We start from the raw sequence: 57,083 nt of genomic DNA on the forward strand, positions 1-57,083 counted from the left end.
GCCGTTCCAGCAGCGCCGCGTCCAGCGTGTACGACTCGGGCGCCACGCTGTCCGGGTCGGCCACGCCGTGCACGTACTGCCACTTCGTGCCTTCCAGATGGAGCATGGCGTCGTGCAGCACCTGCCGGTTGGCCGTGCTGGGCTCGGCCCAGTACTGGCGGACCGGCGCCCACGCATCGCCCAGCCCATCGAGATAGGCGTTGCCGTTCTGCGAGACGATGCCCGTCACGCGCTCGGGGTGGGCCACGGCCAGCCGGAAGCCGGTGGGCGCGCCGTAGTCGAACACGTACATCGCATAGCGCTCCAGCCCGAGGGCATCGACAAAGGCGCCGAGCGTGGTGGCGAGGTTGTCGAAGGTGTAGCGGTACTGGCGCGCGGCCGGCACCTCGGTAAAGCCGAAGCCGGGCAGGTCTGGGGCGATCACCCGGAAATGGCTCGCCAGTTGCGGAATCAGGTGACGGAACTGATGGGACGAGGTCGGAAAGCCGTGCAGCAGCAGCATCACGGGCGCCTGCGGGTCGCCGGCTTCACGGTAGAAGACGCGCACGCCGTCGGCGTCGGCGTAGCGGATGTGGACCTGAGGGCTGGCAATCATGGCAATTCTCCGGAAGCGAAAGCGGAAGCGGGAACGAGGGCCGTCATCGGCTTGGTTCCGAAGTGTATGCCAATCTGGTAACCTGTCAAACTTAATTTTAACGGTTACCAACGAATGCCCGATGGCATGGCGTCATGCAGCGTCCTCATCGGCAGCCGCCTCGCGCTTGCGAAAGGCGGCGACCTTGTGGCGATTGCCGCAGACCGCCATGCTGCACCAGCGGCGCCGGTGCGACTTGGTGCGGTCATAGAACCAGAGCGTGCATTCGTCGCTCTCGCATTGGCGGACCCGCCCGAAGTCGCCGTGGGCGAGCAGGTCGGCGGCGGCTTCCGCCAGCGGCACCAGGCATTGCGCGGCGTTACCGGCGGCGTGGATGCGGGCGATGCGGACGCCGCCGTCGGGCAGCGGATGCACGGCCAGATGGCTGCCGCCGGCCGCCAGCGCGTCATTCAGCGGCGCCAGATCCGGTTTGCCGCCGGCCTTGCCGTCAGCCTTGCAGGCCACGATCAGCCGGACGGCCTCGCGCAGCGCGCGTGCCGCCGTCGCCAGCCCCTTGGGCGGCGCGGCGCGATCGTCGCCGGGCCAGAGCGCCACCTGTTTCAGCCAGGCGAGCACATCGGCATCGGTCTGCCAGTGGTCGCGCGGCGGGGTGTCGGCCCGTTCGATGGTATTGAGCAGGTCCAGCGCAACGTGATCGGCCAGCAGGCGGGGGCCGGTTTCCGGGGTGGCCGCGGGATTGGCAGGTTTGGGGGGAGGGGTGTTCGAGGCGGGCATGGCGTTCTCCTGTGCCGATCCAATGTAACCGATTAAAAGCCGGCTTCCAAGTTACGCTTATTTGGGGGCTGAACCGTTCAGCGCCAGCAGGCGCCGTCGTGCCGTGTCGAAGGCGGCACCTTCGGCCAGCAGCCAGGCTTCGACCTCCGCCACCTGTGCGGAATGAGTCGGCGTGTGGGCGCGCACCAGGTGGTAGGCGGCCTCGCTGCGCACATGCAGGCCCCACAGGTCCACCAGTCGGCCCGAGGCCAGTTCGTCGAGGACCAGCGCCGTGCGGCCCATGGCCACGCCCTGGCCGGCCAGTGCCGCGCCGATGGCCAGTTGGGACAGGTTGAAGTGCTGGCCGCCCGCCATGTCGGGCAGCGTCACGCCCGCGTGCCGCAGCCAGACCTGCCATTCGTGGCTCTCGCCGGCGCCTTCCCACGGGCTGGCGTCGTGCAGCAGCATCGAGGCGCGCAGGCCGTCCGGCGAACGGAGTGCCGGGTGGGCCGCCAGATAGGCCGGGCTGGCCACCGGCAGCAGCCATTCGTCGAGGAAGGGCGTGGCGCGGAGGTCGGGGTAGTGGCCGGGGTCGAAGCGCACGGCGGCGTCGATGCCCTCGCGCAGCATCCGCGAACGATCCAGCGCGTGGAACTCGCCATGCACGCGCAGGCCGATCTCCGGGTGCTGGCGGAAGAAGTCGCCCAGGCGCGGCGTGAGCCAGACCATGGCGAACGAGGGCGAGCAGGACAGCGCCACCGGCGGGCGATGCCCGGGTTTGCGCAGTTGCGCCAGCGTGCTATCCAGCGCCTGGAACGACTCGCGCGCCACACCGCGCAGCCGCTCGCCCTCGGGCGTCAGCACCAGCGCACGCGGCGTGCGCACGAACAGTGGCCGTTCGAGCCACTGTTCCAGCTTGTTCACCTGCTGGCTGACCGCGCCCTGCGTCACGCACAGCTCCCGGGCGGCCAGCGTGAAGCTGCCATGGCGCGCCGCCGCCTCGAAGCAGCGCAGCCAGCTCAGGACGGAGGCGTTGAGGGTGTTTGTCATCAGCAAAACTAATGGATGGATCAGTACAAATCGTTTGTCGGGCGGGGCGGGGGCGTCAACAATGAGTGGTCTCCTTCCCGTCCCCCTCCCCATGACGCTCCATCTGTCCTCGATTTCGGCTGCATTGCTGGCCGACCTGCAAGCCGCCCGACCGCTGATGTGGACGAATCCGCACCGCAGCGCGGAGGCCGACGTCCAGACCGTGGTGGATGGGCGGCGCATTAGTCTAGCTGATATGCGTGCAGCACAGGCGCGGTTCGCCCGCTTCGCGCCGCTGCTGGTGCGGCTGTTCCCGGAGCTGGAGGCCAGCGCGGGGCGGATCGAATCCGATCTGCTGGGCGCGCCGGACATGCAACAGGCGCTCGGCCTGCCCACCCGCCACGGCTCGCTGTGGATCAAGGCCGACCACAGCCTGCCCATCGCCGGGTCGATCAAGGCGCGCGGCGGCATTCATGAGGTGCTCGAGTTCGCCGAGTCGCTGGCGCTGCGCCACGGGCTGGTCGATGTGGATGGCGACTACGGCGTGCTGGCCGACGCCCCGGCGCGCGCGCTGTTCGGCCGCTATCAGGTGGCGGTGGGGTCCACCGGCAACCTGGGCCTGAGCATCGGCGTGATGGCCTCGGCGCTGGGTTTCCGGGCGGCGGTGCATATGTCCGCCGACGCCAAGGCATGGAAAAAAGCGCGCCTGCGCGCGCGGGGCGTGGAGGTGGTCGAGCACACGGGCGACTACGCGGCGGCGGTGGCCGCTGGCCGGCGCGAGGCGGAGGGCGATCCGCACTGCTACTTCGTCGATGACGAGCGCTCGCTCTCGCTGCTGCTCGGCTACAGCGCTGCGGCGCTGCATCTGCACGATCAGCTCGAAGCGGCCGGCCTGCGCGTGGACGCGGACCATCCGCTGTTCGTCTACCTGCCGTGCGGCGTGGGCGGCGCGCCGGCTGGCATCGCCTTCGGGCTCTGGCAGTTGTATGGCCCGCACGTGCATGCGTGCTTTGTCGAGCCGACCCAGTCGCCGTGTTTCCTCGTGGAGATGCTTGCACCGGGCGCCTCCGTCTATGACGTGGGCCTGACCAATCGCACCGAGGCCGATGGGCTGGCTGTGCCGCGCGCCTCCGAGCTGGCCGCCGAGGCCATGGGCCCGCTGCTGGCCGGGGTGTGCACGGTGCCGGACGAACGGCTGTTCCTGGACCTGCACCGGGTGCGCGAGACGGAAGGGCTGCGGATCGAGCCATCCGCCGCCGCCGGCTTCAGCGGGCCGCGCATGCTGACGGATAGCGCAGCCGGCCGCGCCTACCTCGCCCGGCACGGCCTGGACACGGTGATGCCGCAGGCCACCCATCTGGTGTGGACGACCGGCGGCCTGTTCGTGCCGCCGGACGAGTACGCCCGATTCGCCGAACGCGGCGCCGCCTACTCGGGCTGAATCCCCGCCAGCTTGATCATGCGCTGCCAGTTGCCTTGATCCTCGACGATGGCGCGGGCCAGCTGCGCGCCTGGCGCCGGGTAGGCATTGGTGCCGCGCTGGGCGTGGTGGGCGGCGGCTTCCGGCGAATTGACGAATTCGAGCGTCCAGGCCTGCAGCTTGTCCAGCACCTCGGGCGGCGTGCCCTTGGGCGCGAACAGGCCGGTCCAGCTCACCACGGTGATGGCCGGCAGGCCCGCTTCGGCCATGGTCGGCACATCGCCCATGATCGGCACGCGGCGGTCGCTCATCACGGCCAGCGCGCGCATCTTGCGTGATTCGATCATCGGCACGGCGGCGGAGATCTCCAGCACGGTGAAGTCCAGCGTGCCGCCGAGCAGGTCGGGCAGCAGGTTGGCCATGCCCTTGTAGGGCACGTCCTGGGTGCGGATGCCGGCGGCATCGTTGAAGGCGGCCAGCATCACGCGATAACCGGCGCTGCTGGTGCCGTAGTTGAGCGTGCCCGGCTTGGCGCGCGCGGCGGCGGTCAGGTCGGCCACGGTGCGGTAGGGCGAGTTTGCCGATACCACCAGCGCCACGGGCACGGTGGAGAGGCGCGCCACGGGCACGAAGTCGCGCGGGCTGTACGGCATCGACTTGAACAGGTAGGGGTTGGCCGCCATGGTGGAGGCCGACGCGAACAGCAGCGTGTAGCCGTCCGGTGCGGACTTGGCGACGTAGTCCGCCGCGATGATGGTGTTGGCGCCGGGCTTGTTCTCGACGATAAAGCTGCGCCCGGCCTTCTTGTGCAGGTATTTGGCGAGCAGGCGGGTGTAGTCGTCGATGCCGGTGCCGGCGCTGGTCACCGAGACGATCTTGACCGGCCGCTCGGGGTAAGCCTCGGCATGGGCGGGGGTGGGTGCCGTGGCGGGTAGGGCACCCAGCAGGATGGCGGCGGCCAGCCACCGCGTCGGGAAGGTATTGCGTAGCATTCCGGTCTCCGTGTCAGTGCAGTCGAGCGATGCGCGATCATGGCGCCGGAGGCCAGCTTCAGACCTCCCCGAGGCGGGGGGGCAGGGTCTGCCCGTGGTTTTGATCCTCGCCGTCATTCTCTTCCTTCCTCTCTCCCTTCCTCTTTCCCTTCAGGCCGTCAGCACCCGCAGGCCCGCAGGCGGCACGCTCGCGCGGAGTGCCCGGGCCGGCACGGTGCGCAGGCTATCGGTGGCGGTCTGGCGCACGCTGTCGTCGGCAGCCCAGACCATCAGCGGTGGCAGGGCGGTCTGCGCCACCACGCGCCGCCACATCGCCTCGGGAATCCAGTCCTCGCGCCGCTGCGCCGCCTTCACCAGCAGCTTCCAGCTCCGCTGGAACATCGGCGGGCCGGTCAGCGGGCCGAAGCGCCGCAGGCTCGCCGTCGCGCATTGCTGGCCGAGCGCGGCGACATCGGGATGGTGATCGCCCACCAGCTTGCGCAGGCGCGTCACCACCACATCGAGCCCGGACATGTCACGGCCCGGGTCGCGCTCCCGCTCCACCAGCAGCAGATGGCCGCCGATCATCCCGGCAATCGGGTTGGTGCAGTTGCGCAGCAGGATGTCCTCCAGCTCGGGGCTCAGGATGCGCCGCTCATCGGCCAGCGCCAGCCGGGCGGTCTCGATGATCTTCTCCAGCGTGGCATCGGGCTGCTGGTCTGGCCGCCGCATCATCAGCGACACCCGGGGCCGCGCGCTGGGCGCATGCTCGCCGGGCTGCGTGCGGCGCAGGACGTAGGCTTCCAGCCCCCACGATTCGCAGGCGATCAGGCTTTGTTCGATGACCGGGCCGTTGTCCACCTTCTGCCGCAGGTAGTAGGCGCCGGGCGTCACCGCCTGCACGGCGCAGGCGTGGGAGTCCGCATCGGTGTTGCGCGCGCTGCCGCGCTCCATGCTGATGACGAGGTTGTCGTCGGCATCCACCACCTGCACGTCCCGCCAGGGCGCGATGTTCTGCTGGGGCACCTCGGCGCTGCTCGCCGCGCGCGCCATGACCATCAGCGTGGCCTGTTTGCCGTCGCCCTCGCTCTGCAGGCGCAGTGCGGTGGCCAGCGCCACCTGCCGGTCGCGCTCCTGGGCGCCGTCCTCCGGCAGGCCCACCGGCGGCAGCACCGACGAGGCGGGTTTGGCGATCTGCGCGACGGCCAGCGGCGGGCGGTCACTGTCGAGCAGGATCACGTGCTGCGCCAGGCTGCGCCCGATCCGCGTCTTGATCTTGAACAGCCCGAACGGCAGCGGCGTGGAGAGCTTCGACATGCCGTTGTCGACCAGCGAGAAGCGGCTGTCGATCACGAAGATCTCGGCGGCGGGGTCGGCCGGGTCGATGTCGAGCGGGAACATCGTGCCGTCGGCGGCCTGCGTGACGGGCGGGCCGGATGCCGTGATGGCAATCGACACATCGTTGGTGACGTCGAACCCCTGCCGGAGGCCGGCTTCGGGCACCTCCACCACATACAGGCCGGGCGCCAGCGGCAAGGTCATGGCGGGCTGCGCGGTCATCGCCTCCGCGCGGGGCGGCGTGCCAGACCACAGCCGCAGCGGCTTGCCGGCGGCCTCGGGCGGCAGGGTGAGCGTGACCGTGTAGCGCGGCGGCGCCACGCCGCGCGCGAAGATCAGGCCGGCATCCTCCTGCACGATCTCCGGCTCCTTGGCCACGTCGCCATCGCGCAGATGCGCCGGCGTCATGCGGGCGCAGAGGGCGTTGCGCAGCCAGTCCGCCAGGCTGCGCCCGGTGACGCGTCCGTTGGCGTCGGATGCCGCGCCGCGCAGCCCTTGCAGCAGCGCCCAGGTAAAGGCGCCGTGGATCTTGTCGCCATCTTCGGGAATGCCGATCTCGATGGCCTTGAGCGGGCGCTGCGCGGCGAAGGCGACGAACGTGGCCGCCGGCGGGTCCGTGGCCTGTACCGGGGAGAGCTGCGGGTCGCGCGGCTGCAGGAAGGAGACCCGGTTCATGCAGCAGTCCATCCACAGCACGAACTCGCGGAAGTAGCCGGCGTCCTGCAGCCAGCTCAGCCAGCCCGTGGCGTGTACGTTGAAGGTGCCGAGCGTGGCGCTGGCGTTGGCCGCGAACAGGCAGCCGCGCTCGCGGCCCGGCGAGAAGCCGTGGCCGGAGACGAAGATATACAGCCGGCGGCCCACCCGCAGCCCGCGCCGTTTGGCCTGGTTCTCCCGGGCGATGGCGTTGAGCCGGCCAAAGGCGGTTTCGATTTCGTCGGTGGTCGGCAGCGCGGTGTCGCCCGCCTCGGTCAGGCGGGACTTGATCACCTGGATCTGGTCCTCGCTGGCGAAGGCGCCGCCGTTGGGGTCCATCAGCCACGCCTTCACCGCATCGACATCGTTCGCGGGCCCGTGGAGATTCGCGTCCGCGCCCGGCTCGCCGAGCTGCGGGTAATGATTGATCCCGATCAGGATGGCTTGGTCGTCGGCATTCATGGCGCGGCGGGCAGGCCCTACTGCGGATAGGCCTGGCGGATGAAGTCCTTGTCCGACTCGGACAACGCCGAGTTCATGCCGGCCGTCACGCCGTTCAGCGTCCAGGCGGGGGGGATCGGATACATCATGATCGAGCTCGGGTCCACCGCCGTGCCGGCCACGTCAGCGGCATTGAACGCCGCGAACATATTGTTTTCGATGGTGGCCTTGTCCCAGTTGTTCGGGGGGCCGGACAGATCCTTGATCACCTGCTCGCGGTTCCACTGGATGGCATTGAGCGGGTTCTGGTGCTCGTGGATCAGCCCGATGGCGTGGCCGAACTCGTGCAGCGTCACGCGCAGGATTTCGTCTTCCTCGGTGTCGTCGGTGAACCAGCCGTAGTTCATGGTTGGCTGCGGCGCCTGGATCAGCCGGGCGTCGGTGCCGATGAACGACCACGAGCCCTTGCCCTCCAGGAAGTCGATGCGGATGTCGGTCGGGCCGCTGTCCCGCACATCGAACTGGAGGTTGGCGAATTGCAGCCAGATATTGGCGGCGTCCATCACGCGGTCCTGGAGCGCGCGGGAGCCGGACAGGAAGCTGATGGTGAGTACCGTACCCGGCTGCCACCGTTTGCCGGTCAACATGGCAATCTTGCCGGGCACGCCGTTCGTCATCGGGAAGCCGGCGCAGAAACGCTTGTCGTTGCTCATGGTGCATGCTCCATTTGTGATGACCGGCCTACGCGAGCAAGCCGGTGATAACGCCCACCGCCCTGGTGGCACGATCGATCAGTTGCGACGCCTTGGTCAGGACGTCGGTAGCCTGGCGCATCTCCTGCGCCGTGCGCGTGATGTCGCTGGTGATGGCCGCGAGCTGCGCCAGGCTGGCGCGCACGGCATCTGACTCCAGGATGTCTCGCAGCCGCAGTTGCGCCAGGGCGTCGAGTTGGTCGGTGATATCGACCAGACTGGTCTGGAGGTTGGTGCGCTCGGTATCCGTGGACGCGAGGCCGATGCGGCGCAACAGCTCGCGCTGGGCCTCGGTCAGCGCGGTCAGCGTCTGGTCGCGGGCGGCGTTCAGGCGCGCGCGGGGGGAATCCTCGATGGGCTGGGGCGCGCCGAAGGGTATCGGGGCGGCGGGGCGCTGGGGCGCCATGGGGGCGGTCGTCGCGCGCACGTCGCCCGGGATGACCCAGCCATCGGGCAGCGCCTTGCGGCGCCCGTCGAGGAACCAGGTGGCGTCGAACTGGTCCGAGCGCGCCACCATCAACACCAGCACCAGAAAGTAGGCGAAGAAGCCCACCGCGAGGCCCACGCCGTAGTAGCCGAACAGCGTGCCGCTGGCGCCGCCGAACAGCGCCGTCACGGCTGCGCCGCCAATCACGCCCAGCAGCGCGATGAGGTCGCTGAACTGCACATCCCCCTTGCGGTAGCGATTGGTGAAGTACACGAACCAGCCCAGCACCACCCCAAACGCGAAGGCTCCACATTCGGCCATGTCTGTCTCCGATCAGCTCGCAAAGGCTTCCTGAACCGCGCGGGCTTTCTCGCGGAACGTCTTCAGGGCGGTGACCACGGCGGCCACCTGCCGGGTGTCGTCGTTGAGCGCCTGCGCCAGCGCCGCATGCGCCTTGACCATGTCGTCAGCCGCCGCGCGCGCGTTGGTGCGCCGGAGCGTTTCGATGGCATCCGTCTTCGCCTGCAAGGTCGTGAGGGCGGCCGTGTAGTCGTCCGGGCTCATCTTGGCGTTGATCTGGCCGGCCAGGGTCGTGCCTGCCAGCAGCAGCCCGTCGGCACGCGCCTTGCGCAGGGTGTCCAGCGCCTGCCCCATGGCATCGCCCAGCACGGCAACCGGCTCGTTGGCGGCGGTCACGCCGCGCTTGAGCATGTCGAAGCGCCGCTGGTTCAGCGTGGCCACGCCCACGCTGAACGCCAGCCCGGCAATCGCGCCGAACTCGTTCGGCAGCCCCACCTTGGCCGTGTTGGCCAGCCCGGCGAGCGAGCCGGTCAGCTTGGAATTCGCGGCCTCCAGCGCCTCCTGGTCCTGGGCGTTGGTGATGGCGGCGAGGGCATCGGCGTAGTCGCGCAGCGCGTGGATCAGCGGCGCGGCGGAGGTGGACTCGCGCGGGGCCGACTGGCGCGGCGCCATTGCCGGGTCGGCCGGCTGCAGGGCACAGGGCAGCGCGTTATCCGCCGCTGGGGCGGCCGAGACCGTGGCAGGCAGCGCGCAGCCGGGGCTCAGCGCCACGCGCGTGCGCGTTGGCGTCAGTTGTGTCTGCTGGATGACAGCCCGCTCCGCCGCCACGCCCTTGGTGCCGGACTGGTAGGCCGTGGCGAGGTCATTGACCCCGGCGCGGAAGCTCTCGACTTCGGACTTGTAGAGATAGGGCGAGCAGGCGGCGAGGCCGGCGCACAGGCAGGCGGCCAGCATGCCAAGCGGCGTGGATCTGCGCATGCTGGCTCCTTTGGCCGGGAATCTCATCAGGGATAGATGATAAAAATGCCAAAGGAAACATTTCTGTGTTCGGTGGCGAACGGAAGCAAATCGGCGTGTGCGCTTTGCGGGGCCGGCCCGGGCGGACTTGTTCCGCCGTGTATCAATTCAAGTTCTGCCCAGCGGGTTTATCGGCACATGGCGCGCTCCTATAGTGGCTTCCAAGGAACCGCTGTATCGATATAGGAGCTTGATCATGACCGTTGAATCCAGACTCGCCGCGCGCGGCCTGACGCTGCCGCCGCCCCCGCAGCCGCTGGGCAGCTATACCGCCGTCAGCCGTGCCGGCGACCTGCTGTTCATTTCCGGCCAGCTGCCGTTGCAGGACGGCAAGGTGGTCTGGCAGGGCCAGGTCGGCAAGGACCTGACCGTGGCGCAGGGCCGGCAGGCGGCCGAGCTGGCCGCCCTGAACGTGCTGGCGCAGATCCACGCCCATCTGGGCGGGTTCGACCGGCTCGATCACATCGTCCGGCTGGAAGGGCATGTGACGAGCGCGCCGGGGTCGTTCGACCAGCCGGCGGTGCTCGACGGCGCGTCCGACTTCTTCGCCGAGGTGCTGGGCGAACGCGCCGGCCATGCCCGCGCCGCCTATTCCCAGACCCAGCAGCCCGGCAATGCGGCGGTGATCCTGGTGGTGATCGCGCAGGTCAAGGGCGCCTGACCGGGGATTTTGTCGGCGTGCCGCTACACCACGCCCCTGGCCCGCAGCGCGGCCACGTCCTGCGGGGCGAGTTGCAGGTAGTCGCGCAGGACCTCATCCGTATGCTGGCCCAGCGCCGGTGGCGCGTAGCGCAGCGTGGTGGGCGTGTCCGAGAGCCGCAGCGGGCTGGCGGTGGTGCGCACGCGGCTGACCGGGTCGCCGGCACGCGGTTCGTCGGCCCGATAGCGTTCCTGCTCGATCTGCAGGCCACGGTGCTGCACGTGCGGATCGGCGAACGCCTGCTCGACGTTGTTGATGGGGCCGCACGGCACGGACTTGGCTTCCAGCAGGCGGATCCAGTCGTTCGTGGGCTTGCCGCGCGTGACGGCGACCATCATCGGGATCAGCGTCTTGCGGTGGGTCACGCGGGCGCTGTTGGTGGCGAAGCGCGCGTCCGTCGCCCAGTCGACCTCGGCGGCCTCGCAGAAGCGGGCGAACTGGCCGTCGTTGCCGATGGCGAGCAGCATGTTGCCATCGGCTGTCGGGAAGTCCTGATAGGGCACCACGCTCGGATGCACATTGCCCTGCCGCGTGGGCACGTTGCCGGCGTTCAGGAAGCCGGCGCCCTGGTTGGCCAGCACCGCCATGGCGACGTCCAGCAGCGCCACGTCGATGCACTGGCCGCGCCCGGTGTGGTGGCGGGCTTCCAGCGCGCCGAGGATGGCCGTGGTGGCGTACATGCCGGTGAACAGGTCGATCACGGCCACGCCCACCTTCATCGGGCCGCCGCCGGGCTCGCCGTCCGCATGGCCGGTGATGCTCATCAGCCCGCTCATGGCCTGCACCAGCAGGTCGTAGCCGGGGCGGGCCGCGTACGGGCCGGTCTGGCCGAAGCCGGTGATCGAGCAGTAGATCAGGCGCGGATTCAGCGCGCTGAGCGTCTCGTAGTCGAGCCCGTAGCGCTTGAGGCCGCCGGTCTTGAAGTTCTCGACCACCACGTCGCTCTGCTTGGCCAGCTCGCGGATCATGGCCTGGCCCTCGGGCGTGGACATATCCACGGTCACCGAGCGCTTGTTGCGGTTGCACGCCGCGAAGTAGCTGGCCTGGGCGGTCGGGCCGTCATCGCCGGTAAGGTAGGGCGGGCCCCAGAGGCGGGTGTCGTCGCCTTCGGCCGGCTTCTCGATCTTGATGACGTCGGCGCCCATGTCGGCCAGGTTCTGGGTGCACCAGGGGCCGGCGAGCACGCGCGAGAGGTCCAGCACGCGCAGGTGGCTGAGGGCGCCGGTCTGCGGGGACGGGTGGGGTAGGTCGGGGTGGATCTGGGCTTGGGGTGTGGTCATGGGGCTCAGCCGTTGCGCGCGTCGCGGATCATGTTGCGGGCGATGATGACCTGCTGGATCTGCGTCGTGCCTTCGTAGAGGCGGAACAGGCGCACGTCGCGGTAGAAGCGCTCGATGCCGTACTCGGCGATATAGCCCGCGCCGCCCAGGATCTGCACCGCGCGGTCCGCCACGCGGCCGACCATTTCAGTGGCGAACAGCTTGCAGCAGGAGGCTTCGGTGGAGACGTTGCGGCCTTCGTCGCGGCGGCGTGCGGCGTCGATCACCATGCACTCGGCGGCGTAGAGTTCGGCCTGGCTGTCTGCCAGCATGGCCTGGATCAGCTGGAAGTCGCAGATCGGCTGGCCGAACTGCTGGCGCTCGACGGCGTAGTTGAGCGCATCCCGCAGCACGCGCTTTGCCACGCCCACGCTGACGGCCGAGATATGCAGGCGGCCCTTGTCCAGCACCTTCATGGCGGTCTTGAAGCCCTGGCCTTCCTTGAGCCCGATCAGGTTGGCAGCCGGCACGCGCACGTTCTCGAAGATCACGTCGCAGGTATGGGCGCCTTTCTGGCCCATCTTCACGTCGCGCTTGCCGAAGCTGATGCCCGCCGACTTCGCATCGACGATAAAGGCTGAGACGCCGGCCGAGCCCTTGATCGACGGATCGGTGCGCGCCATCAGCGTGAACATGCCGGCCTGCGGCGCGTTGGTGATGAAGCGCTTGGTGCCGTTGACGACGTAGTCGTCGCCGTCCCGTACGGCGGAGGTGCGCAGCGAGCCGGCGTCCGAGCCGGCGTCCGGCTCGGTCAGCGCGAACGAGGCGAGGATCTCGCCCGTAGCCAGCCGGGGCAGCCAGGCGGCCTGCTGCTCGGGCGTGCCATCCATCAGAATGCCCTGCGAGCCGATGCCGACCGTGGTGCCCAGCAGCGAGCGGAAGGCCGGCGCGGTCTGGCACAGCTCCATCACCACGCGGGCCTCTTCCTCCATGGTCAGTTCCAGGCCGCCGAAGCGCTCGGGAATGGTCATGCCGAACAGGCCCATCTCGCGCATGTCCTGCACGATGTCCTGGGGGATTTCGTCGGTCTCGGCCACGAGTGCCTCGGCCGGGACCAGCCGCTCGCGCACAAAGCGGCGCACGCTGTCGAGCAGGGCTTCGAGGGTGTCGTTATCGCGGATCATGGTTGGTCGTCCTTTGCTTCGTCTCGGTCAGTCAAGTGTCACGCCCTGCAGCACGCTGGCCCATTGGGTGCGTTCGCGTGCGGCGGTGTTGACGAGATCCTCGGTGGTGCCGTTCCACTGCTCGTAGCCCAGTTCGGCGTAGCGCTTGCGCAGGTCCGGGTCGGCCACGGCGTGCTTCACGGCGGCGGTCAGCTTCTGGGTGACCTCGGGCGTCAGGCCCTTGGGCGCGTAGACGGCGTACCAGCCGCCGGCCTCGTAGTCCTTCAGGCCGGCAATGCCGGATTCGCGGAAGGTGGGCACGTTGGGCAGCGCCGGGCTGCGGTTGGGCGAGCCCACGGCGATGGCGCGGACCTTGCCGCCGTTCACGTAGCCGCTGGCGGTGCTGATGATGTCGAACAGCATGTCGATCTGGCCGCCGATGGTGTCCGTCATGGCCGGCGCGTTGCCCTTGTACGGGATGTGGTTCAGCTCGACATTGGCCTGCCGGGCGAACAGCGCGGCGGCCACGTGGTTGGAGCTGCCCACGCCCGACGACCCGTAGCTGAGCTTGCCCGGATGGGCCTTGGCGTAGCTGACCAGTTCCTTGGTGGAGGTGAACGGCTCGCTGTTGTTGACCACCAGCATGTTGTAGTAGCGGGCCACCGGGGCGATCGGCGTGAGGTCCTTGGCCGGATCGAACGGCATGCGCTTCATGATGTTGGGGGCGACCGTGATGCCGGCGCTGGCCGCGAACCACAGCGTGTTGCCGTCGGTCTTGGCGCGCACGACCTCGTGGCCGGCCAGCGTGGCGTTGGCGCCGGGCTTGTTGTCCACCACCACCGTGGCGTTGAGGGCCTTGCCGAGCGCGGCGGCGAACAGCCGCGCGCCCTGGTCAGCCGGGCCGCCGGCCGCGTAGCCCACCACGAGGCGGACCGGCGGGTTGGACTGGGCCATGGCAGCGCCCGCGCCCAGCACGGCGGCGCCAACGATCAGGCCCGAAAGCAAGGTCCGTCGAAATGATGTGTGCATGGTTGTCTCCTTCATCCTTCTTGTTGTCAGTAGCGCTCGAAAACGGCCGCAATGCCCTGGCCGCCGCCGATGCACATGGTTTCCAGGCCGTAGCGGCCGCCCCGGCGTTGCAGTTCGTGCAGCAGCGTGGTCAGGATGCGCACGCCCGTGGCGCCAATCGGATGGCCGAGCGAAATGCCCGAGCCGTTGACGTTGAGCTTGCTGTCGATCTCGCCCTGGTCCTGCCAGTTCCAGCCCTTCAGCACGGCCAGCACCTGGCAGGCGAAGGCTTCGTTGAGTTCGACCAGATCCATCTGGTCCAGCCGCAGGTTCAGGCGGGCCAGCAGCTTCTTCACGGCCGGCACCGGGCCGATGCCCATGTGCGAGGGCTCGCAGCCGGCGGCGGCCCAGCCCACCAGCGTGGCCATCGGCGTCAGGCCCAGTTCGGCCAGCTTGTCTTCGGCCACGATCAGGCAGGCGGCGGAGGCGTCGTTCTGCTGGCTGGCATTGCCGGCGGTCACGGTGCCGCCCGGCATCAGCGCGCGCAGCTTGCCGAGGGATTCGGTGGTGGATTCGGGGCGATAGCCCTCGTCACGGGCGAAGCGCAGGGCCTCGCCCTTGCGCTGCGGCACGGAGACGGGAACGATCTCGGCGTCGAAGCGGCCGGCTTCCCACGCGGCGGCGGCGCGCTGGTGGCTGCGCAGCGCGAAGGCGTCCGCGGCTTCGCGGCTGATGCCGTAGTCGCGCGCCAGGTTCTCGGCGGTTTCGATCATCCCGGAGATCTCGCCGAAGCGGGACACCGGCTGGGAGCGCTCGCGGCCCCGGTCGAGCCGGTCGTAGAAGCGGACGTTGCCCGAGCGCGCGCCCCAGCGCATATCGGTGGTGTAGTACTCGATATTGCTCATGCTCTCCACGCCGCCCGCGATGACCACGTCGGCGGCGCCGCTCTGCACCATCATCGACGCCGTGACCACGGCCTGCAAGCCGCCCCCGCAGCGGCGGTCGAGCTGCATGCCTGGCACCTCCACCGGCAGGCCGGCCTGCAGCGCGGCCCAGCGGCCCACGCAGGGGACTTCGCTGTTGGCGTAGGACTGGGCGAACACCACATCGTCGATGCGCGCGGGGTCGATGCCGCTGCGCTCCACCACGGCACGCACGGTGGTGGCGGCCAGTTCCTCGACGGGCACCGGGCGCAGGCTGCCGCCGAAGGTGCCAACCGGGGTGCGGACGGGGGTAACGATTGCGGCTCTGCGCATGGTGGGTCTCCTGTGGATCTGGTCTGGGATGGAAATCGGTGGGAATCGATAGGAATCGATAGCAATCAGGCGGCGGCCGGCACGGTGACGAACGCGGCGCCGCACTGGCGCAGCAGTGCGTGGGCCTGGCGGTCCAGCGCCTCGCGGTGTTCCGGCGCGGCGATGTCGATCATGCGGCGCACGCGCTGCGACAGCGGCAGCCCGCGCAGGTCGGCCACGCCGTATTCGGTGACGATGAGCCCGGCGTCCGATCTGGCCGTGCTGACCGGTCCGGATAGCTGCGCGACGATGCGGCTGGCGCCCTTCGCGGTCGCCGGCAGCGCGATGATCGGCAGGCCGCCGTGGCTGCGCGCGGCACCGCGCAGGAAGTCCGCGGCGCCGCCCACGGCGCCCATGTAGACGCCGCCGGCTACCTCGGCATTGATCTGGCCGGTCAGGTCCACCTCGATGGCGCCGTTGATGGCCGCCAGCTTGTGCTGGCGCGCCAGTACCTCGGGATCGTGGGTGTAGGTGGTTTCGCGCAGCTGCAGCAGCGGGTTGCGATGTGCCCAGCGGCGCAGGCGCTCGCTGCCCATCAGGATGCCGCCGATGCCGACGCCGGTATCGACAGTCTTGCGTGCGTGCGTCAGCGCCCCGGACTCGGCCAGCGCCACCACGCCATCGCCCACGGCGCCGCTGTGCAGGCCCAGGTCACGGTGGCCGTGCAGCGCCGCCAGCACCGCTTCGGGCAGGTTGCCGATGCCCATCTGCAGCGTGGCGCCGTCCTCGATCCGGCCGGCGATGTGGCGGGCAATCGCCAGTTCCACCTCGGAGGGCGCGCCGCGTTCGAGGTCGATTGGCGCATATTGCGCATCGACGGTCAGGGCGATGTCGTCGGCGGTCAGGTAGCGGCTGCCATGGGTCCACGGGACGTCCGGGTTGACCTCGGCGATGATCACGCGTGCCCGATCCAGCACGGCGGGGAGGTATTCGTGCACCAGCCCGAGGCTATGGCGGCCCTCCGTGTCGGCGGGGGAGACCTGCACCAGCGCCACGTCCACCGGCAGCGTGCCGGACCGGATCAGCCCGGGCAGGTGGGAGTAATGGCACGGCACGATGTCCAGCAGGCCGGCGCGGGCCAGTTGGCGGTGCGGGCCGCTGGCGGCGTAGCCGAAGAAGTCGATCACATCGGACTGGTCCGGCCGGAGCGTGTCTGACTGGCCGATGCCGACGAAGACACCCAGCCGCCCACCCTGGGCGATGGCGTGCCGATGGGCCACCAGCGCCCGCGTGAGCGTCAGCGGCTCGGCGGTGGCCTGGCCCCACCAGATGCGGTCGCCGGGGCGGATCAGGGCGCGCAGCGCGGCGGCCAGCGAGTGGGCATCCGAGTGGGCATCCATTTCCGGCGTGTCTCCTGTTTGTCATTTTTTGGTATGGGCTGGAGCATGTTGGCATTTGCGCGCCGGCGCTATTTGAGAATGCCAATGGCGGACTTCGCCTGTTGCGAAATCAGCGTGCCGGCGCGGGTTGGCGGGCTGCCTGGCGGGCTGCCTTCTGCTCCGGCAAAGGCCCGGTTCCGCAAACGTTGATTGCGCCACACGCCAAACCTCGCGAGCATGGCAACGCCAACAAAAGCGGGAGACGCGCCATGATCGAACAGACCCAATCGAATAACTTCCAGGAAATCCGGGACGCCGTGCGCAGCCTCTGCGCGGAGTTCCCCGACGAGTACTTCCGCAAGATCGACGAGCAGCGGGCCTATCCGGAAGCCTTTGTCAACGCGCTGACCGACGCCGGCTGGCTGGCGGCGCTGATTCCGCAGGAATATGGCGGCTCGGGGCTTGGCCTGACGGAAGCGTCGGTGATCATGGAGGAGATCAACCGATGCGGCGGCAACTCGGGCGCCTGCCACGGCCAGATGTACAACATGGGCACGCTGCTGCGCCACGGCTCGGACGCGCAGAAGCAGAAGTACCTGCCGAAGATCGCCTCGGGCGAGTGGCGCCTGCAGTCCATGGGCGTGACCGAGCCGACTACCGGCACCGACACCACCAAGATCAAGACCCGGGCCATCAAGAAGGACGGCCGCTACGTGGTCAATGGCCAGAAGGTGTGGATCAGCCGCGTGCAGCACAGCGACTTCATGATCCTGCTGGCGCGCACCACGCCGCTGGACGAGGTGAAGAAGAAGAGCGAAGGCATGTCGATCTTCCTGGTGGACCTGCACGAGGCCCAGAAGAAGGGCATGGTGGTGCGCCCGATCCCGAACATGGTCAACCACGAGACCAACGAGCTGTTCTTCGAGGACCTGGAGATCCCCGAGGAGAACCTGATCGGCGAGGAAGGCAAGGGCTTCAAGTACATCCTCGACGGCCTGAACGCCGAGCGTACGCTGATCGCCGCCGAGTGCATCGGCGACGGCTACTGGTTCATGGACCGCGTGACCAAGTACGTGACCGAGCGCCAGGTCTTCGACCGGCCCATCGGGCGGAATCAGGGCGTGCAGTTCCCGATTGCCGAGTCGTTCATCGAACTGGAAGCCGCCAACCTGATGCGCTGGAAGGCCTGCGAACTGTACGACGCGCACGAGCCGATGGGCGCGCAGGCCAATATGGCCAAGTACCTGGCCGCCAAGGCGAGCTGGGAGGCGGCCAACGTGTGCCTGCAGTTCCACGGCGGCTTCGGCTTCGCCTGCGAGTACGACATCGAGCGCAAGTTCCGCGAGACGCGCCTCTATCAGGTGGCGCCGATCTCCACGAATCTGATCTACTCCTATGTGGCGGAGCACATCCTGGGCCTGCCGCGCTCGTTCTGAGCGGCAATCGACCTTGTCCGTTGCACGCCAGATGCACCGCCCCTACACTGGCGGCACTCAAGCCAAAGCCAGCCTTCATTGATCGAGGAAGACCCAGACATGTGTTCGGACCGAACCCCCGCCCAACGCATCAGCGACATCCCCCGTCACTGGGCGCTCGCCACGCCTGACCGCCCGGCGGTGGTGGAGGAAGGGCGCGCCGTGTCTTATGGCGAACTCTGGGCCGATATCGAGGCCGCGCAGCAGTACCTGCGCACGCAGGGCGTGGCCGGCGGCGACCGGGTGATGATCGTCGCCGAGAACTCGCTGTCCGTGGTGACGCTGCTGTTCGCGCTGTCGGAGATCGGCGCGTGGCCGGTGGTGGTCAATGCGCGGCTGTCCGAGCGGGAGGTGGAGGTCATCCGCGCGCATTGCCGGCCCCGGCTGATGCTGTTCACCCATGGCGCCTCGCCCGATGCCCTGCGGCACGGCGTGACCTACCGCGCCCGGGAAACCGCGCCGCCGGGCCTGGGCCCGCTGATGGCCGGCGCGGTGGACCCTACCAGCGAGCGCGTGCCTGAGGCACTGGCGCAGGAAGTGGCGGCGCTGATCTACACCTCGGGCACCACCGGCCAGCCGAAGGGGGTGATGGTGTCGCATCGCGGCCTGCTGCACTTCGCGCGGGTCACCGTGGCGTCGCGGCGCATGGCGCCGGACGACTGCGCCTACGCGGTCATGCCGATGTCGCACATCTTCGGCATGGGCACGGTGCTGCTCGCCACCTTCCAGGCGGGCGCCAGCCTGTACCTGTCGTCCCGCTTCAATGCGGCCGATGTGACGCAGGCCATCGAAGCCGGGTCGATTTCGATCCTGCAAGGCGTGCCGACGATGTTCCACCGCATCCTCGCCCATCTGCGGGCGGCCGGGGTGCAACGGCTGGCCTCCACCCGGCTGCGCTATTTGTATACCGGCGGCGGGCCGCTCGACCCCACGCTCAAGCAGGAAGTGGAGGGCATGTTCGGCCAGCCGCTGCATCACGGCTACGGCATGACCGAGTACGCCGGCTCGCTGTTCGTCACCCATATGGATCGCCCGCGCACCGATTGCGCGGCGGGGGAGATCGTGGAAGGGGCCGAAGTGCGGTTGATCGGCGCGGATGGCCAGCCGGTGGAGACGGGCACGCCGGGCGAAATCTGGGTCCGGGGGCCGGGTGTCATGCTTGGCTACTATCTGGCGCCGGAACTGACCAGGCAAGTCATCGACGCGGACGGCTGGCTTAATACCGGCGATATCGGCCGGCTCGGGCCGGACGGCGCGCTATACATCGTCGGCCGGACCAAGGACCTGATCATCCGCTCGGGCTTCAACGTCTATCCGATCGAGGTGGAGTCGGTGCTGAACGCCCATCCGGCGGTGCTGGTGTCGGCGGTGGTCGGCGTGCCGACGTCGGACGGCAACGAGGAAGTGGTGGCCTTCGTCGAGATCAAGGAAGGGGAAGCCTTCGATGCCGATGCGCTGCGTGCCTTCGTGATGGATCGGCTGTCGCCCTACAAGCGGCCGGAGCGCTACCTGCGCCTGGGCGCGATTCCGAAGACGGCCAGCGGCAAGCTGCTCAAGCACCAGCTGCGGGAAATGCTGGCCGTGCAGGGGTAGGCGCCCGCCGCCACGTTAGTCCTGGCGGCCCTGGCCGTCCTCGACCAGCAGATCGACCAGCTTGCGGGCGAACAGCGGCAGCGCCGCCAGATCCGCCACGCAGATCTGGAGCCGGCGCTCCGCCCAGTCGTCCTCAAGCTGGACAATGCTCAGCGCCATCGACTTGGCGTGCCGGACGGCCGTGCTCTCCGGCAGCACGCCAATGCCCACGTTCGCCTCGATCATCCGGCAGGCCGTCTCGAAATTGCTGACCTGCACCCGCCAGCGCAGCGAGCGCTGGAGGTCAGCGGCGGCGCCTTGCAGGAAGGTATGGATGGCGCTGGCCTCGGGCAGGCCGATGATGTCGTACTTCAGCGCCTCGATGAAGCCCACGCGCTTGCGCTGCGCCAGCGGGTGGCTGAGTGCCACCGCCAGCACGAGGCGGTCATTCCGGTAGGGCATCATCTCCACCCCTTCGGCACGGAGATTCCCCGCGACGATGCCGATATCGACGGCGCCTTCCTGCACCGCACGCAGAATGTGCGGACTGAGGCGCTCCTGCATGTCGATCGTCACATCAGGATGATTCACCAGATAGGTCCGCAGCACGGCGGGCAGGTACTCGCTCATCGCCGTGGTATTGGCGAACACGCGCACATGGCCCTTCACGCCGGACGCGTACTCCTGAAGGTCGCCACTGAGCTGTTCGAGCTGGCGAATCACGCGCCGCGCATGGGCCAGCAGCGTCTCCCCGGCGCCGGTGACCTTCACCCCATGGCTGCTCCGGCTCAGCAGCTTCACGCCTACGTGTTCCTCCAGATTCTTGATCCGGGTACTGGCCGCCGCGAGCGAGAGGTGGGAGCGTTCGGCGCCGCGAGTGAGGCTGCTGGCCTCCGCGATATGGGTGAAAAGCTTCAGGTCAACGAGATCAAAGCGCACGAGCGGGTCCCTGGCGGCGGGGCCGCGTCCAGGATCGAAATATGAAGTGGGGGGATTTTGCGCTTGCATCCCGCCCAATGCAAAGGCGCGGAATGCCTGTTCTGCCTTGCAGTATTTCGCGCCGAGCCCCCGCAACCTTTGTAGCGAATCAGGCACCTTTCGCGGAGGCGCCTGCTGCAAAAGGCGCTTCAGCGCATCGCGCGGCGGATTCCGGTAGCATCCGGCTCGCTGTGGATCGGGCACTGCGGATGCGGGGAGCCGAGCCTTTGTATCGGCATGTATCCGGGCTGTCCGCCGATACATCCGCATACCCATCCACGCATTCATCACACGGGGGCGATACATGGGCGCGATTCAATGCACGCATGGCAGACGGCAGCCACGCAACGCCGCCGCCTGTGTCCCATCACCCATTGAAAGGATCGACATGTTGACTCGCACGCTTGCATCGCTGGCCGTCGCGGCCCTCGCTTTCTCGGCCGGTTCGGCCGCCTACGCAGCAGAGAAGGCCCCCACCTCGGTCGTGATCGTGCACGGCGCGTTTGCCGATGGCTCCGACTGGGCCAAGGTCATTCCGCTGCTGCAGGCCAAGGGTGTCAGGGTGCAGGCCGTGCAGAACGGGCTCAACTCGCTGGCGGACGACGTGGCGGCCACGCGCCGCGCCATCAACAACCAACCCGGCAAAGTCGTGCTGGTCGGCCATTCGTGGGGCGGTACGGTGATTACCGAGGCGGGCGCCGTCGACAAGGTGTCCGCGCTCGTCTACGTGGCCGCCTTCGCACCGGATGCGGGCCAGTCCACGGAGGAAGCGGGCAAGGCTCACCCGCCCGCGCCGGGTATCGGCAAGATCGTCGCCGATGCGGAGGGCTACCTCTCGCTGCCGCCCGAGGCGCTGGCCAGCGATTTCGCGCAGGACGTGCCGGCCGCTCAGGCGCGCGTCATGGCCGCCACGCAGGGCCCGATCCAGGCGAAGGCGTTTGGCGAGAAGACCACCGTCGCCGCATGGACCACGCGGCCTTCCTGGTACATCGTCAGCCAGAACGACCGGATGATCCCGCCCGCGCTGGAACGTGAAATGGCCAAGAAGATCGGCGCGAAGGTGACGACGCTGCCGACCAGCCACGTGCCGCAGCAGTCCCGGCCGGCCGATGTGGCGAAGGTCATTCTCGACGCCGTGCAGACGGTGCAGAAGCAGTAAGACAGTAAGGCAGGCGGCAGGGCAGTCCGCTGCGCAGGCATTCCCAAACCATGCGAGGAACGACACATGAAAATCGCGGTGATTGGCGCAGGTGCGGTGGGCTGCTTCTATGGCGGGATGCTGGCGCGGGCCGGTCAGGATGTGGTGCTGATTGGCAGGCCGCGGCATGTCGATGCCATCCGGGCGCGTGGCCTGCGATTCGAATCCAGGCTGTTCGATGAACAGGTGACCATCGCGGCAAGCGCCAACGCGGCGTCCGTGGAGGACGCCGATATCGTGCTGGTCTGCGTGAAATCCGTCGACACCGAGCAGGTTGCCGACGAGATCCGCAGCCACTTGAAGCGCGAAGCGCTGGTCGTGTCCCTGCAGAATGGCATCGACAACGCAGGACAGCTGGAGCAGGTGCTGGCACGCCCAGTGATACCCGCCGCCGTCTACGTCGCCAGCGAGATGGCCGGCGATGGGCACCTCCGGCATCACGGCCGGGGTGACCTGGTGATCGGGCAGGAGCAGGGCAGCGAGCTGGTGGCGCGCCTGTTCCACGACGCCGGCGTGCCCACGGTGGTCTCGGCCAATGTGGCGCGCGCACTCTGGGAGAAGCTGATCCTGAACTGCGCCTACAACGCGCTGTCCGCGATCGTCAACCTGCCCTACGGCGAGATTCGCGGCGTGGCGTCCGCCGAGGAAGCGATGCGCAACCTCATCGCGGAGTGTCTTGCGGTAGCGCACGCCGAAGGCGTCGACATCGACCTCGATGCGGATGGCCAGCTTGAACGGATTCGCCGCACCATCCCTCTTGGCCAGTACTCGTCGATGGCGCAGGACTTCACCCGGGGCCGCGCCAGCGAGATCGCGGCCCTGAACGGCGCCATCGTCCGGCGCGGCAACGCGCGGGGCGTGCCGACACCGGTCAACCAGATCATCGTGGCATTGGTGGAACTGCTGGAAAGCCAGCACCCCCAGAAGTGACAAACGCGGACAGCGCCTGACGGCCTGTCCGCGTTCGCGTTTACTCCTCCTGGAATGCCTCCTCGCGCTTGGCCTTGATCGCGGGCAGCGCCACGACTGCCACCAGCGCCGCGGCCGCTATCAACAGCCCGAGCGACAACGGACGCGTCGTGAACACCGTGTAGTCGCCGCGCGACAGCAGCAAGGTGCGCCGGAAATTCTCCTCCATCATCGGCCCGAGCACAAAGCCGAGCAGCAGCGGCGCCGGCTCGCACTTCAGCTTATGGAACACATAGCCGATGAGGCCGCAAGCCGCTGCGGCGAAGACATCGAACACCGTGTTGTTGACCGAGTACACGCCGATGCTGCAGAACACGAGGATGGCCGGATAAAGGAAGCGATACGGCACCGTCAGGAGCTTGACCCAGACGCCGATCAGCGGCAGGTTCAGCACCACCAGCATCAGGTTGCCGATCCACATGGAAGCAATCAGGCCCCAGAACAGCGCCGGGTTGCTGGTCATCACCTGCGGGCCGGGCTGGATGTTGTGGATCGTCATCGCGCCCACCATCAGCGCCATCACGGCGTTGGGCGGAATACCCAGCGTCAGCAGCGGGATGAAGGACGTCTGCGCCGCAGCGTTGTTAGCCGATTCCGGACCCGCCACGCCTTCGATCGCGCCCTTGCCGAACTCATGGGCGTACTTCGATGTCTTCTTCTCCAGCGAGTACGCCGCAAACGAGGCCAGCGAAGCACCGCCGCCCGGCAGGATGCCCAGCGCCGAGCCCAGCAGGGTGCCGCGCAACACCGCCGGGATCATGCGCCGGAAATCCTCCCTGCTCGGGAAGAGTCCGGTGACGCGGTCCGTGAAGGTCTCGCGGTGTTCCTTCTGCTCCAGGTTGGCGATGATCTCGGCAAAGCCGAACAGTCCCATCGCCAGCGCGGTGATGCTGATGCCATCGGTCAGCTCGGGCACATCGAACGAAAACCGCGCGGCGCCGGAGTTCACGTCGGTGCCCACGAGGCCGAGCAGCAGGCCAAGGACGATCATGGCCACTGCCTTGACGAGCGAGCCCGATGCCAATACCACCGCGCCGATCAAACCGAGCACCATCAGCGAGAAGTACTCCGCCGGCCCGAACTTGAACGCCAGCTCGGAGAGCGGCGTGGCAAACGCGGCCAGGATCAGCGTGGCGACGCTGCCCGCGAAGAACGAACCCAGCCCGGCGGTGGCCAGCGCCACGCCGGCACGGCCGCGGCGCGCCATCTGGTAGCCGTCCAGCGTGGTCACCACGGCGGACGACTCGCCCGGCAGGTTGACCAGGATGGCCGTGGTGGAACCGCCGTACTGCGCGCCGTAGTAGATGCCGGCCAGCATGATCAGCGCGGCCACCGGGGGGAGCGTGTACGTGATGGGCAACAGCATGGCGATGGTCGCCAGCGGCCCCAGACCCGGCAGCACGCCGATCAGCGTGCCCAGCACGCAGCCCAGGAAGGCATAGGCCACGTTCTGTAGCGAGAGCGCCGTGGAAAAGCCGAGCGCGAGATGACTGAGCAACTCCATTCCATGGCTCCTAGTTGGTCAGGAACGCCGGCCACACCGGCATCTGCAGGTTGATGCCGTAGACGAATGCCACGGTACTGATCACCACGAGCACCACGGCATTGAGCGCGGCACCCTTCCACGTGAATTCATGGCTGGCCATCGACGAGACGAGCACCAGCGCCAGCACCGACAGCACCATGCCGAGCGGCTTCAGCAGCAGGCCGAACAGGACCACGGAGCCCAGGATCCACAGCAGCGTCTTGATGTCCCAGCGCGCCATGCGATCCGCTTCACCTTCGCGGGACATGGACCCGGCCGCCACCACGGCGCCGAGCAAGGCCAGCACGATGCCGAGCCAGAACGGGAAGTAGCCCGGCCCCATCTTGGCGGCTGTGCCCATGGAGTAGCCACGGGCAACGAAGGAAAAGCTGAGTCCGACGATGACGAACATCAGCCCGGAAAGTAGGTCTGTCTGCCTGCGTATGCGCATGCGAGGTCTCCTTGGGGGCGCGCGGATCGGACGACGCGCAACGCGCCGACACAACCGACTCTGTTTTTGGAGTTCCGAAAGATACATCATGTTGTGATGTATTTTGGTGAAGACAAGGGTTATTCCCTAGAAATCCGTGGGGCCGGTTCCTGCGGTGGTGCCCGGGGCGCCACAATGAAAAAAGCCCGGCAGCCTGATGGGCTGCCGGGCTTTTGGCCGGGCTTTTGGGGGGGTGGCCGCATGGGGCGGCCAGGTCTGTCAGTCCGCCGTCGCCCCCGACCGCTTCACCACCGTCGACCACTTGCGGATCTCGCTGTCCACGAACTTGCCGGTCTCGGCCGGGGTCATCGGCATCGGCTCGGAGCCGCGGTCGGTGATGAATTTGCGCAGTTCTGGCGATTGCAGCGCTTTCACCGTCTCCGCGTTGAGCTGGTTGACGATGGCCGGCGGCGTGGCTGCCGGCGCCATCATCACCGCCCAGCCCAGCGCCTCGAAGCCCGGCACGCCTTCTTCTCGCACGGTCGGCACCTGCTGCAGCTGGGGCACGCGTTTCGCCGTGGTCACGGCCAGCGGCACGGCCTTGCCGGACTGGATCAGCGGCATGGCGGCGGTCACGGAATCGACCATCAGCGGGATCTGGTTGCCCAGGAAATCCGCCTGCGCCGGGCCGCTGCCTTTGTAGGGAATATGCACGATGAACACGCCGGTCTGCGCCTTGAGCATCTCGGCGGACAGGTGCTGCGTGCCGCCGATGCCGGCGCTGGCATAGCTGTACTTGCCCGGGGCCGCCTTGGCCTTGGCGATCAGTTCATGCAAGGACTGGAAGCCCGACTGCGGCGTGGCCAGGAAGACCAGCGGCACCGAAAACACCCCGGAGATCGGCGCGAAATCCTGGCGCGGATCGTAGTTGATCTTCTTGTAGAGCGTCTGGTTGATGGCCATCGCACTGCCGCCCATGACCAGCGTGTAGCCATCGGCCGTGGCTTTCGCGGCCACTTCCATGCCGATATTGCCGCCGGCGCCGGCGCGGTTTTCCACCACGATGGACTGGCCGAGCTGCTTGCCGAGCTTCTCGGCCAGGGCACGCGCGAAGATGTCGGTGGCCTGTCCGGGCGGGAAGGGCACGATCAGCTTGATGGGACGGTCCGGGTAGGCGGCGTGGGCGGTGCTGGCGATGCTGAGCAGCAAGGCGAGAAGGGTAGTGTGCGGGGTAGTGCGCGACGGCTTCAACGGAATCTCCTCAAATGATGGGCAATGACGTGACGTCTCTCGGTGGCGTCTACGGGCGAGATTCTACGCTCCCGTGCCCGCTCCGTGCCCGCTACCAGTCGACCCAATTTCGGGAAGCCACTGCCCGGGACGATTAGAATGCCGCTCCAACCGTCCACATCGTTGTATCCGAACACATGGCAGTCACGCATAGCAGAAAGCAGGCCACGCTGATCGGGCTGCTCGCGATCCTCCTCTGGAGTTCGATCGTTGGTCTGATCCGGGGCGTCAGTCAGAGCTTTGGCGCCACCGGCGGGGCGGCGCTGATCTACACGGTGGCCTCGGCCCTGCTCTGGCTGTCCGTCGGCGCCGTCAAAATCCGGACGCTGCCGCGCGCCTACCTGATCTGGGGCAGCCTGCTGTTCGTGTCCTACGAACTGTGCCTGTCGCTGTCCATCGGCTACGCCAACAGCGGCAGGCAGGCCATCGAGGTCGGCATGGTCAACTACCTTTGGCCAAGCTTCACGATGCTGGCCGCCATCGTCTTCAACCGGCAGCGCGCCAACTGGCCGATCGTACCGGGCTTCCTGATGGCGATCCTGGGGATTGCATGGGTGCTCGGCGGCGAGCAGGGCTGGGATCTGGGCGAGATGGCGCGCAACGTGCAGGACAACCCGCTCAGCTACGGCCTGGCGTTCGTCGGCGCCGTGATCTGGGCCGGCTATTGCACGGTGACCAGCCGCATCGCGCAAGGCAAGAACGCCATCACGCTGTTCTTCATGCTCACGGCGCTCGCCCTGTGGGGCAAGTACCTGTTCACCCATGGGGAGACGATGGTGTTCAGCTATGCCGGCCTGATCTACCTGGCGCTGGCGGCCTGCGCGATGGGCTTCGGCTATGCGGCGTGGAACGTCGGCATCCTGCATGGCAACGTGACTGTGCTGGCCGGCGCCTCGTACTTTATTCCGGTGCTCTCTGCGGCGCTGGCGGCGGCGCTGTTGCAGACGCCGCTGTCCCTCGCGTTCTGGAAGGGCGCGTCGATGGTCTGTGGCGGGTCCATCCTCTGTTGGCTGGCCACGCGACGCGTGGACCAGCCTAAGTAGCCCCGACAGCGCCCTTACTCCAGCACAATCCCCCGCGCCTTCACCAGCGCGCCCCACTTGGCCACTTCGCTGTCGATGAATCCGGCAAAGTCGGCGCTGGTGCCGGGCGCCGGCTGCAGCCCGAGCGCCAGCAGCCGCTTGGTGACCTCCGGGTCGCCCAGCGCCTGCGTCGCATCCCGGTTCACCTGCTGGACGATGGCCGCCGGCGTGCGCGCCGGGGCGACGATTCCGAACCAGCCGTGCCCCACCACGCCGGGCACGCCCTGCTCGGCGAATGTCGGCGCATCCCGATAGACCGGCGTGCGGGCCTCCGCCGCCACGGCAATCACGCGCAGCTTGCCGGCCTGGATGAACGGCAGTGCCGTGGTGATCGCGGTGAGGGTGGCATCGACGCGGCCGGCCAGCAGTTCCGTGTAGGCGGTGGCGTCGCCCCGATAGTGCACGTTCAACGCCTTGAACCTGGCCTGCTGCGCGAACAGTTCCGCCGTCAGGTGCGGGCCGGAGCCGATGCCGGGCGAGGCGAACGTCACGCCATCGGGCTTCTTCTGGGCCAGTTTCACGAAGTCCGCCACCGTCTTGACGGGCGAGCTGGCGTTGACGATCAGGAAGATCGGCCCGAGCACACGCGGCCCCACGGCGACGAAGTCCTTGTGGATGTCGAACCGCTGCGACAGCCCCGCGCCCGTGTTGATCGCGAACGGCGCGGCGGCCCAGAGCAGGGTGTAGCCGTCAGGCGCGGCATGGGCCACCGTCTCGCTGGCCAGCCGCGTGCCGGCGCCGGGCTTGTTCTCCACGACCACCTGCTGGCCATACTTGCGGCTCAACGCCTCGGCCAGCACGCGCGCCGAGGTGTCGTTGGACCCGCCGGCCCCGTAGGGCGAAATCAGCCGCACCGGCTTGGCGGGGTAGGTCTCCCCGAACGCAGCGGGCGCCACGCCCGCCAGGGCCATGGCGCCGAGCAGGCGGCGGCGCGTCAGTTGTCGTGGCGTCACGCGGCACCTCCCGTGCGCTGGATGACCGGATACCGGTAGGTCTTGTCGAGGTGGGCGGCCTGCGGCACGTAGAGCCGCAGCGCCACGTAGAACGGCCCCGGCGGTGCCGGCAGCCAGTTGCCGTGCCGCGCCGGATCGGCCGGCGGCTGCGCGGAGAGCCACAGCGTGAGGCCCCCATCGGCACCGCGCTGGAGCGATGCCGAACGGTCCCCGAGCGAATAGCGGCCGATCGCGTTCGGCACCAGCATGCAGTCCTGTTTGTCGTACATCGTCAGCGACCAGAAGGCGCCGACCTGCGGCGGATTGTCGGCGGGGAAGTCGAGCCGGTATCCGTGCCGGCCGTCGAGCGGCTCGCCATCGCCGCTGCGGTCCGCAATCACGTACATCGCCTCCTGCACGCCCAATGCGCCGATATAGTTGCGCGCCACGTGCGCACGCTGTGCGAAGTTGTCGCCATACGAGTCGCGGACTTCGACCGACATCGCCCAGCCGCCGCCCATGTCCGAAGACTGGGGCACGGCCAGCGCCTCAAGCACGTTGTGCAGCGCCGCGCCCAGCCCATCGCGCTGGCTGGCATTGGGCACGACATCCGGACCGAGGCCGACGCTGGCGAAGCTTGCCACCAGCCCCGCCTCGGCAGCCGGGGGAGGATTCTCGCGCAGCGCCCGCGCGACGACTTCGGCGAAGCGTTGCGGATCCCCGAGCTGCTCGGCCGGATGCATGCCGGTATCGAACGGCTGCGCGGCGTCGGCGCCATCGAGCGTGGTCAGGTGGATGGCGTCCTGCAGCGCGTGCACCACCGGCAGGTCCGCATCGCCATCCACCAACAGGCGGCCGATCATCCAGACGCCATCGGTCGGGCAGGGCACGGCCTGCATGTCCGCCGGCACCTCGCCACGCCACGACGGCCCGTGCAGCAGGAAGCGTCCCGCCGCCGTGCCCGTGGTGCGGCTGCCGATATAGCCGAACGGGTTCGTGTAGAAGTCGAGCAGGCCAAGCACGTAGTAGCGCCCGTTGAAGTCCGGCACATGCAGCACAACGGGCCCCTGCGAGAGATCGAGCCACGCGTTGGTGTAGAGCGTGTCGTTGTTCGGCGTGACGACTTGCCGGTGCTGCGGGCCCAGCAGCTCGCGCGTGTGGATCACGTGGTTGATCCAGCGCAGCGTGGATTCAGGGCCGTCGCCAGCGAACTTGCCGGCGCGGTTGCGTCGCGGACACGTGGCCGCACGCATGCGCGCCATCTCGTACAGCGGCAGCGTGTAGATCACGGCATCGCGCGCCAGCGCGGGTGTGCCGGTTACCTCTTGGGGCATGGTGTCTCCTGTCTTGTTCTGATGGACTGCTCAGCCGGCGCGGCGCACGGCGGGAATCGTGTACTGGCCTTCCATGAATGCCTGAGCCGGATGATAGAGCCGCAGGATCAGGTAGAACGGGCCTGCCGGCGCCGGCAGCCAGTTGTCATCCTGCGTGGGCCGCGCGTGGCCCACCGGTATCACCAGCGTGCCATCGGCCTCCATGCGCAGGCCCGGCGTGCGGTCGCCCACGGCATAGCGGCCGATGGCGTTGGCAGTGAAGAAACGGTCCTCGCCATAGAGGGACACCGACCAGAACGCATCGGCCGGCGGCAGCATGCCCGGCGCAAAGCGCAGCTCGTAGGCGTTGCGGCCATCGAGCCGCTCGCCATCGGCGTCGAAGTCTGCCATGGCATAGACCGCTTCGTCCGCGCGCAGCGCGCCCAGCCCCTTCATGGCCGTGCAGGCGCGCAACAGCCAGTCGTCGCCATAGGTGCCGAGCCGCATGCTGTAGCCCCAGGCCTTGTGGCCCTGGCTGCGCGTGTGTGCCTCGATGATGGCCAGGCCCTGCTGGTAGGCGCTGCGCAGGCCGGCGACGACCGACGCCCGCAGCGAGGCGAAGTCGACATCCTCCCCGAGCCGCAGCCCCGCCTTGCGCAGCAGCGTGAACAGTCCCTGTTCGGCCGGCGCGGGCGGGAAATCGCCCATCGCGCGGTACAGGTTCTGGAAGAAGTCGATGGCCGCGTCGCCGCTGTCCTGCCATTGCTGAACGCTTGCGGGGCGCGCCGGCCCCGCGCTGCGCAGGATCTCGAAGCCCTGTTCGAACGCATAGGCGCGCGGGAGGTCGTCGGGGCCCTGCACCAGCACGCGGCCGATCAGCCAGACCAACGAGGTCGGCGCGTGTACGACCTGCGCGTGCGCGCCCGAAGGCTGCTGTCCGGGCCCGAGCAGTTGCACGTCCGCACCGGTGAGCGGCACGTTGCGCGGCCCGAGGTTCGTGAAGTTGTTGGTGTGGGCGTCGAGCAGTTCGATGACGTAGTAGCGGTCGGCATCAGGGAGCGGCGGCACGCGCAGCGTGACGGGACCATCGGCCAGATTCAGCCAGCCGCAGAAGTAGAGCAGGTCATTGGCGGGCGTCACGATGTCGCGGTCTTCGTGCGTCCACAGCCGCGCGCTGGCGGAGAGCGTGTTCATCGGCGCGCGGCCATAGCGCGTGGGCGCATCGACGGAAGTTTGCAGGCGGCAGGTGCGCAGCGTTTCGATCAGCGGATAGCCGTAGATCACGAGCGGCAGCGCGGCGGCGGCGACCAGGGCCTCCTGCGGGCTGGCATGGACGGGCGCGGCGAAGACGGGCGGTGCGGGATGGTTCATGTCGTTGGGCAAGGGGGAATGGAGTCAGCCGGGTTGGCGGAGCGTGATGACGGCGTCGGCGGCGCAAAGGCCATCGGCGCCGACGATGAATGGGTTGATCTCCAGCGTATCGAGCCGGTCCCCGAGGGCGGCAGCGGCGCGGGAGACCTTGACGAGCACCTCCGCCACCGCGTCGAGATCGAGGGGCGGGTGGCCCCGATGCCCGGTGCAGAGCGCCTCCGCCCGGCTCTGTGCGAGCATGGCGCGGGCCCGGGCATGGCTCAGCGGCGCCAGGCCGAACGCCATCTGCCGGAAAATCTCGACGGCCGTGCCGCCGATGCCGGCCAGTGCGACGAGGCCGAACACGGGATCGCGCCGCACGCCGACCATGATCTCGCCCCAGCCGCGCACCATGCGGGCGATGATGGCGCCTTCGAAGTGCGCGGGCTGGCCATCGGCATCGCGCGACTGCAGCACGGCGGCTTGCACGCGCGCGAAGGCGTCGCGCACGGCGGCTGCGTCCTTGAGGTTGAGCACCACGCCGCCAATGTCGCTCTTGTGCAGGATGGTGCGCGAGCACAGCTTCACGGCCACCGGATAGCCGAGCGATTCCGCGATGCGCACGGCTTCGTCGGCGTCGTGCGCCACGCCATGCGCGGCCACCGGTACGCCGGCTTCGGCCAGCCACGCCATCGCTTCGGCTTCTGACAGCGCGGTAGCGTCATCGGGGAAATCGGGCGGGGCGATGGCAGCGGGCTTCGAGCTGTCCTCAGCCGGGACGCCAGCCAACGCTTCCATTGCCGCCGCCTTTGCGAGCGCAGCCACCGCTTCCATCGTGTGAGCCGGTTCGCGGAACACCAAACATCCACGGGATTCGAGCCAGGCGCGCTTCTCGTCGTCCATCACGCCCGATACCAGCAGCGGGGCGGACTCCGGTTCCGTGGCCAGCGTGGCCACGGTCTGCTGCAATTCGGTCCACAGGCGGGGCGCGTTGGCGCCGCCGGCCAGGAACGCCGCCACGCTGCCGTACTCGCCGCAGCGCGCCACGCCGGCCAGCGCATCGAGAAAGATCTTCGGCTGCGACACGACCTGTCCGGTCACGTCGATCGGATTGGCGGTACTGGCGAACGGAATCGCGGTGCGCAACGCGTGGGCGGCTGCGTCGGGCATGGGCGGCAGCGGTAGCCCCAGCGACTCGGCGCTGTCCGCCATCATGATGCCGACGCCACCGGAGACCGTGACGATGGCCACCGGCGCCACGGCATCGGCCGGCAAGCCGCCGCGCGCGTGCCAGCGCGCAGGCCGGCGCCCACGCGCCAGCGTGTAGCCGAGGCGGAAGAACGCTTCCAGCGTTGGCGCGCGGTGCACGCCGTATTCGTCGAACACGGCCTGATAGACCGCATCCTCTCCCGCCAGACTGGCGGTGTGAGATTGCGCGGCGCTGGCGCCGGCAGCTGTGGTGCCGACCTTGGTCATCACCACCGGCTTGCCGGCGTCACGCGCGGCTGCCAGCGCGCGGCGCAGCCGTGCGCCGTCGCGGGCGCCTTCCATATAGGTCAGGATCACCCGGGTGTCGGGGTCGTGCGCCAGCCATTCGATCACATCGGCTACCTGCACGCCGGCTTCGTTGCCGGTGGTGACCCAGTGGCTCAGGCCAAGCCCGGCCTCGCGCGCCAGCGCAAACGCATACGCGCCGAACGCGCCGCTCTGGCTGACCAGACCGACTTCGCCCACGGGCGGCACGCCGGTCAGCGGGATGGGCGAGAACGTGGCGAACATGCGCGCGCGCAGGTTCATCGCCCCGAGGCAGTTGGGGCCGAGCAGTTGCACGCCGTGCGCCCGGGCGTTCGCCGCCAGCGTTTCTTGCAGCGCCGCGCCGCCGGCGACTTCCGCGAAGCCGGAGGTGAACACCACGGCAGCGCGGGTGCCGGCGCGGCCAAGCTGCGTCATCACGTCCGCCGCGCTGGCAGCGGGCACGGCCACGATGGCGAGGTCCACCGGCTCGCCGATGGCGTCGATGGTGGGATAGGCGCGCAGCCCCTGCACCGTGTCCGCGCCGGGATTCACCGGATAGACGCGGCCGGCATAGCCGAGTTCGCCGAGCAGGCGGATGGGCATGCCGCCCACCTTCTCGGGTTGTGTGGAGGCGCCGATGACCGCAATCGAGCGTGGACGCAGCAAGGGTTCCAGATCCAGCATGTTGTCTCCGTATGGCGCGGCGTGGGGCACCGCTTTTGCAGAAATATAGACCGATCGCCGGCGTTCCGATACCGGCCCGCCGACGTGCCTGCCGCTGGCGTCAGAAGCGGTGCCGCAGGCCCACGCTGATCGAGCGGGCGTCATCGCCGCTGCCCGGATCGATCGCGATGCTGTTGTTGGAGACGCTGCCGCCCGGACTGTTGTGGACGTAGACCGCGCGCAGGTAGGCGGTGGTGCGCTTGCTCAGGTCGTGGTCCCAGCCAATGGTCATCGACCATGGCCGCTCGCCGCCGCCGAGCACCTGCCGCTTGAGCGCGGCGGCCTTGAAGGTGTCGCTCGCGGTGACGTTCCAGTTGAACGTCACGCCGTAGTGGCGTGCCACGCGTGTATTGGGCAGGCGGCTGTTGGCGGTGCTGAACAGCAGGCCCACTTCCACCGGCTTGAAGCGGTAGGAGCCGCCGACGAAGTGGTTGGACGTCAGCGCCGTCTCCACCTGCGGCGTGGCCGCGCCGGTGTACATCCCCTGATAGCTGTAGAACGCGTAGGCGTTGCCGGCCTCATAGGCCACGTTCATGCCGAAGTTCGTCCCGGAGCGCGGCGCCCCGGGCACTTCCCCCGGCGCCACCGCGGCGCCGAACGAGAACCCGCCCCAGGTGGGCGAGAAGTACTGCACGGCATTGTCGAAGCGCGCGCCGTAGGCCACCTGGCCCGTGCCCTGCGACGCCGTGGCGCTGAGCAGGTTGAACGGCGACACCATGCCGTTGAGCAGGAACGGGTCCAGCCGCAGCAGCGCGTAGAACGATGGCGTGTACTGGCGGCCCAGCCGGAACTCGCCCCACGTCTCGTTGGACAGTCCCATCCACGACTGGCGGCCGAACAGGCGGCCATTGCCGAAGAACTCGACGCCGGTGTCGATATTGAAGCCCGATTCGACCAGGAAGTTGGCCTTGGTGCCGCCGCCCAGATCCTCGATGCCGCGCAGGCCCCAGCGCGACGCGGCCTGCTGGCCCTCGCGCATGCGCACCACGCTCTCCGACCCCTTGGCGTACTCGATCGATGCATCGACCACACCGAACAACTGCACGGTCACCGCAGATGCGCTGCCGCATCCCACGGCCAGCCCCATGCCGATGGCACGTTGCACGCTTCGCCAGCGGCTCGACTTCTCTCTCATTGCTGTCTCCCGTTCTTTGTTTTGGATGTTGTGCTTTGACGTTCGGTTACTGAGGCGTTACGCCGGACACCTTCACCACCTCGCCCCAAGCCCCAAGGTCGGCGCGCACCAGCTCACCGAGTTCGCCGGGCGTGGAGGGCTTGCCCGGCTTCAGGTACATCGCGGCAAAGCGCTGCTGTTCCTCGGGCGACTGGAGGATGCGGTTCACCTCGGCATTGAGCCGATTGACGATCGGCGCCGGCAGGTTCTTCGGGCCGAACAGCGCGAGCCAGCTGGCCTGATTGAAGGGCGTGCCCTGTTCGCCCATGGTGGGCACGTCCGGCGTGGTCAGCCCCCGCTCCGGGCCGGAGGCGGCCACGGCCCGGATGCGGCCCGATTTCAGGTGCGGCACGGCAGAGAGCGAATCGGTGAAGGCAATCGTCACGTGCCCCGCTGCCAGGTCGTTGGTGCACTGGACGGCGCTCTTGTAGGGCACGTGCCGGAGGCGCATGCCGGTCTTGGCCTTCAGGTACTCCATGGTGAGGTGGCCGCCCGAGCCCACGCCCCAGGAGCAGTACGCCAGCTCGGTGGGGCTGGCCTTGACGTAGGCGACCAGCTCCTTGAGGTTGTGCACGGGCAGGGTGGACGTGACGACGAGCAGGTTGCCCCCGGGGGCGCTGGGCCGGGCGATCGGCGTGAAGTCCTTGAGCGGATCATAGGGCAGGTTGGCCGTGATCCACGGGTTCACGGTCAGCGTGGCCGAGTAGGTGAAGAGCAGCGTGTAGCCGTCGGGCTCGGCGCGGGAAACCATCTCGCTGGCGATGATGCCGTTGGCGCCCGGGCGGTTATCCACCACCACCGGCTTCTTCAGCGCAATCGACAGTCGCTCGGCCACGAGGCGTGCGGTCTGGTCCGTCACACTGCCGGCCGCAGACGGCAGGATCATGCGAATGGGCCGATTGGGGTAGGGCGCCGTTTCGGCATGGCCCAGCGCGGGGCCCAGGCCGGACAACGTGGCGAGCGTGGCGAACGTTGAGGCAAGGGTCGGTAACACCCCGCGCGTGCCAGTGTGCTGGCTTTTCATCATGCTGTCTCCGTCGCGGCGCATTGGCCGCGCAAGCCGGTACGTTGCCGGCATGTCGTGGTTGGGCCCACATGCAGTGGGCCCGGGTGAATGCCGCTCAGGCGGATGCCGGGGCGGCGGATTCGAGTGCGTCCAGCCGGGCGAGGTGCCAGTCGGCATCGCCGAACAGGTTTGCGTGCGCGGCCAGCCGCTTGTAGCAGTGGCCGACCTCCATCTCGTCGGTCATGCCCACAGCGCCATGGAGTTGCACCGCGTCTTCGCCGAGCGCGCGCCCGGCCGTGGAAACGAACGCCTTCGCGCAGGACACCGCGCGCATGCGCGTGGCGTCATCGGCCTGCAAGGTGGCGGCGGCGGCTTCCGTGATGGCGCGGGCCTGCTCGATGCTGACGAACAGGTCGACCAGCCGGTGCCGGATCACCTGATTGGCGCTGAGCGGGCGGCCGAACTGCTGGCGCGTCATCACGTACTCCCGTGTCAGGGCGAAGGCCCGCGTCATCGCGCCCACCGCTTCGGCGCAGGCCATGACGGTGGCGCGGTCGATGGCGGCCTGCACCATCGGCCAGGCCGCGCCGACCGGGCCGATGCGCGTGTCGTCCGCCACCAGCACGCGTCGCAGCGTCCCGGTGGCGGTCTGGCGGCCGTCGTAGGTGGGTAACGCCTGCACGCTGACGCCGCGCGCGCTGGCCGGCACCGCGAACAGGGTCAGCCCCTGGCGGTCGCGGCGTGTGCCTTCGGTACGGGCCAGGACCAGCAGCACATCGGCACATCCGCCCCCGAGCACGAGCGTCTTGCTGCCGTCGAGCACCCACTGCGCCGCGCCGCGCGGTTCGGCCTGCGTGGTGACGTCGAAGGCGTCGTGGCGGCCCTGCACCTCGAAGGCGGCCAGCGCGGCGAAGCTCTCCCCGGCGGCGATGGCCTCGGCCATGGCGAGATGCGCCGCGCTGCCGGCGTTCGCCAGCAGCGGCGCGCACAGGGCGACGTTGGCCAGCCACGGCTCGGCCGGCATGGCCTGTCCCAGCGCCTCGGCCAGCAGGGCCTGATCCATGTCGTCACCGAGTCCGCCACAGGCTTCCGGCAGGCCGAGCGCCAGCCAGCCCATCTCGGCGAAGGTGCGCCAATGCTTGCGCGAGAATCCATCGGGCTCTGCCAGCGCGGCCCGGCGCTGCGCGAAGTCATAGCCGCGCGCCACAAAGCGCTCCACGCTTTCCTGCAGCATGCGGCGCTCTTCGATGCGCGCGTCGTCGCGGTCTTCCATGCTTGAGTGTCCTGTCATGTCGTGTGGAGGTGCCGTCCCTCAGAGTCCGAGTACCTGCTTGGCGAGCAATTCGTGCTGAATCTCGCTCGATCCGCCGGCGATGGTGTAGCCACGCGTCACGAAGCGGCGCGCCGAGGCGGCGGGCGCGTACTGCGAGCGATCCGGCTGCGTGGCGGGCGGTTCGAAGTGCGCGGCGCGGTCATAGGCCAGCGTGTCCGGGCCGAGCGCATCCACCGCAAGGTTCTCGATGTCCTGGATCAGCCGGCTGCCGATCAGCTTGAGCATGCCGGTCTCCGGGCCGAGTGCGCCGCCGGCCCGTTCGAGCCGCCGGAAGCGCAGCACCGTGGCGGCCAGCGTTTCCAGCCGCACTTCGAGTTCCCGCAGCCGCCGCGCGAACCACGGGCGGCGCATCAGCGGTTCGCCGGCTTCCTCCACCTCGGCGCCAATCGCCCGCACCTTGGCCAGCCGCCGGCGATTCTCGGCCACGCGGGCGAGGTTCAGCCGCTCATGTTCCAGCAGGGACTTGGCGATCGACCAGCCCGCGTTCTCCTCGCCGACGCGCATGTCCACCGGCACTTCCACGTCATCGAGAAACACCTGATTGAACAGGTGCCAGCCGTGAATGCCGATCAGCGGCCGTACGCTGACGCCGGGGCTGCGCATGTCGATCAGCAGGAAGCTGATGCCCTGCTGGGCGCGCGCCTCGGTGTCGGTGCGCACGAGGCAGAACATCCAGTCCGCGTACTGGGCGTAGGACGTCCAGATCTTGCTGCCGTTGACCACGTAGACCTCGGTGCCGTCCGGGCGCGTGCGGCGCACCGCGCGGGTGCCCAGCGAGGCGAGATCCGAGCCGGCATTCGGCTCCGAGTAGCCCTGGCACCACCAGTGTTCGAGATTGAGGATGCGCGACAGGAAATGCTGCTGCTGCGCGGGCGTGCCGTAGCGGATCAGGATTGGGCCGATCATTTCGATCGAGATACCGCCCGTCTCCGGCGCGTGGGCCAGCACCAGCTCTTCCTGCAGCACGGCGCGCTGCGCGGCGCTCCAGTCAGCCCCTTGCCAGGCTTGGGGCCAGTGGGGCGCGAGCCAGCCGCGCGCGGCCAGCCGGCGCTGCCAGTCGATCATCTCGTCCTTGCTGACTTCCAGCCCGAGGCGCACTTTCTCGCGCACGGGCGGCGGCAGGGCTTCCGCCACGAAGGCGCGGACCTCGTGACGCAGTGCTTCGAACTCAGCCATGAGGGGTCTCCTTGTCGGCGCAGGCATCGAACCATTCGGCTGGCGGTCGGCGCGTGCTGGCGGCGCGCAGGCTGCCCTTGATGGCGGCCACCGCTTCGGCGGGGAAGCCGGCAATCGTGGTGGCCAAGGTCTGGGCGCGAGCGACGACGTCCGCGTCGGCAATGACTTCCGTCGCGATGCCCAGCCGCAGCAGGTCGCTGGCCGGCACGCGCTCGCCCAGCAGGCACAGCCGGGCCGCCACGGCCTCGCTGTGCCGCAGGGCCAGCCACGCGATATTGCGCGGCGCATTCATGCCGATGCGCACCTCCGCGATCTGCAGGAATGCGCGCTCCCCGCAGACGAGCAGATCGCCAGCCAGCGCCAGCGCGGCGCCGCCGTTCACCGCGTGCCGTTCGAGCGCCACGATCCACGCCTTGCGGCTGCGCATCAGGCCGCCATGCACGCGGTCCCAGCGTGCTGCGAAGCCGTTCATGCCGGCCGGATGGGCCTGCAACGCTTTCAAGTCGAGGCCGGAGCAGAACGCGCCATTGGCGCCGCGCAGCACCACCGCCCGCAAGCCGGGCTCGCGTTCGAGCGTTTCGATGGCCTCGCCGAGCGCTTCGGCGGTGGCCATGTCGATGGCGTTGCGGGTTTCCGGCCGGTTCAGCGTGATCTCGGCCCAGCCCTCGTGCCGGTCGATCAGGATGGGGGTGTCGGCTGTCATGCGCTGGCCTCCGTGGTGTCGAGCGATTCAATGGCGATGGCGCGTGCCTGCGCCATCGTGCGGATCGCGACGTCGTCATAGCCGAGTTCGCGCAGCACCGCTGCGGTGTGCTCGCCCAGCCGCGGCACGGCGGGCGTGGCGGCGGGAGGCAGGCTGGCCATCGTGAAGGGCAGGCCCGGGAGGGCGATCTCGCCGCCGAGGCCGTCGCCGACGCGCATCAGCAGGCCGCTAGCCAGCACATCGGCGCTGCGTTCCACCTGCTGGTAGTCGCGCACCACGCCCACCACCACCTGATGGCGTTCCAGCAGCGCGCGCGCTTGTTCACCGGTGTAGCCGCGCAGGGCGGCGTGCAGCACGTCCAGCAGGGCAGGGCGGTTTTTCACCCGCAGCGGGTTGCTCGCGAAGCGCGGGTCCCGGGCCAGCGCGGGTTGTCCGATGGCATCGCACAGCCGCGCCCAGTGTTCGTCGAGATAGGCCGACAGCACGATATGGCCATCGGCCACGGCGATAACATCCGCCGCCGGCGCCGCCTTCGGCTGGCTGTTGCCGCTGCGCACCGGCAGGGCGCCCGAGCACTGGTATTCGGACCAGAGTTGCGCCTGGAGCTGGATGCCCACGGTCAGCAGCGAGGTCTCGATGGTTTCGCCCTGGCCGGTGCGCAGGCGCCGGAACAGCGCGGCGAGGATGGCGTTCGAGGTGGCGAGCGCCGTGGCGGCGTCGATCAGGGCGAAGCCGGCCTTCAGGGGCTGGCCGCCCGCTTCGCCTGTCACCGACATCATGCCGCTTTCGGCTTGGGCCGCGATGTCGAGCCCGGGCCGCAGGCGCGACGGACCGCGCGTGCCAAAGCCGGTGACGGAGGCATGGATCAGCGCCGGTTTCGCGGTGCGCAGCGTGGCGGCGTCGAGGCCGATCGATTCCATCGTCCCCGGCCGCGCGTTGTGCAGGACCACGTCGCAAGAGAAGGCGAGCCGGCGGGCGGCTTCCGCGCCGGCCGGCTGGCGCAGGTCCAGCGCCATGCCGCGCTTGCCACGGTTGTAGGCCAGGAACATCGGGCTTTGCGAGCTGGTGCCGTCGAAGCGCCGCGCGCTGTCTCCGCGCAGCGGTTCCACCTTGATCACATCGGCGCCCAGGTCGGCCAGCATCATCGCGGCGCCGGGGGCGGCAATGAACTGGCCGAACTCGGCCACGCGGATGCCTGCCAGGGGCAGGTCTTCTGGAATTGCCATCGATCTCTCGTTTCATGACGATGCGGGGCATCGATGGAAGGGGATGATGGGCCACGCATTGCAATGCCAATAGCCTCCGCAACACGCGGTGTGTGAACCCACGGTTAGCACCTCGGGTTATCACTGATGCCCGCAAATCCCGCTATGCTCGCGGAGCAGGGCGTTATCACACGGTCTTTCGGGAGGAGGCGAGTCATGCGTCTGAGCCAATTGCAGGATTTCATTGCCGTGGCGGAAAGCGGCAGCATTCGCGCTGGCGCCAAGGTGCGCGACGTGTCGGCGCCGGCCATCACCAAGAGCATCCGGCAGCTCGAGGAAGAGCTGCACGTGCCACTTCTGACGCGCACCACGCGCGGCGTGGTGCTGTCCCGCTTTGGCGATGCGTTCCTGCGCCGGGCGCGCCTGATCGCCACCGAGGCGCGCAAGGCCACGGACGAGATGACCCAGATGCTGGGCACGCGCAACGGCACGGTGCGCATCGGCGCCACGGGCGGGCCGGCCAACCTGCTGCTGCCGGCGGTGCTGAAGCGCTTCCGCACCCAGCATCCGGACGTGCAGGTCTGCATCGACAGCGGCGTTTATCCCGAGCATCTGGCCGACCTGCGCGCCGGCGTGATGGACATGGCGGTGAGCCCGATTCCCGATGAAGGCATCGAACGCGAATTTGTCTGCGAGACGCTGTACCACAACGATTCGGTGGTGGTGGCGCATCAGGAGCATCCGCTGCGCCATGCGCGGACGTTGCGCGAGCTGGTCAATTCCGACTGGGTGCTGACCGGTCGGCGCATGCAGGGCCCGGGCGCGGCGATCCTGGACGCCTTCCGCGCGCTCGACCTGCCGCTGCCCCGCGTGGCGGTGCGCTGCGACACCATCGGCATGATCCAGACGCTGCTGCAGGACCGCTCGCTGCTGTGCCTGCTGCCGCGCCAACTGGTGCCGGGGCGCCTGGCCACGGCTGGTCTGGTGGCGTTGCCGATCGAAGACCCGCTGCCGAGCCATGCGGTCAGCCTGATCTACCGCGCCGATTCGCCGATGACGCCGGTGGCGGAGCAGTTCGCCACCCTGCTGCGCCGCGAGGTGCATTACATGAGCAAGATGCCGGACAGCCCGCTGCGGCGACAGGTGCCGCACCCGGCACCTGCGGCCCGCGCCACCCCGGCCCCGATCGCCCCGATCGCCCCGATGGCGGCTGGCTAGCGCAGCCACCGCGCGCCGGGAACTCCCTGCGCCACGCAGGTGATAACCGGCGGTTCACAGCGAAAATTTCCGATCCACCGCCAGGGCGCCCCGGCGCTGGCGCCGCAGGCTGCGCGCCGTGCCGGCCGGGGACTTTCCCCACTGACGATAGTGCGCCGTCTGCGCGTGAATATCCCTTCGCCAAACTGGAAGGGATGCCATGAACGAGATCGAGGATCGTCCGGCCGCACTGATCACCGGCAAGGGGATCGACCGCATTGCCGAGGGTGTCTGGCTGCTGCATGGACAGGGCCAGACCTTCGTCGCTGACGTCGGCGACGGCCTGCTGGTGGTGGACAGCGGCCCCGGCGGGTCCGTGACGGCCGGCATGATCGAGGCGCTGCGCACGCAGACCGAACTGCCGGTGATCGCGCTCTGCTACAGCCACGGCCACCTCGGCTACAACGCCGGCGTGCAGCAGTGGATCGACCATGCCGCGCAGCGCGGCGAACCGGCCCCGCGTGTGCTGGCCCATGTGAACGTGCTGGCGCGCCAGAGCCGCTACCGCGAAACGCAGCGGCTGCAGGAGCGCATGGCCGAGATCCAGTTCCGGCATCGCGCCGGGGCACTCGCTGGCAAGCTGCGGCATACCACGCCGTCCGAGACGTTCCGGGACGGCATGACCGTGGGCCATGGCGAACAGCGCGCGGAGATTCTTTGGGCACCCTCCGAGACCGACGACGCCGTGGCGGTCTGGCTGCCCGGCCGGCGGCTGCTCTATGGCGGCCCGGCCATCATCGATTCCATTCCCAATATCGGCACCCCGTTCCGCACCATGCGCGACACCGTGCGCTGGGCCGAGACGCTGGAGCGGCTGGCCGGCCTGCGCCCGCAGACCGTGGTGCGCGAGTTCGGCGCCACGCTGGAAGGGGAGGACATCTGCCAGCACGTGCTGCTGCACACGGCGCGGGCCTTGCGCTGGATGCGCCAGGAAGTGGTCCGCCTGATGAACGCCGGCTGCAACGAGCGGGAGATGCTGGCCGCGCTGCGGCCGCCGCCGGACCTGTTCGAGCAGCCGTGGATGCGGCCGACCTACGGCGACCCGAGCTATATCGCCCGCGATATCTATCGCTCCGAAAATGGCTGGTGGGACCGCAACGCCACCACGCTGCATCCAGCCCCGCCGCAGCAGGTGGCCAGCGAGATCGCGGCGGCCATCGACAACCATGGCGCGGTGGTACGGCATGCCCAGGCGCTGGCCGCGCATGGCGACCTGCAACTGGCGCTGCATGTGATCGACCTGCTGGCGCTGGCGCCCGGCGATGCGCCGCACGTGGTCGAGGCGCGCCAGCTCAAGGCGGAATGGCTGCGCGCACGGGCCAAACAGGTGCAGAGCTACGTGTCGCGCAGCCTGTACGTGGCTGCGGCCACGGTGCTGGAGGCGGGCGCGACGGCTGTGGATGACAACTTCGGCATGCATTGAGGGATGGCGATGACACGACTCCTTTCCCTTCCCGATGACGACGACACAGACGCCGGGCGCCGCAGGCTGCTGAAGTCGATGGCGATGCTTGGGCTCGCCGCCGCCGTGAATCCGATCCGAGCGACCCGTGCCGCCAACCCGTGGCCGTCCCGCCCGGTGCGGCTGGTGGTGCCGGGGTCCGCCGGCAGCGGTCCGGACCTGTTCGCCCGGCCTATCGCCGACCAACTCGGCAAGGTCCTCGGCCAGTCCTTCGTGATCGACAACAAGCCCGGCGCCACCGGCATCATCGGCAATGACATCGTGGCCAAGGCCGCGCCGGACGGCCATACGCTGCTGTTCACCTACGCGGCGACGGTGGTCATCAACCAGACCCTGCAGCCGAAGATGCCGTATGACGGGCTGCGCGACCTGATCCCCGTGGTGCAGGTCGGCGGCGGCGGCAACTTCCTGGCGGTAACGCCGGACTTCCCGGCGCGCGACCTGAAGTCCTTCGTCGAGCACGTGCGCTCGCGGCCGGACGCCTACGACTACGCGTCGTGGGGCATCGGCTCCGGCGGCCACCTGACCATGGAGGCCCTGAAGATGCAGACGGGCATCCGCCTCCGGCATGTGCCGTACAAGACCGTGCCGCAGATCCTGAACGACATGCAGGGTGGCATCGTGCGGGTGGCCTTTGTCGATACCTCCTCGTCGGTGCCGCTGATCCGTGCCGGCAAGCTGCGCGCGCTGGCCATCAGCGGCACCCGGCGCGGGCCGGCCACGCCCGAGGTGCGGACCATGACCGAGCAGGGCTATCCATTCGAGACGAATAGCTGGTACGGCATGTTCGCGCCGGCGGGCACCAGCGCCGCCATCGTGCAGCGGCTGAACGCGGAGGTGAACCGGATCCTGACCAGCCCGGCCATGCGCGAGCGCTTCCTGCTGCTGAATATGGCGATGCCGCCGGTCAAGACGCCGGAGCAGTTCGCGCAGACCGTGCGCGACGATGTCTCGGTCTGGGGCAACGTGATCCGCACCAACCACATCACCGTCGACTGACCAACAAAAAGGGCGGGTGGGCGATGAGAGCAAGACCGCGCGGACCGATAATCTGCGCTTAAGGAAATCGCGGTAGGCTGTGGTCCCCACAACTGTGCCGACGCTCACCCGTGCGCCCGATGGACGGTCATCTTCATATCCACAACCTGACCGGCCATGGCCGGGGTCCCTATACCTTCGACGTGCCGCCGGGCAAATGCACGGTGCTGTCTGGCGCGTCCGGTAGCGGCAAGAGCCTTTTGCTGCGCATGATTGCCGACCTCGACCCCAATGACGGCGACGTGCGGCTCGGCAATCTGTCGCGCGAGGCCCTGAGCGGGCCGGCCTGGCGGCGCGAGGTCATCTATGTGGCCGCCGAGTCGGGCTGGTGGGCCGACGATGTGCGCGCCCATTTCGGCGAAGAGGACGCGATCGACCCCCGGCTCGACCAACTGGCCCGGCATCTTTGCCTGCGCGCGGACATCCTCGCGGCCCCCGTCAGCCATCTCTCCACCGGCGAGCGGCAACGCCTGGCGTTGCTGCGGGCTGTCATGCGCCGGCCGCGCTTCCTGCTGCTCGATGAGCCCACGTCCGCGCTGGACCGCGATACCACGCTCGCCGTGGAAGCGGTGCTGAAGCGGGTGATGACCGAAGGCATCGGCCTCCTGGTGGTCTCCCATAACGAGGAACAGGCGGCCCGGCTGCGCAATGCGCAGTTCCGGCTGTGCCAGAACGGGCTGGAGGCCGTGTCCCCATGAGTCCGATCCTGTTGACCACGGGCGATCTGGTGCTCGCCAGCCTGCTGATCGTGGCGGGCGCCGCGCTGTCGCTGGCGATGTCCCTGCACATCCATCGCACCCTGCTGTGGGCGGCGGTGCGCATGGTGGTGCAGCTGATGCTGGTGGGGTTGATCCTGCGGGCGGTATTTGAGCTGTCGTCGCCGTGGGTGACGCTGCTGGTGGTGCTGGCCATGATCCTGGCCGCCGCGCGCGAGGCCGGCAGCCGGCAGGAGCGCCGCTTCGATGCGCGCTGGCAGTTCATCATCGGGCTGGCCACGGTGAGCGTGCCCACGCTGGTCATCACGGTGCTGGCGCTGGTCACGGCGCTGCGGCCTTCACCGTGGTACGACGCCCGCCACGCCATCCCGCTGGCCGGCATCATCCTCGGGAATGCGATGAATGCCGCCAGCCTGACGCTGCAGGCCACCTTCACGGCCGCCTGGCACCAGCGCCAGGCCATCGACGCGCGGCTGGCACTGGGCGACGACCGCCACACGGCCCTGCGCCCCATCCTTCGCCAGGCCGTGCGCAGCGGGTTGCTGCCGACCGTGAACACCATGGCGGCGGCCGGCATCATCACGCTGCCCGGCATCATGACCGGCCAGATCCTCGCGGGGATGGACCCGATCGACGCCGCACGCTACCAGATCCTGCTGATGTTCCTGCTGGCCGGCGGCAGCCTGCTGGCGGTGGTGCTGGCCGCCTGGCTGGCCGCGTGGCGGCTGACCGACGCCCGGCACCGGCTGCGGCTGGACCGCCTGCAGGTGCGGTGAAGCCTGCCGCGCCGGCTTACCAGCGCGTGCTCACCGTGGCAATCACCGTGCGGCCGTTGCCGCAGTAGCACTGGATCGTCGAGGCGCTAGCGCGAGGCGCCGGCCACCCGTGCGGCAGGTTCGGCCAGGGTCTGCTCGAGTACCCGCAGGACTTCCTTCGCGGTATTTTCGGAATGCTCGCGCAGGATCTGCGGCAGGCGTGGGCGGCCCGCTTCGCGCAGGGCGGCCATGATGGCCTCGTGTTCCTCGTGCGATTCCTGCCAGCGCAGCATTTCGGTGTTGGCCGCGCCCCGGGCGCGATGCACCTTGCTCATCAGCGTGGCGTAGATGCCGGACAGCACGGCGTTGTCCGCGCTATCGACGATCAGTTGGTGGATTTCCTGGTTGATGCGGAAGTAATCCGTGCGCCGGCCGGCCGCATGCGCGTCGATCATGGACTGGTGCTTGCGCTCGATCTTCGCCAGCGCCGCATCGCTCATGCGCCGCGCCACCAGTCCCCCGGCGTGGGCTTCCAGCCCGTGCAGGGTTTCAAAGGTTTCGCGCAGTTCCTCGAGGTCCAGCGGCGCCACGCGATAGCCGATGTATTGGCGATGCAGCACCAGCCCTTCGGACACCAGCACCTTCAGCGCCTCACGCAGGGGCGTCTTCGACACGTCGAACGCTTCGCAGAACGCTTTCTCGTCCATGCGGACCCCGGGCGGCAGCTCGCCCTCCTGAATCATCGTGCGCAGCCGCGCCGCGATTTCGGCGGACATGCCAAGTGTGCGGAGTCGGGCAGTTTTGGGCAGCGCTTGTGTCACGGACATCACCAGAATGGGGAAATTGCACTGAAGCGAAGCGTATCACACCCGGAATTGGTGCTTACCCTATGCATATAAATCAATGACTTACACGCGTTGTAATTACAGATTACGTATCCTATACTCCGTCACAGTTGCGCGACACCCGGATTAGAAACGCCTCGACAACGCAGCACCAAGGAGCAAGGAGACCCCCGTCATGCCATCCACGAGCCAGGCCGCCGCCACCATGCCGGCCCCGCGCAGCACCGTCCGCTGGAAGATCTTCCTGATGATGCTGTTCCTGATCGCGATCAACTACATCGACCGCGCGTCGTTGTCCGTGGCCATGCCGCTGATCGCGAAGGAGTTTGACCTCAGCCCCACCATGCAGGGCCTGATCCTCAGTTCGTTCTTCTGGACTTACGCCCTGATGCAGGTGCCGGGCGGCATGCTGGCGGACAAGTACAAGCCGCGCATCGTGATTGCCTGCGCCACCGTGTTCTGGGGCGCGTTCCAGGCCATGGCCGCCGTGTGCACCAGCGCCACGACGTTGCTGCTGACCCGCCTGGGCCTCGGTGCCGCCGAGGCGCCGATCTATCCGGCCGGCGGCAAGCTCAACGCCATCTGGATGACGCAGAACGAACGCGGCCGTGGTGCCACGCTGCTTGATGGCGGCGCGCCGCTCGGTGCCGCGCTGGGCGCCATCATCATCACCTGGCTGATTGCCGCGCTCGACTCCTGGCGCCTGGCCTTCGTCGTCGCCGGCGTGGGCACCGTCATCGCCGGCGCCGTGGCCTGGTGGTACATCCGCAATTCCCCGCGCCAGCACCCGGGCGTCAACGAACTCGAGGCCCGCTATATCGAGGAAGCCCAGGCCAGCGAGCATCGCGCCGAGCCGGCCAACCTGTCGGGCCGCTCGCTCGATTTCTTCAAGTACCGCTCGGTCTGGTGCATGGCCATCGGCTGGATGTGCTTCAACACCGTGTTCTACGGCCTGCTGACGTGGATGCCCAACTACCTGAACAAGGTGCACGGGTTCGACATCAAGGCGATGGGCGGTGCCAGCTTCATCATTTTCTTCAGCGGCTTCGTCGGCGAACTGATCGGCGGCTGGATCGCGGACAAGTGGAAGGAGGCCGGCGGCCGCCCCAACGTGGTGATGCGTACGCTGTTCGGCATCGCCGCCGTGGTCGCCACCGTGTCGATCTTCTCCGTGGCCTATGTCACCAACGCCACCGTGGTCGTGGCCCTGCTGTCCTCCACGCTGTTCTTCCTGCGCTGGTGCGGCCTGTTCTGGTGCATCCCGTCGATCCTGGGTACCCGTGACAAGATCGGCTTCCTGGGCGGCGTGATGAACCTCGGTGGCAATATCGGCGGCATCTGCGTGCCGATCATCGTCGGCATGATCGTGCAGTTCACCGGCTCGTACTTCCTGGCGCTGATGTTCTTTGCCGCCGCCGGCGTGGGCCTGCTGCTGTCGTCCACGGCTATCGACTACGAAAAGAAGATCCCGGTCTGACGGGCATCGGCTGGAGGAGACCATCATGCAACGATTCCACCCTGTCGTGGCGGCGCTGCTGGCCGCTGGCGCCTTGCTGGCCCAGCCGGCCATGGCCGGCACCGCCACTGCCACCGTCGAAGGCATTCCCACGGCACAGCCCGAGTCGGTCGGCGTGGATTCCACGCGGCTCGTCGCCTTGTCCGAATGGATCCGGCGCGACAAGCTCGACGTGCGCAGCCTGCTCGTCATCAAGGACGGCAAGATTGTGTTCGAGCGCTACGGCGACGGCCTCTCGCGGGACTACAACCACGAGCTTTACTCCGTCACCAAGTTCATCAGCGCGCTGCTGGTGGGCACGCTGGTCGGCGACGGCAAGCTCAGCGCGAGCGACGCGCCGGGCCCCAGGCTGGCCGCCGCGCGCCCCGACCTGGCCCCGTCACTGGCGGACAAGCAGCAGATCCAGCTCCGGCACCTGATGTCGATGTCGAGCGGGCTGTCGTACAAGCTGGTGGAGGGCACCGACACGCTGTACTACGGCGTGCCGGACCGCCTCAAGGTGGCCGCCTCGGCCAGTGTGCGCGCCAGGCCCGGCACGGAGTTCGACTACATCGACGTCAACCCGGTGCTGGTCGGCGCCACGATCAGCCAGGTCACGGGCATGCCGGAGCAGCAGTACGCCGCGCAGCGCCTGTTCAAGCCGCTGGGGATGTCGCACTACCGCTGGGACGGTGCCGACGGCAAAGGCGCGGTGTCCGGTGGCTGGGGGCTGCGCCTGCGCTCGCTCGACATGGCCCGGCTCGGCATGCTGATGCTGAACCAGGGCCGCTGGAACGGCCAGCAGATCGTGCCCGCATCGTGGGTGGCCCAGATGACCACGCCGTCCGGCCCCGCCGGGGACTACGGCTACTACTGCTGGGTCAACAACATCGTCAAGAGCGAGCGCGAGTTCAGCGCGATGGGCTACAAGGGGCAGTTCATCACGGTGCTGCCCAAGCAGAACGCGGTGATCGTCATGAACAGCATCATGTCGACGCAGGGCGGCCTGCGCGATGCGAAGTACCTGGACCTCTATCGCCAGATGGTTAACGACTACGTGCTTCCCGCGCTGCAGGCCGGCAACACCGTCAAGCCGGACGCCGCGCGACAAGCCGCGTTGAAGCGGGAACTGGAGCTGGCGCGTACCAGCCAGGGCGTGCCCGGCACGCAGCTCGCCTTCAACGACAAGCCCGAACAATAAAACCAATACAACCCGCAGAGGCGCCGCTCCCAGACGGTGCCCGCAAACTCCTGAGAACCAACCATGAGCAAACAGATTCGCCTTGGCATGCTGACGCCGTCTTCCAACACCGCGCTGGAGCCTATTACCAGCGCGATGGTCAGCGGCTTGCCCAACGTCAGCGCGCATTTCTCGCGCTTCACTGTCACCGAGATTTCGTTGCGTGACCAGGCGCTGGGTCAGTTCGACCTGGAGAAGATCCTCGCGGCGGCCCGCCTGCTGGCCGATGCCCGTGTCGACGTGATTGCGTGGAACGGCACGTCGTCCGGCTGGCTCGGCTTCGACCGTGACCAGGCGCTGTGCAAGCAGATCACCGAAGCTACCGGCATTCCCGCCACCACTTCGGTCCTGGCCCTGAACGAGATCCTCGAGAAGACCGGCGCGCGTCGCTTCGGCCTGGCCACGCCCTATCTCGATGACGTGCAGCAGCGCATCATCGCCAACTACCAGCGCAGCGGCATCGACTGCTCGGCGGAGCGCCACCTGGACCTCCACGTGAACTACAGCTTCGCCGAGGTCGAGGAAGACACCATCCGCACGATGGTGCGCGCGCTGGCGAAGGAGAACGTGCAGGCCATCTCCACGTTCTGCACCAACCTGCACGCCGCCCATCTGGCGGAGGAACTGGAAGCCGAGACGGGCATCCCGCTCTACGACACGATCTCCACGGTCGTGTGGAAGTCGCTGCGCCTGGCCGGCGTGGACACCCGCGCCCTCAAGGGCTGGGGCCGGCTGTTCCGCGAAGTCGAGTAATGAAGGACGCGTAACGGAGGGATGACCATGCCTGCAGACAACATTCTTGACCTCGTGATCCGCAATGCCGACGTGGTCACCGCTTCGGACCGCTTCCGCTGTGACATCGGCGTGCGCCACGGCCGCATCGTGGCGCTCGGGCACGACCTGCCCGCCGCCGCAACGGAAGTCGACGCCACGGGCCTGCTGGCCTTGCCCGGCGGCGTCGACGGCCATTGCCACCTGGACCAGCCCATGCCGGAAGGCATGCGCATGGCCGACGATTTCTTCACCGGCACGCGCGCGGCGGTGTGCGGCGGCACCACCACGGTGATCCCGTTCGCCGCGCAGGAGAAGGGCCATTCGCTGCGTGCGGCGGTGGCCGACTACCATCGCCGCGCCGAGGGCCGCGCGGTGATCGACTACGCCTTCCACCTGATCGTGGCGGACCCGACGCCCGCCGTGCTGCAGGACGAGCTGCCGGCGCTGATCCGCCAGGGCTACAGCTCGTTCAAGGTCTACATGACCTACGACGACCTGAAGCTGTCGGACCGCGAAATGCTGGAAGTGCTGGACGTGGCCCGCCAGAACAAGGCGCTGGTGATGGTGCATGCCGAGAATGCCGATTGCATCTCGTGGCTGACCGACAAGCTGGTGGGAGAAGGCCGCATCGCGCCGCGCTTCCACGGGCTGGCGCGCCCCGCCGTGGTGGAGCGGGAAGCCACGCATCGCGCGATCTCGTTCGCGGAACTGGTCGATGTGCCGATCCTGATCGTGCACGTGTCCGGCAAGGAAGCCATCGAGCAGATCCGCTGGGCGCAGGGCCGTGGCATGAAGATCCTCGCCGAGACCTGCCCGCAATACCTGTACCTGACCGCCGAAGACATGGGCCTGCCCGGCGACGACGGCTACGAAGGCGCCAAGTGCGTGTGCAGCCCGCCGCCGCGCGACCCGGAGAACCAGGCCGCCGTGTGGCGCGCGCTGGCCAACGGCGTGTTCAGCGTGTTCTCGTCCGACCACGCCCCGTTCAACTACGACGATCCCGAGGGCAAGAAGCTCGGCGGGACGGCGCAACCGTTCGACCACATCCCCAACGGCGTGCCAGGCATTGAGACCCGCCTGCCGCTGCTGTTCGATGGCGTGGCGCGCGGCAAGCTGTCCCTGCACCAGTTCGTCGAACTGACGGCGTACCGGCCAGCCAAGCTGTACGGGCTCTATCCGCGCAAGGGCACCATCGCGATTGGCGCCGATGCCGATATCGTGCTGTGGGATCCGGCGCGCCAGGTGCGCATCGCCAATAGCAACCTGCACCACGCCGTGGACTACACGCCGTACGAGGGCATCGAGGTGACCGGCTGGCCGATGACCACCTTCTCGCGCGGCGAAATGATCGTGCGCAATGGCGAATACCTGGAACCGACGGCCGGCCGTGGCCGGTTCCTCGAAGCGGGCCAACCCGAGATCTGATGGCGCAAACCATGAACCTGTTGATCGTCAATCCCAATATCAGCGCGTCGGTGACCGACCTGATCCACGCGGAGGCGCAGCGTACCGCCGCGCCGGAAACCCGCATCACGATGGCCACGGCGGCGTTTGGCGTGGCCTATATCGAAACCCGCTTCGAGGCGCTGGTGGGCGGCTATGCCACCGCGTGCGCGGCGGCCGAGCATGCCGGCCAGTTCGACGGGCTGGTGGTCGCCGCCTTCGGCGATCCCGGTCTGGCCGGCCTGAAGGAGCTGTTCGATGTGCCGGTCGTCGGCATGACCGAAGCCGCGCTGGCCAGCGCCTGCCTGCTGGGACAGCGCTTCTCAATCATCGCGATTTCGCATCGCATTGAAGCGTGGTATCGGGAGTGCGTGGCCGCCAATGGCCTGACGTCGCGCCTGGCCAGCATCCGCTCCTTGCAGTCGCCGCTGCGCGATATCGGCAGCGTGCAGGAGGACCACGCGGAACGGCTGGAGGCGATGAGCCTGCAAGCGGTGCGCGAGGACGGCGCCGATGTGATCATCGTGGCCGGTGCGCCGCTGGCCGGGCTGGCGCGCTCGCTCAAGGGGAAGATTCCGGTGCCCGTGGTGGATGGCGTGAGCAGCGCCGTGCGGCACTGCGAGTCGCTGGTGGCCCTGCAGGCCGGCAGCGCGCGGGAGGGCAGCTTCGCGCGGCCCCCGCAGAAGCCCAACACGGGCTTGCCACCGGCGCTGGCGCGGCTGCTGGCAGAGGGCCGTTAGAGCACGCTGGAAGGGCCGATGGCTGCGAGCGTGGGGCAACCCGCCAGCGCCATGGCCACTTCCAGTTCGGCTTGTAGCAACGTCAGCATATGGGCCACGCCGGGCATGCCGCCCACGGCCAGCGCATGCAGTACGGGCTGTCCGACCAGGACGGCCGAAGCCCCGAGTGCGATGGCCTTGACGATATCCGTCCCACGCCGCACGCCGCCGTCGAGCAGCACCGGCACGCGGCCGGCCACCGCCGTGGCGACGGCGGGCAGGCAGTCGATGGTCGCGGGAACGGTGTCCAGCGTCCGGCCCCCATGGTTGGAGACGATGATGCCCGAGACGCCGGCGTCCAACGCCGGGCCGACATCGGCCGGATTGAGCAGCCCCTTGACCAGCACCGGCAACGCCGTCTGCCGGCACAGCGCCTCGACATCGGCCCAGGTGGGCGCGTGGTCCAGCATGCCCTGGAAGACCGGGCTGCCGTGCGTGGCCCGGGCGGGCGGATTCGGCGGAAAGGCGTCCAGGTTCACCGGCCGGACATCGTCCGGCAGGCGGAATCCCGCACGCTGCTCGATATTGCGGATGCCGCTGACAGCGGCGTCGATGGTCAGGACGATCGCCTTGTAGCCGGCCTGTTCGGCCCGGCGCACCAGCGCCTGCGTGTCCTGCGGCCGGGTCTGGAAATAGAGCTGGAACCAGAGCGGCACCGTCGCGGCACGCGCTACCTCCTCCAGCGTCACGCTGGCCTGCGTGCTGACCGTCATCCACGTGCGCGTCAGCGAGGCCGCCTGCACCGTGGCCAGTTCGCCGTCCGGGTGCACCAGCTTGTGATACGCGGTGGGGGCCATCAGGATCGGATAGGCCAGCGTCTCCCCGAACAGGGTCTGCTGCGCGGACGCTCCCGACAGTTCGACAAGCGCCCGTGGCATCAGCCGCAGGCGCTGGAATGCGGCGCCGTTCTCGCGCTGCGTGATGCCATCCGCCGCCGCCCCGGCGATGTAGGCCCGGATCGACGGCTCCACCCGTGCGTGGAAGTGGCGCTCATAGTCGCCCAGCGACACGGTGTCCGGGGGAATCTGCATCGCGCTCACAGCTCGGACCAGCGCCTGAGCAGGTTGTGATAGTGGTTGACGAGGGACAGCACGGCAGGCTTGTCATCGCCCAGTTCCTTGCGGATCTCGATGATCGCCAGGTCCAGTTCGTAGAGCATGCTGCGCTGGCCCTCGTCCTTGACCAGCGACTGGGCCCAGAAGAACGACGCCCAGCGCGCGCCGCGCGTGACGGGCGTCACGGCATGCAGCGAGGACGCCGGATAGACCACCAGATGCCCCGCTGGCAGCTTCACCGAGTGGGAGCCGTAGAGATCCTGGATCACCAGTTCGCCGCCATCGTATTCGTCCGGATCGGACAGGAACAGCGTGCTGGACACATCGGCGCGAATCCGCATGCCGCCCGTGCCGGGCACGGTGCGGATGGCGTTGTCGACGTGGTTGCCGAAGGTCATGTCGCTTTCGTAGCGATTGAACATCGGCGGCAGCACTCGCAGCGGCAGCGCGGCGGAGTGATAGCGCTCGCTGCGGCCCAGGGCATTGAGAACGAGTTCGCCGAGTTCCTGCGCCTCGGCGCTCTCGACGGGAATCTGCAGGTTGCGCTTGGCCCTGGCGGCGAGGTCACCGGCCGACACGCGCCCGTCGATCCATTGCGATTGCTCGAGGCGGCCTCGGCAATACTGGATCTCGGCAGGGGTCAGCACATCGGGAATCTGGACAAGCATGGCGTTTGAGACGATGAAACGGTGAGGGCCGGCTGTCCGGCCGGCCCGGTACTTCAGCTTAGAACGTCATGCCGACGTTCAGCAGGAACGTGCGGCGCGAGGTCGGCACGGCACGCACGGCACCAAACGACGACTGGTAGTTCAGGTGGTTCGTGAGATTGTAGCCGTTCAGGGAGATGCGGTACTTGCCCTGCTTGTAGCCGATCATGGCATCCAGCGAGAAGTTGTCCGGCATCTTGGTGGTATTCGCCGAATCGGCCCAATAGCCGGTGGCGTACTGCAGGCCGCCGCCGATGGTCAGTTGGCCCGGCACCGGCAGGATCGAGTGGGGGATGTCGTACGCGGTCCACAGCGTAACGTTGTGACGCGCCACGCCCGGCGCCACGTTGCCCACCGTGGAAGCGGTGGAGGCCGACGTGACCTCGCCGTTCAGGTAGGCGTAGGCCACGTTGGCCGTCCAGCCGCCGACGATGCGCCCGCTCAGGCCCAGTTCCAGGCCACGGATGCGGCGGCCTTCGCCTGTATCGGAGAAGCCGTTGGTGATGTCGCCGGTGGTCGGGTCCACCGTGTAGGCGTTGGTCTTCTTCGTCTGGAAGAGGGCACCGGTCACGCCCAGGCGCTTGTCCAGGAAGTCGAGCTTGGCGCCCACTTCGATGGTGTCCGCGCGTTCCGGCTCGCTGTTGACGCCGTTCTGCGGCACTTCCGAGGCCACGCCGCCTACCGCCACGGCGATGTCCGTGCCGACCGGGCGATACGTGCGCGAGAACGACGTGTAGAACATGTAGTCCTTGGTCGGCTCCCAGATCGCGCTGATGGCCGGGCTCAGCTTCTTCGAGTCGGCGGCGCCGCCCAGCGACGAGGCGCTCGTGGCGTACTCGCTGCGGAAGTAATCCCAGCGCAGGCTGCCGAGCACCGAGATCTGTTCGGTCAGCCAGACGCGATCGTTCATGAACACGCCGACGTCGATGGCGTTGGCATCGCGCGTGCTGTTGTAGGCCACCGTGGCGTTCGGGCTGTTGTAGAAGACCGGGTTCACCACCGTCTGGTTGTTCATGCGGCCGGTCCACGTGCCCTGGTCGCGGTGATCGCGCTGGTACATGGTGTCCAGGCCGACCATCGCCTTGTGGCGGAAGCTGCCGGTATGGAACTCGCCCTTGGCGCTCAGCACGTTCTGGACGCCCCAGCCGCGCTGCAGGTAGCTCGAGCCGCCGCCGGCACCGTAGGACAGGGCCACGTTGCGGCCTGCCATCAGGGACTGGAGGTTGGCGTAGGACAGGGCGGCCGGGGCGGTCGACGAGAAGTCGCGCTCGTAGAAGCTGAAGCGCGTGTCGTTGCTGATGGTGATGCCGTTGTCGAGGCGCGTGAAGAAGTTCGACGAGACGATGTGCGCGTCGGTGGTGTCGCGGTCGGTGTTCCGGATGTACGAGGTGGAGGACGAGATGCCCGGCACGCCGTACTGCGTCAGCGGGCGATAGATGCCGTCGGCACCGGCCGCGACGGGCACGCCGTAGTCCGGCGCGCCGCTGCGGTGCAGGTAGGAGTAGTTAATGCGCCATTCGGTGCTGGTGCCCAGACCCGTGCCGAAGTCGATGGCCACGCCGCGACGGTCGTCGTCCACGTGATCGCGATCGGCCACGCGGCCGTTCTGGAACACGCCGTTCACGCGCAGCGCCGTCGTATCGTTCAGGCGGAAGTTGCTGTCCAGCGTGGTGCGATAGGTCGCGTCCGTGGCGAAGCCCTGGTCGATGCTGGTGCTGGTGTTCAGGTTGGCTTTCTTGGTGGTCTGGTTGATCAGGCCACCGATGTTGCCCACGCCGAAGCTCTCGCCGGACGGGCCCTTGATGACTTCCACGCTCTCGGTATTGAACGCGTCGCGCTTGTAGGCGCCGAAGTCGCGCAGGCCATCGACGTAGATATCGCCCTTGGCCGACAGGCCGCGAATGCGGAACTGGTCGCCGTTCTGGCCGCCGTTGCCTTCCCCGGTGGAGATGGTGATGCCCGGCACGTTCTTCAGGATCTGCTCCAGCGACGTGGCGTGCTGCTGCTCGATGATCTCCTGCGGCACCACGTTGATGGTCTTCGGCGTTTCCTTGACCGTGTCCTGCAGGCGGGAGATGCCCAGCGTCGCCTCGTTGGTGTTGCGCGAGGACTGGCCGACCACGGTGACCGGGGGCAGGACGTTGCTGGGCTTGGCCGTGCCGGCGGGCGCGTCTTCCTTGCCTGCCGTCTGGGCGTGGACGGCCAGCGGCAGGGTGGTGGCGGTCATGACCAGGCCTGCGGAGGCGCCCGAGACCAGCAGGCGGATCGCGCCCGATATTGCTTTTTGTTGCACTGTGACTCCAGCTTGATTGACAACGGACTTGACGTTCTGCCGTGCCCAAACTGGACCAGAGACCTTCCCCGTCAGAAGGTGGAATGCACATCGCCGCCGATAAGGCGGGCACTAGTCATCACGTCAAAATGAGAATGATTAGCATTTAATGTTGTCCGAGTTTGTTCGATTGTGGCGAAATGTTGCAGCGCTGTGAAAAGCGACGGCGGCGGGCCGGCGCCTAGTTCGGCAGTTCGATCACCGCACGCAGGCCGCCTTCCCGGCGATTTTGCAATGTGACGTCTCCGCCATGTGCGCGAATGCAGGAGCGGGCGATGGCCAGCCCGAGGCCCAGTCCGCCCCCCATGCCACCCGTGTCCATGCTGCGTGCGGAGTCCAGCCGGGCAAACGGCTCGAAGACCCGGCCCAGATGTTCCGGCGAGATGCCGGGGCCGCTGTCGTCGACCTCGATCCGCAAGGTCTGGCCCAGCGTGTCCGCCAGGACCGTGACGCACACGGCGCCGTAGCGCGCGGCGTTGTCGATCAGGTTGTTCAGCGCGCGCTTCAGATGCACGGGGCGGCAGCGGTAGAACGCCGCCGTATCCACGTGCGCGCTCCAGGCGACGTCGCGGCCCTGGATGCGGTGGCTGTCCACCACGTCGCCAACCAGTTCCCCGATCGGCACGTCCTGCGTGGCCTCCTGCAGGGCATCGTCGCGGGCAAACTGCAACGTTTCCTCCACCATTACGCTCATTTCCTCGAGCGTCTGGATCATGGCCTCGCGCAGTTCGGCATCGTCGATCAGCTCTACCCGGATGCGCAGCGAGGTCAGCGGCGTCCGCAGGTCATGGCCGATGGCGGCAATCATCTGCGTGCGCCCGTTGACGAAGCGCACCAGGTTCTCCTGCATGTCGTTGAATGCCTGGGTGATCTCGCGCACGCCGCTCAGCCCGTCCGGCCGGGGCAGCACCACCTGTTCGCCCCGGCTGACGCGCCGGGAGGCTTCCGTGAGCAGCCGGAGCGGCCGCATGATGCGCCGCCCGAACAGCAGCGCAATGAGCGCCGTGGGCAGCATGCCCACCAGCAGCGAGAAGGTCAGCACCCGGCTCCAGTGGGCGGGCAGCATGGTGGGCCAGTGCCGGCTCTCCAGCCATTGCCCGTCGGCGAGTTTGAGATCGACATCGAGCGCCCACGCGTGCGTGCCGCGGAATTCCCGCTCCAGCCAGTTGCTGTTGCCGGCCACGCGCTGGGCGGATTCCACCTGCCGCAGATGGACCTTGACCGATCCATCGGCCGGCAGCTTGAGCAGGGTGCGCAGCCGCTGCGCCAGCGCGCGTTCCTGGTCGCTCGGCTCGGCGATATCGGCATGATCGGCATGATCGGCATGATCGGGGCGCGGCGCGGTGGCCAGCCGGAACGTGGAATCCGGCAGGCTGATGTCCTCCAGCAGCATGTCCGGATCGGCCGAACGGCCCACCGCGCGGTAGGCGGACTGGATCCGCGTCTCGATCGAGCGGACGTACAAGGGGTGGATGGTCTCGTTGTCGGCACGCCACCAGGACAGCACCAGCACGGCGATGACATGGGCGGCCAGCATCGCCAGCAACCACAACGCCACGAGTTGCCCGGACAGGCTGCGCGGCAACCACTTCATGATTTTTCGACCGTGACCCGGGTGGCGAGCAGGTAGCCGTCGCCGCGCACGGTTTTCAGCATGGCCGGGCGCCGGGGGTCGCATTCCAGCTTCTTGCGCAGCCGGCTGATCTGGCTGTCGATGCTGCGATCGAAGGCCACCGTGTCGGTACGCTGGGTCAGG

General features: G+C 68.3%; 50 protein-coding genes (2 of these 50 running past the window's edge). 17 read left to right on the plus strand and 33 right to left on the minus strand.

All coding sequences use genetic code 11. The features are described from left to right. The 3 genes from BM115_RS18650 to BM115_RS18660 form a co-directional block, all read right to left on the minus strand. Positions 1-595, minus strand: the 5' portion of a protein-coding gene (locus BM115_RS18650) for an alpha/beta fold hydrolase (protein ID WP_092297285.1). 272 nt of this gene lie to the left of the window's left edge; only the first 595 of its 867 coding nucleotides appear in the window; the start codon lies at positions 593-595; its stop codon lies beyond the left edge, outside the window. Between the two features lie 132 nt (positions 596-727). Beyond that, positions 728-1,369, minus strand: a complete 642-nt coding sequence (locus BM115_RS18655) for a CGNR zinc finger domain-containing protein (RefSeq protein ID WP_092297287.1) — start codon at positions 1,367-1,369, stop codon at positions 728-730. Between the two features lie 57 nt (positions 1,370-1,426). Further along, positions 1,427-2,398, minus strand: coding sequence for a LysR substrate-binding domain-containing protein (locus BM115_RS18660; protein ID WP_092297450.1), 972 nt, complete (start codon positions 2,396-2,398; stop codon positions 1,427-1,429). Positions 2,399-2,489: 91 nt separating this feature from the next. Here BM115_RS18660 and BM115_RS18665 point away from each other — a divergent pair, with 91 nt between their 5' ends. Beyond that, on the plus strand, positions 2,490-3,818 hold the full coding sequence (locus BM115_RS18665; protein WP_092297290.1) for a D-serine ammonia-lyase: 1,329 nt from the start codon (positions 2,490-2,492) through the stop codon (positions 3,816-3,818). On the opposite strand, the gene BM115_RS18670 is transcribed toward BM115_RS18665, so the two are convergent. The 5 genes from BM115_RS18670 to BM115_RS18690 form a co-directional block, all read right to left on the minus strand. After that, entirely contained in the window at positions 3,806-4,789 is a 984-nt protein-coding gene (locus BM115_RS18670) for a Bug family tripartite tricarboxylate transporter substrate binding protein (RefSeq protein ID WP_092297293.1), read from the minus strand. The two genes, BM115_RS18665 and BM115_RS18670, sit on opposite strands and share 13 nt — an antisense overlap. A gap of 150 nt (positions 4,790-4,939) precedes the next feature. Then, positions 4,940-7,261, minus strand: coding sequence for a caspase family protein (locus tag BM115_RS18675; RefSeq protein ID WP_092297296.1), 2,322 nt, complete (start codon positions 7,259-7,261; stop codon positions 4,940-4,942). A gap of 17 nt (positions 7,262-7,278) precedes the next feature. After that, the gene (locus tag BM115_RS18680; protein WP_218158043.1) at positions 7,279-7,953 is read right to left on the minus strand and encodes a matrixin family metalloprotease; all 675 of its coding nucleotides are present in this window, start codon (positions 7,951-7,953) and stop codon (positions 7,279-7,281) included. Between the two features lie 28 nt (positions 7,954-7,981). Further along, positions 7,982-8,740, minus strand: a complete 759-nt coding sequence (locus tag BM115_RS27325) for a hypothetical protein (protein WP_177219962.1) — start codon at positions 8,738-8,740, stop codon at positions 7,982-7,984. Between the two features lie 12 nt (positions 8,741-8,752). After that, entirely contained in the window at positions 8,753-9,697 is a 945-nt protein-coding gene (locus tag BM115_RS18690; RefSeq protein ID WP_092297299.1) for a hypothetical protein, read from the minus strand. A 235-nt stretch (positions 9,698-9,932) separates the two neighbouring features. Between BM115_RS18690 and BM115_RS18695 the strand changes: the two genes are divergently transcribed. Next, positions 9,933-10,397 carry a RidA family protein gene (locus tag BM115_RS18695; protein WP_092297302.1) on the plus strand — a complete coding sequence of 155 codons (465 nt, stop codon included), beginning with the start codon at positions 9,933-9,935 and terminating at the stop codon, positions 10,395-10,397. A gap of 23 nt (positions 10,398-10,420) precedes the next feature. Here the strand turns inward: BM115_RS18695 and BM115_RS18700 are convergent, their stop codons facing one another. From BM115_RS18700 to BM115_RS18720, 5 genes are all read right to left on the minus strand, one after another. Continuing rightward, positions 10,421-11,716, minus strand: a complete 1,296-nt coding sequence (locus tag BM115_RS18700) for a CaiB/BaiF CoA transferase family protein (RefSeq protein WP_092297305.1) — start codon at positions 11,714-11,716, stop codon at positions 10,421-10,423. Positions 11,717-11,721: 5 nt separating this feature from the next. Next, positions 11,722-12,879, minus strand: coding sequence for an acyl-CoA dehydrogenase family protein (locus BM115_RS18705; RefSeq protein ID WP_092297308.1), 1,158 nt, complete (start codon positions 12,877-12,879; stop codon positions 11,722-11,724). A 27-nt stretch (positions 12,880-12,906) separates the two neighbouring features. Beyond that, positions 12,907-13,887, minus strand: coding sequence for a Bug family tripartite tricarboxylate transporter substrate binding protein (locus BM115_RS18710; RefSeq protein ID WP_092297311.1), 981 nt, complete (start codon positions 13,885-13,887; stop codon positions 12,907-12,909). 26 nt (positions 13,888-13,913) lie between these two features. Beyond that, entirely contained in the window at positions 13,914-15,122 is a 1,209-nt protein-coding gene (locus BM115_RS18715) for an acetyl-CoA C-acetyltransferase (protein ID WP_092297314.1), read from the minus strand. Between the two features lie 65 nt (positions 15,123-15,187). Continuing rightward, positions 15,188-16,501 (minus strand): acetyl-CoA hydrolase/transferase family protein, encoded by a 1,314-nt coding sequence (locus tag BM115_RS18720; protein ID WP_092297317.1) that lies wholly within the window; start codon positions 16,499-16,501, stop codon positions 15,188-15,190. 248 nt (positions 16,502-16,749) lie between these two features. On the opposite strand from BM115_RS18720, the gene BM115_RS18725 reads away from it, so the two are divergent. After that, positions 16,750-17,916, plus strand: a complete 1,167-nt coding sequence (locus tag BM115_RS18725) for an acyl-CoA dehydrogenase family protein (RefSeq protein ID WP_092297320.1) — start codon at positions 16,750-16,752, stop codon at positions 17,914-17,916. 99 nt (positions 17,917-18,015) lie between these two features. After that, the gene (locus BM115_RS18730; protein ID WP_092297322.1) at positions 18,016-19,548 is read left to right on the plus strand and encodes a class I adenylate-forming enzyme family protein; all 1,533 of its coding nucleotides are present in this window, start codon (positions 18,016-18,018) and stop codon (positions 19,546-19,548) included. 15 nt (positions 19,549-19,563) lie between these two features. On the opposite strand, the gene BM115_RS18735 is transcribed toward BM115_RS18730, so the two are convergent. After that, positions 19,564-20,466: a LysR family transcriptional regulator gene (locus BM115_RS18735; RefSeq protein WP_092297325.1), complete on the minus strand. Its 903-nt coding sequence runs from the start codon at positions 20,464-20,466 to the stop codon at positions 19,564-19,566. A 427-nt stretch (positions 20,467-20,893) separates the two neighbouring features. Between BM115_RS18735 and BM115_RS18740 the strand changes: the two genes are divergently transcribed. Both BM115_RS18740 and BM115_RS18745 read left to right on the plus strand, forming a co-directional pair. Continuing rightward, a complete protein-coding gene (locus BM115_RS18740) occupies positions 20,894-21,664 on the plus strand; it encodes an alpha/beta fold hydrolase (RefSeq protein ID WP_092297328.1) in 771 nt (256 codons plus the stop codon). Positions 21,665-21,730: 66 nt separating this feature from the next. Then, positions 21,731-22,633 carry a ketopantoate reductase family protein gene (locus BM115_RS18745; protein WP_092297331.1) on the plus strand — a complete coding sequence of 301 codons (903 nt, stop codon included), beginning with the start codon at positions 21,731-21,733 and terminating at the stop codon, positions 22,631-22,633. A gap of 40 nt (positions 22,634-22,673) precedes the next feature. On the opposite strand, the gene BM115_RS18750 is transcribed toward BM115_RS18745, so the two are convergent. The 3 genes from BM115_RS18750 to BM115_RS18760 form a co-directional block, all read right to left on the minus strand. Next, entirely contained in the window at positions 22,674-24,176 is a 1,503-nt protein-coding gene (locus tag BM115_RS18750; protein ID WP_092297334.1) for a tripartite tricarboxylate transporter permease, read from the minus strand. Positions 24,177-24,186: 10 nt separating this feature from the next. Further along, positions 24,187-24,648, minus strand: coding sequence for a tripartite tricarboxylate transporter TctB family protein (locus BM115_RS18755; protein ID WP_092297337.1), 462 nt, complete (start codon positions 24,646-24,648; stop codon positions 24,187-24,189). A 258-nt stretch (positions 24,649-24,906) separates the two neighbouring features. Continuing rightward, complete coding sequence (locus BM115_RS18760; protein WP_092297340.1) at positions 24,907-25,878, minus strand: Bug family tripartite tricarboxylate transporter substrate binding protein; 972 nt, start codon at positions 25,876-25,878, stop codon at positions 24,907-24,909. Positions 25,879-26,054: 176 nt separating this feature from the next. On the opposite strand from BM115_RS18760, the gene yddG reads away from it, so the two are divergent. After that, positions 26,055-26,960, plus strand: coding sequence for an aromatic amino acid DMT transporter YddG (gene yddG / locus BM115_RS18765; protein ID WP_092297343.1), 906 nt, complete (start codon positions 26,055-26,057; stop codon positions 26,958-26,960). A gap of 14 nt (positions 26,961-26,974) precedes the next feature. Here the strand turns inward: yddG and BM115_RS18770 are convergent, their stop codons facing one another. The 10 genes from BM115_RS18770 to BM115_RS18815 form a co-directional block, all read right to left on the minus strand. After that, positions 26,975-27,952 carry a Bug family tripartite tricarboxylate transporter substrate binding protein gene (locus BM115_RS18770; RefSeq protein ID WP_092297346.1) on the minus strand — a complete coding sequence of 326 codons (978 nt, stop codon included), beginning with the start codon at positions 27,950-27,952 and terminating at the stop codon, positions 26,975-26,977. Continuing rightward, complete coding sequence (locus BM115_RS18775; protein ID WP_092297349.1) at positions 27,949-29,265, minus strand: DUF1254 domain-containing protein; 1,317 nt, start codon at positions 29,263-29,265, stop codon at positions 27,949-27,951. The genes BM115_RS18770 and BM115_RS18775 overlap by 4 nt, the downstream gene beginning before the upstream one ends. Before the next feature lie 30 nt (positions 29,266-29,295). Continuing rightward, positions 29,296-30,615, minus strand: coding sequence for a DUF1254 domain-containing protein (locus tag BM115_RS18780; RefSeq protein WP_092297352.1), 1,320 nt, complete (start codon positions 30,613-30,615; stop codon positions 29,296-29,298). 24 nt (positions 30,616-30,639) lie between these two features. Next, entirely contained in the window at positions 30,640-32,793 is a 2,154-nt protein-coding gene (locus BM115_RS18785) for an acetate--CoA ligase family protein (protein ID WP_092297355.1), read from the minus strand. A 100-nt stretch (positions 32,794-32,893) separates the two neighbouring features. Further along, a complete protein-coding gene (locus BM115_RS18790) occupies positions 32,894-33,967 on the minus strand; it encodes a porin (protein WP_369823491.1) in 1,074 nt (357 codons plus the stop codon). 46 nt (positions 33,968-34,013) lie between these two features. Continuing rightward, the gene (locus BM115_RS18795; RefSeq protein ID WP_092297459.1) at positions 34,014-35,030 is read right to left on the minus strand and encodes a Bug family tripartite tricarboxylate transporter substrate binding protein; all 1,017 of its coding nucleotides are present in this window, start codon (positions 35,028-35,030) and stop codon (positions 34,014-34,016) included. Between the two features lie 97 nt (positions 35,031-35,127). Beyond that, positions 35,128-36,285 carry an acyl-CoA dehydrogenase family protein gene (locus tag BM115_RS18800; RefSeq protein WP_255370895.1) on the minus strand — a complete coding sequence of 386 codons (1,158 nt, stop codon included), beginning with the start codon at positions 36,283-36,285 and terminating at the stop codon, positions 35,128-35,130. A 39-nt stretch (positions 36,286-36,324) separates the two neighbouring features. After that, complete coding sequence (locus tag BM115_RS18805) at positions 36,325-37,521, minus strand: acyl-CoA dehydrogenase family protein (RefSeq protein ID WP_255370896.1); 1,197 nt, start codon at positions 37,519-37,521, stop codon at positions 36,325-36,327. Beyond that, positions 37,514-38,224, minus strand: a complete 711-nt coding sequence (locus BM115_RS18810; RefSeq protein ID WP_092297361.1) for an enoyl-CoA hydratase/isomerase family protein — start codon at positions 38,222-38,224, stop codon at positions 37,514-37,516. The genes BM115_RS18805 and BM115_RS18810 overlap by 8 nt, the downstream gene beginning before the upstream one ends. Then, the gene (locus BM115_RS18815) at positions 38,221-39,450 is read right to left on the minus strand and encodes a CaiB/BaiF CoA transferase family protein (RefSeq protein ID WP_092297364.1); all 1,230 of its coding nucleotides are present in this window, start codon (positions 39,448-39,450) and stop codon (positions 38,221-38,223) included. Before BM115_RS18815 ends, BM115_RS18810 begins: the two co-directional genes overlap by 4 nt. Before the next feature lie 195 nt (positions 39,451-39,645). Here BM115_RS18815 and BM115_RS18820 point away from each other — a divergent pair, with 195 nt between their 5' ends. The 5 genes from BM115_RS18820 to fetB all read left to right on the plus strand — a co-directional run bounded on the left by BM115_RS18820 (position 39,646) and on the right by fetB (position 44,678). Beyond that, entirely contained in the window at positions 39,646-40,647 is a 1,002-nt protein-coding gene (locus tag BM115_RS18820; RefSeq protein ID WP_255370897.1) for a LysR family transcriptional regulator, read from the plus strand. Positions 40,648-40,846: 199 nt separating this feature from the next. Next, on the plus strand, positions 40,847-42,109 hold the full coding sequence (locus BM115_RS18825; RefSeq protein ID WP_092297367.1) for an alkyl sulfatase dimerization domain-containing protein: 1,263 nt from the start codon (positions 40,847-40,849) through the stop codon (positions 42,107-42,109). A 9-nt stretch (positions 42,110-42,118) separates the two neighbouring features. Then, on the plus strand, positions 42,119-43,147 hold the full coding sequence (locus BM115_RS18830; protein ID WP_092297465.1) for a Bug family tripartite tricarboxylate transporter substrate binding protein: 1,029 nt from the start codon (positions 42,119-42,121) through the stop codon (positions 43,145-43,147). A gap of 119 nt (positions 43,148-43,266) precedes the next feature. Next, entirely contained in the window at positions 43,267-43,884 is a 618-nt protein-coding gene (locus BM115_RS18835; RefSeq protein ID WP_092297370.1) for an ABC transporter ATP-binding protein, read from the plus strand. After that, complete coding sequence (gene fetB, locus BM115_RS18840; protein ID WP_092297373.1) at positions 43,881-44,678, plus strand: ABC transporter permease; 798 nt, start codon at positions 43,881-43,883, stop codon at positions 44,676-44,678. Before BM115_RS18835 ends, fetB begins: the two co-directional genes overlap by 4 nt. An 86-nt stretch (positions 44,679-44,764) precedes the next feature. Here the strand turns inward: fetB and BM115_RS18845 are convergent, their stop codons facing one another. Continuing rightward, positions 44,765-45,484 carry a GntR family transcriptional regulator gene (locus BM115_RS18845; RefSeq protein WP_092297376.1) on the minus strand — a complete coding sequence of 240 codons (720 nt, stop codon included), beginning with the start codon at positions 45,482-45,484 and terminating at the stop codon, positions 44,765-44,767. A gap of 193 nt (positions 45,485-45,677) precedes the next feature. Here BM115_RS18845 and BM115_RS18850 point away from each other — a divergent pair, with 193 nt between their 5' ends. The 5 genes from BM115_RS18850 to BM115_RS18870 all read left to right on the plus strand — a co-directional run bounded on the left by BM115_RS18850 (position 45,678) and on the right by BM115_RS18870 (position 51,194). Further along, a complete protein-coding gene (locus BM115_RS18850) occupies positions 45,678-46,979 on the plus strand; it encodes an MFS transporter (protein ID WP_092297379.1) in 1,302 nt (433 codons plus the stop codon). 25 nt (positions 46,980-47,004) lie between these two features. After that, positions 47,005-48,198 carry a serine hydrolase domain-containing protein gene (locus BM115_RS18855; RefSeq protein ID WP_092297382.1) on the plus strand — a complete coding sequence of 398 codons (1,194 nt, stop codon included), beginning with the start codon at positions 47,005-47,007 and terminating at the stop codon, positions 48,196-48,198. Positions 48,199-48,261: 63 nt separating this feature from the next. Continuing rightward, positions 48,262-48,990, plus strand: a complete 729-nt coding sequence (locus BM115_RS18860) for a maleate cis-trans isomerase family protein (protein WP_092297385.1) — start codon at positions 48,262-48,264, stop codon at positions 48,988-48,990. Between the two features lie 27 nt (positions 48,991-49,017). Then, positions 49,018-50,436: a dihydropyrimidinase gene (gene hydA / locus BM115_RS18865; protein ID WP_092297468.1), complete on the plus strand. Its 1,419-nt coding sequence runs from the start codon at positions 49,018-49,020 to the stop codon at positions 50,434-50,436. Positions 50,437-50,447: 11 nt separating this feature from the next. Then, a complete protein-coding gene (locus tag BM115_RS18870; RefSeq protein ID WP_092297470.1) occupies positions 50,448-51,194 on the plus strand; it encodes an aspartate/glutamate racemase family protein in 747 nt (248 codons plus the stop codon). On the opposite strand, the gene BM115_RS18875 is transcribed toward BM115_RS18870, so the two are convergent. The 5 genes from BM115_RS18875 to BM115_RS18895 form a co-directional block, all read right to left on the minus strand. Next, complete coding sequence (locus tag BM115_RS18875) at positions 51,191-52,264, minus strand: alpha-hydroxy acid oxidase (protein ID WP_092297388.1); 1,074 nt, start codon at positions 52,262-52,264, stop codon at positions 51,191-51,193. The two genes, BM115_RS18870 and BM115_RS18875, sit on opposite strands and share 4 nt — an antisense overlap. A 5-nt stretch (positions 52,265-52,269) precedes the next feature. Further along, on the minus strand, positions 52,270-52,956 hold the full coding sequence (locus BM115_RS18880) for a Fe2+-dependent dioxygenase (RefSeq protein WP_092297391.1): 687 nt from the start codon (positions 52,954-52,956) through the stop codon (positions 52,270-52,272). 58 nt (positions 52,957-53,014) lie between these two features. Continuing rightward, a complete protein-coding gene (locus tag BM115_RS18885; RefSeq protein WP_177219963.1) occupies positions 53,015-55,288 on the minus strand; it encodes a TonB-dependent receptor in 2,274 nt (757 codons plus the stop codon). Positions 55,289-55,508: 220 nt separating this feature from the next. Continuing rightward, positions 55,509-56,921 carry an ATP-binding protein gene (locus BM115_RS18890; RefSeq protein ID WP_177219964.1) on the minus strand — a complete coding sequence of 471 codons (1,413 nt, stop codon included), beginning with the start codon at positions 56,919-56,921 and terminating at the stop codon, positions 55,509-55,511. After that, positions 56,918-57,083, minus strand: the end of a protein-coding gene (locus tag BM115_RS18895) for a response regulator (protein WP_092297398.1). 575 nt of this gene lie beyond the right edge of the window; the window shows 166 of its 741 coding nt (coding positions 576-741); the start codon falls outside the window, past its right edge; it ends in the stop codon at positions 56,918-56,920. The genes BM115_RS18890 and BM115_RS18895 overlap by 4 nt, the downstream gene beginning before the upstream one ends.

It is taken from the genome of Cupriavidus sp. OV096, assembly GCF_900115455.1.
Taxonomy (GTDB): Bacteria; Pseudomonadota; Gammaproteobacteria; order Burkholderiales; family Burkholderiaceae; genus Cupriavidus.

Bases quoted from the DNA above. Each gene is read 5' to 3' on its own strand.
- BM115_RS18715 (WP_092297314.1), bottom strand. From the start codon at position 15,122: ATGCGCAGAGCCGCAATCGTTACCCCCGTCCGCACCCCGGTTGGCACC.
- BM115_RS18815 (WP_092297364.1), bottom strand. From the start codon at position 39,450: ATGGCAATTCCAGAAGACCTGCCCCTGGCAGGCATCCGCGTGGCCGAG.
- BM115_RS18890 (WP_177219964.1), bottom strand. From the start codon at position 56,921: ATGAAGTGGTTGCCGCGCAGCCTGTCCGGGCAACTCGTGGCGTTGTGG.
- BM115_RS18730 (WP_092297322.1), top strand. From the start codon at position 18,016: ATGTGTTCGGACCGAACCCCCGCCCAACGCATCAGCGACATCCCCCGT.
- BM115_RS18750 (WP_092297334.1), bottom strand. From the start codon at position 24,176: ATGGAGTTGCTCAGTCATCTCGCGCTCGGCTTTTCCACGGCGCTCTCG.
- BM115_RS18820 (WP_255370897.1), top strand. From the start codon at position 39,646: ATGCGTCTGAGCCAATTGCAGGATTTCATTGCCGTGGCGGAAAGCGGC.
- BM115_RS18825 (WP_092297367.1), top strand. From the start codon at position 40,847: ATGAACGAGATCGAGGATCGTCCGGCCGCACTGATCACCGGCAAGGGG.
- BM115_RS18710 (WP_092297311.1), bottom strand. From the start codon at position 13,887: ATGCACACATCATTTCGACGGACCTTGCTTTCGGGCCTGATCGTTGGC.
- BM115_RS18670 (WP_092297293.1), bottom strand. From the start codon at position 4,789: ATGCTACGCAATACCTTCCCGACGCGGTGGCTGGCCGCCGCCATCCTG.
- BM115_RS18835 (WP_092297370.1), top strand. From the start codon at position 43,267: ATGGACGGTCATCTTCATATCCACAACCTGACCGGCCATGGCCGGGGT.
- BM115_RS18700 (WP_092297305.1), bottom strand. From the start codon at position 11,716: ATGACCACACCCCAAGCCCAGATCCACCCCGACCTACCCCACCCGTCC.
- BM115_RS18855 (WP_092297382.1), top strand. From the start codon at position 47,005: ATGCAACGATTCCACCCTGTCGTGGCGGCGCTGCTGGCCGCTGGCGCC.
- BM115_RS18655 (WP_092297287.1), bottom strand. From the start codon at position 1,369: ATGCCCGCCTCGAACACCCCTCCCCCCAAACCTGCCAATCCCGCGGCC.
- BM115_RS18780 (WP_092297352.1), bottom strand. From the start codon at position 30,615: ATGAACCATCCCGCACCGCCCGTCTTCGCCGCGCCCGTCCATGCCAGC.
- BM115_RS18755 (WP_092297337.1), bottom strand. From the start codon at position 24,648: ATGCGCATACGCAGGCAGACAGACCTACTTTCCGGGCTGATGTTCGTC.
- hydA (WP_092297468.1), top strand. From the start codon at position 49,018: ATGCCTGCAGACAACATTCTTGACCTCGTGATCCGCAATGCCGACGTG.
- BM115_RS18800 (WP_255370895.1), bottom strand. From the start codon at position 36,285: ATGGAAGACCGCGACGACGCGCGCATCGAAGAGCGCCGCATGCTGCAG.
- BM115_RS18795 (WP_092297459.1), bottom strand. From the start codon at position 35,030: ATGAAAAGCCAGCACACTGGCACGCGCGGGGTGTTACCGACCCTTGCC.
- BM115_RS18860 (WP_092297385.1), top strand. From the start codon at position 48,262: ATGAGCAAACAGATTCGCCTTGGCATGCTGACGCCGTCTTCCAACACC.
- BM115_RS18785 (WP_092297355.1), bottom strand. From the start codon at position 32,793: ATGCTGGATCTGGAACCCTTGCTGCGTCCACGCTCGATTGCGGTCATC.
- BM115_RS18830 (WP_092297465.1), top strand. From the start codon at position 42,119: ATGACACGACTCCTTTCCCTTCCCGATGACGACGACACAGACGCCGGG.
- BM115_RS18775 (WP_092297349.1), bottom strand. From the start codon at position 29,265: ATGCCCCAAGAGGTAACCGGCACACCCGCGCTGGCGCGCGATGCCGTG.
- BM115_RS18680 (WP_218158043.1), bottom strand. From the start codon at position 7,953: ATGAGCAACGACAAGCGTTTCTGCGCCGGCTTCCCGATGACGAACGGC.
- BM115_RS18740 (WP_092297328.1), top strand. From the start codon at position 20,894: ATGTTGACTCGCACGCTTGCATCGCTGGCCGTCGCGGCCCTCGCTTTC.
- BM115_RS18725 (WP_092297320.1), top strand. From the start codon at position 16,750: ATGATCGAACAGACCCAATCGAATAACTTCCAGGAAATCCGGGACGCC.
- BM115_RS18665 (WP_092297290.1), top strand. From the start codon at position 2,490: ATGACGCTCCATCTGTCCTCGATTTCGGCTGCATTGCTGGCCGACCTG.
- BM115_RS18790 (WP_369823491.1), bottom strand. From the start codon at position 33,967: ATGAGAGAGAAGTCGAGCCGCTGGCGAAGCGTGCAACGTGCCATCGGC.
- BM115_RS18880 (WP_092297391.1), bottom strand. From the start codon at position 52,956: ATGCTTGTCCAGATTCCCGATGTGCTGACCCCTGCCGAGATCCAGTAT.
- BM115_RS18745 (WP_092297331.1), top strand. From the start codon at position 21,731: ATGAAAATCGCGGTGATTGGCGCAGGTGCGGTGGGCTGCTTCTATGGC.
- BM115_RS27325 (WP_177219962.1), bottom strand. From the start codon at position 8,740: ATGGCCGAATGTGGAGCCTTCGCGTTTGGGGTGGTGCTGGGCTGGTTC.
- BM115_RS18870 (WP_092297470.1), top strand. From the start codon at position 50,448: ATGAACCTGTTGATCGTCAATCCCAATATCAGCGCGTCGGTGACCGAC.
- BM115_RS18850 (WP_092297379.1), top strand. From the start codon at position 45,678: ATGCCATCCACGAGCCAGGCCGCCGCCACCATGCCGGCCCCGCGCAGC.
- BM115_RS18720 (WP_092297317.1), bottom strand. From the start codon at position 16,501: ATGGATGCCCACTCGGATGCCCACTCGCTGGCCGCCGCGCTGCGCGCC.
- BM115_RS18705 (WP_092297308.1), bottom strand. From the start codon at position 12,879: ATGATCCGCGATAACGACACCCTCGAAGCCCTGCTCGACAGCGTGCGC.
- yddG (WP_092297343.1), top strand. From the start codon at position 26,055: ATGGCAGTCACGCATAGCAGAAAGCAGGCCACGCTGATCGGGCTGCTC.
- BM115_RS18660 (WP_092297450.1), bottom strand. From the start codon at position 2,398: ATGACAAACACCCTCAACGCCTCCGTCCTGAGCTGGCTGCGCTGCTTC.
- BM115_RS18875 (WP_092297388.1), bottom strand. From the start codon at position 52,264: ATGCAGATTCCCCCGGACACCGTGTCGCTGGGCGACTATGAGCGCCAC.
- BM115_RS18805 (WP_255370896.1), bottom strand. From the start codon at position 37,521: ATGGCTGAGTTCGAAGCACTGCGTCACGAGGTCCGCGCCTTCGTGGCG.
- BM115_RS18695 (WP_092297302.1), top strand. From the start codon at position 9,933: ATGACCGTTGAATCCAGACTCGCCGCGCGCGGCCTGACGCTGCCGCCG.
- BM115_RS18810 (WP_092297361.1), bottom strand. From the start codon at position 38,224: ATGACAGCCGACACCCCCATCCTGATCGACCGGCACGAGGGCTGGGCC.
- BM115_RS18690 (WP_092297299.1), bottom strand. From the start codon at position 9,697: ATGCGCAGATCCACGCCGCTTGGCATGCTGGCCGCCTGCCTGTGCGCC.
- BM115_RS18675 (WP_092297296.1), bottom strand. From the start codon at position 7,261: ATGAATGCCGACGACCAAGCCATCCTGATCGGGATCAATCATTACCCG.
- fetB (WP_092297373.1), top strand. From the start codon at position 43,881: ATGAGTCCGATCCTGTTGACCACGGGCGATCTGGTGCTCGCCAGCCTG.
- BM115_RS18845 (WP_092297376.1), bottom strand. From the start codon at position 45,484: ATGTCCGTGACACAAGCGCTGCCCAAAACTGCCCGACTCCGCACACTT.